Raw genomic sequence first — 57,671 nt, 5'->3', positions numbered from 1 at the left:
AGTTAATGGATGTTATTTGAACAATATTCAGTTGGCCCGGAATAAAAATATAAATACTTGCAAAAGCCGCAATAAAAACAACAGCTATTACCAGGAACCATTTTTTCATAGTGGCTTATTGTACGTCTTTCTGATGGTCGATGATGAATTGAATAATTTCTTCAAGCGGAATATTAATACGCGCTATGGCATCGGTAACATCATCACGATTTACCTGGGCGGCAAAAGAAGGGTTTTTAAGTTTTTTCAGAACACTTTTTACATCCATACCTTCGTAACGGGTGGGCCGTATAAGCGCTGCGGCATGAATAAAGCCAGATAGCTCATCAAAGGCATAGATCATTTTATCCATGGTATTGTTAGGTTCAACACCAAAATACCTTGGCCCGTGCGATGCTATGCAATGAAGTACTTCAGGGTCGATATTGCGGCGTTCAAGCTCCTCAATAATTACACGGCAATGGTCGTTGGGATGTTTTTCCCAGTCGGCATCATGCAGCAGGCCGGCCAATTCCCATTTGCGGGCGGTCAATTCATCGGCGTTTTCTTTTTCAATGGCCCAGGCTTTCATAACGGCGGCCACCTGTTTCATGTGCAGTCGCAGCCGCTCATTGGGTACCCATGCGTTCAATAATTCGTGGGCTTCTTCAATGGGCATCAGGTTTCCGGTATTGGCTACTTCGCCAAATGTATTTCGGTTGAGTAGGTGTATGGACATGGTTACTGTAGTGATTTTTGAGTTGTGACTGCTCGTAAGTTACGATTTGCTCTTCAATTTTCAGTTTAAAAGCGTAGAGGGAGTTGCCGCGGAGCAACAGAGAACCTACTGAGGAGCTACTAAGGAGTTACATCGCTATAAGGTCGCTATAAGGTCGCTATAAGGTCGCTGTAATGTCGGTATAAGCTCGCGATAAGGTGAGGGAAAAGTTGCGTCGTATTTGAAATACTTTGTATCTTCCGGGTAAGGGAATGCGAATGAGCTATATTCATTAAAGCTATTAAAACTTTTTGACTATGGCCAAATCAAACAACATTGTCACCCACGAACTAAGTGGAACAATCGATAACCTCACCTTCGTTAATAGCAAGGCATATGGTCCTCATGTTCGCCGTAAAAGAGGTACAGATAAAGAAGCAGTTTTAAATGAGACCATGAAGGAAAGCAGCAATAAGCTGATTCATGTAAACCAAATAGCCAGTCTCATTTTCAAAAGTATCAGCAGCGAACACAAAGATGGCAAACTCTGGCGCCGCTTACTTTCAAAACTTCGTTTACAGTTAAGAGACTACAATTTCAATGATGTTAGTTGCCTGTTTAATTTGGAGTGCCATACAACCCGAACATTGGAAAAAATGTTTCTGCACCTTTTGGATGTGAAGGTGCATAAGATCGAAAAACGCCAGATGCACATTCATCTGAATTTACCCGATACCCCGCTGTACGATAAAAAATACCTGAAGGAATTTCAAATAAGCATGCACATTTTATACCCTGATTTTGAAAATAGCAAATTAAAGAAAGAAGTAGCCTGCAGCGATGTTTTACAAAAAGGCAATTGTGCAAAGGCGTTTTCATTCGCAGTGCCGGTTCCGGCCAAAGCCACAGAGTATGCCATATTTATGAAAGTGACGGAGTGTGAAGATGGGGAGGCGTTAAATTACCCTCAATCTACCGGCATGCGGTGTGTGGCTGTAGGTGTTATTGAAAGAAAGCAGCAGGCGCAGTCAGTGCGCAAGGCGCCTGTAAAAAAGAAACGAGTAGTAAAAAAAGCTCCTCAACCCCAAAGAGGAAGCAAATTAAAGAAGTAGAAATTAAAACTTTATATGCCCGTTGGCTCTGGAGTGCAGGTTTGGGACAATTGAAGTTTCGGCCGGTACGCAAGGTTATGATGTACGCTCAACGTTAGCGAACCAAACCCTAAACTCGAAATCAGAAACTGTTGGCGAAAGCCAGGCTCCAAGGCCCAGGGCGGGCGCAGCGAACCTAATGAAACTGAATAACTGAGAACGGCCTGTGAGCTGCGAACTGCGAACTATGAACTAAAAACTGTGAACTAAGCTAGCCAAAAACCTGAGGTTTTCCTGTGAACTAAGAACTATGAACTATGAGCTGTGAACTGAATCGGCAAAGGTTCGGCCAGCGCAAACCCAGGCGTTATTTTTAACTTTCGCGAGCCCCACTCACCATTCACCATTCACCATTCACCACTCATCATTCACTAGCCAAAGACCTAAGGTTTTCCTGTGAACTAAGAACTAAGAACTAAGAACTATGAACTATGAACTAGGAACTGCAAACTCAAAGGTTAACACCGACAAACCACCTTATTTACCTAACATTTTCCGTAAAGGAAGAGCCTAAAACCCAGAAAAACCGGGCCTTTGAGGCAGTAAGAAAAAATATATGTCAAAATATTTATTGAAAATCAATAAATTGTAAAGCTTCGATGAAAAAATAGTTTCCTAATTTGTTGTTCTACCCATTATATCCTTCTATCTTTGCGACCCGTTTTTAGTTACCCATACTATTTTCGGAAATGGCAGGCGGGATGGCGCTGCTGTTTATTTCTTAACCGGCTGAAGCCTAAAAAATAGTTTCAGCTAAAAGTTTTAAAAATGAGTAAACTACATTTCACTACCCAACATGCGAATGCGGCTACCGTAAAACGCAACTGGTATGTTGTAGACGGTACCAATCAAACCGTGGGACGCATGTGCGCGAAAATAGCGGCCATTCTTCGTGGTAAGAATAAGCCTTATTATACGCCACATGTTGATTGCGGAGACTACATCATTGTTATCAATGCCGAAAAAGTAAAATTCACCGGCAACAAAACCGAGGAAAAAGAATACCTGACCTTCTCAGGTTACCCCGGTGGTCAAAAATCTGAAACTGCTCGCGAACTGCTGCGTCGTCGCCCCGAAGTAGTAGTAGAAAGAGCGGTAAAAGGTATGTTGCCAAAGAATCGCCTTGGCCGCAAAATGTATAAAAAACTATTTGTGTATGCCGGCGACCAACACGAGCATGCTGCACAGAAACCACAATCTTTAACTTTCTAATTGTAAATCATACATGGAAAAGCAAAAAAATGCCGTAGGTCGTCGTAAAGAAGCTGTGACACGTATCTGGTTGTCACGCGGAACCGGTAAGATCACCGTTAACGATAAAGACTACAAAGAATATTTTCAATTGGTTTATTTACAAAACCAGGTTGAGCTGCCTTTAAAAGCTACTCAGACTCTCGATAAATTTGATGTAAAGATCAATGCTGCCGGTGGTGGTATGAAAGGCCAGGCTGAAGCCGCTAAACTCGGTATCGGTCGTGCGCTGATTGAACTGAACGCTGAATTCCGTCCTGCATTAAAAGCAGCTGGTGTTCTTCGTCGCGATCCAAGATCTGTTGAGCGTAAGAAATTCGGTCACAAAAAAGCTCGTCGCAGCTACCAGTTCAGCAAACGTTAATCCATACCAACGCCTCCGTCTTTTGGCGGAGCGCGTTTTGGAAGCGCTTGTGGTCATTATCAAATTTTTCAAACACACATTTTCAACTTAGATAAATGGAAAATAACACTTCATTGCAACAGCAGCTCCTGGATGCCGGTGTTCACTTCGGTCACCTGCGTAAGAAGTGGAACCCAAAAATGTTACCTTACATTTTTGCTGAAAAGAAAGGTATTCACATCATCGACCTCAATAAAACTACCGAGCACCTGCAAGAAGCGGCTGCTGCTTTAAAGCAGATCGCCCGCAGCGGTAAAAAGATCATGTTCGTTGGTACAAAGAAACAAGCGAAAGAAATTGTTACTGAGTGCGCACGTAAAGTGAACATGCCTTTCGTTACCGAGCGTTGGTTAGGTGGTATGTTGACCAACTTCAACACCGTTCGTAAAAGCGTTAAGAAAATGCAGAGCATCGACAAAATGCTGAGCGAAAGCACTGCAGACGTTCTTACCAAAAAAGAAAAATTAACCCTCGGTCGCGACCGCGATAAAATGGATAAAGTATTGGGTGGTATCAGCCAACTGGGCCGTGTACCTGCCGCTTTGTTCATCATCGACATCGGTCACGAGCACATCGCATTGGCTGAAGCCAAAAGATTGGGCATCACTACCTTCGGTATGGTTGATACCAACTGCGATCCTAATAAAGTTGACTTTGCAATTCCTGCAAACGACGACGCTACCAAATCTATCGCTATCATTACTCAATACGTTACTGCCGCTATAGCTGAAGGTCTTGCTGAAAGACAAGCTGCTAAAGACGAAGAAACTGATGTTGATGCTGAGGATATCGAAAAAGAAAAGAAAGCACAACGCCTGCAGGCTGAAGCTGAAGCTGAAGGTGGTCGCGGTCGCGGTCAAGGCGGCGGTCGTGGTCAGGGCGGTGGCGGTGGTCACCGCGGTGGTGGCCAAAACAGAGGTGGCGGTGGTCAGAACAGAGGCGGTGGTAACCGTCCTGGCGGCAACCGTGGACCTGGCGGTGGCAGAAGATAGTTGCTTAGTTCTCAGTTCTTAGTTCATAATTATGAACCTGGCTGCAGATCAACTATTGAACTTCCGTTGCGTCGCACTCTTGTGCTGTTATAACGCTACTGAACAGAATTAATAAAATGAAAATGCTTCACGAATAGTTTGATTTGAATAGAATCGGGTTATTTGTGACGCATTTTCAAATTTCAAACATAATTAAATCTTCAAATTACTATGTCAGGTGTTGCTATTACTGCCGCTGATATTAATAAGCTGCGTCAGATGACCGGTGCCGGAATGATGGATTGCCGTAAGGCTTTGACAGAAACCAATGGCGATTTCGAAGCAGCTATCGACTGGCTTCGTAAAAAAGGCGCTAAGGTTGCTGCACTGCGTGGCGATCGTGAGGCAAAAGAAGGTGTGGTTTTGGCTAAAACCACTGCTGATAATAAAACAGGTATCGCCATTTGCGTTAGCTGCGAAACCGACTTCGTTGGTAAAAACGCCGACTTCGTTGCTTTTGCACAAAGCATTATCGATGCTGCTGTTGCCGGCAATGTAAAATCACTCGATGAACTGAACGCTGTTTCTATCAACGGCGCTAAAGTTGCCGACCTGGTTAACGATAAATTAGCCAGCATTGGTGAAAAAATTGGTATTACTAAATTTGAGCGTGTAGATGCTGAGTTTGTTGCCTCTTACATTCACGGTGCAAACCGTATTGGTGTACTGGTAGGTTTAAGCAAAGCTGCTGCTGAAGCTGGTAGAGACGTAGCTATGCAAATTGCTGCTATGAACCCGGTTGCTGTTGATGCAAGCTCTGTTTCTGCTGCTACTATCGAGCGCGAGCGCGCCATCGTTACCGAGCAAATTAAGGCTGATCCTAAAATGGCCGGTAAACCCGATGATATGATCAATAAGATCGCCGAAGGTAAACTGAACGCCTTCTTTAAAGAAAGCACCCTGGTTAACCAGGCTTTCGTAAAAGATAGCTCTAAAACCGTAGGTGATTACCTGAAAAGCGTTGATGGTGGCTTAACTGTTACCGAATTCAAACGCGTAGCTTTGGGATAATACTTCGAAGAATATCAATTCTAAATAAATAAAGGGGAAACTGCTTACGGGTAGTTTCCTCTTTTTTTTGAGCTGGTGTGTAAAGCATTTCACAAAAGGTGTAAAACATTAATAAAAAATCCTTTCTTTGCACAGCCCTTTAAGTTCTTTTTCCCTGGTGCTTAGTGCTTAATTTTTGGTGCTAAGTTCCTGGTTCTTAGAATCCTGGCCCAGTGCCTGTGATTAGCGTTGTTGGTTGAAATTCAGAAACAGGAATCATAAATATAAAAGGTCAGTCATACATGCTACCAAAGTACAAACGCATTTTAGTAAAACTCTCCGGTGAATCGTTGATGGGCGATAAAAGTTTTGGAATGGATCCCGCTATCCTGGCGCAATATGCACATGACATCAAAGAGGTGGCCGACCTGGGTGTTCAGGTGGCTATTGTTATTGGTGGCGGTAATATTTACCGGGGTATGAATGAAGCAGAAACTGGTATCGAACGCGCTCATGGCGATTATATGGGCATGCTGGCCACGGTGATAAACGGAATGGCCATGCAGGCTATGTTAGAGAAGATAGGCGTTTTTACACGCTTACAAAGTGCCATAAAAATGGAACAGATCGCTGAACCATACATTCGCCGCCGCGCAATTCGCCACGTTGAAAAAGGCAGAGTAGTGATCTTTGGCGCCGGAACCGGTAACCCTTATTTCACAACCGATACGGCCGGCTCGCTGCGCGCTATCGAAATACAGGCCGATGTGATCCTGAAAGGCACCCGCGTTGATGGCATTTACACGGCCGATCCTGAAAAAGATCCCACAGCCAAAAAATACGAAAGCATCACCTTCCAGGAATGCATCTCAAAAAACCTGCGGGTAATGGACATGACGGCGTTTACCCTTTGTATGGAGAACAAACTGCCCATCATTGTATTTGATATGAACAAACCGGGCAACCTGCGCCGCGTAGCTTGTGGCGAAAAGGTTGGTACCCTGGTAAAAGGCTAATAAATAGTTAATAAATAGCTGATAAACAGCGGCTTAAATTTATTTGGCGCATTTTTGCATTTATCAGTTTACTGTATTAAATTTCCTATAAGAAAAACCACCTTCCCCGGTGGTTTTTTCATTCCGTCTTTTTTCAAAATCCCATGAAAAATAGTCTGTGTTGATCGCTATCTGTGATGCGGTATTTATACTAATTCCGAAGCCGTTATGAACTATTTACTGGTTATACTGGGGTATCAGATGTACGTTGGGATCCTTGAAATTATTATCTTCCTGCTGGGCGGTGTAGCACTCGGCTTCTTTATTCATTTCTTTTTGGTGAGCCGAAGGACCATGTCGTTAAAACTTCCCGAGCCCGAACCGCCTATTCTGGCCGATACTGCTTTTCTTGATAATGAAGAATGGCGTCTGAAATATTATGAGGATATGGAACTGCAGGAAAAAGAACAAATGCAGTTACGCCGCGAGCTCGATGAAGTGCGCGATAATGAGCAGTTGCTTACCATTGAAGTGGAAGAGCTGCACAAGGAATTAAAACGCCGCCACGATGCACCACAGCCTGCAGAAAGAACGCTTTCATCGCAGGAGGAACAAAGTGAGGAATACCTTATGCGCCTGCAAAAAACGCAGCAGGGGCTGGCAGAACAACACCATCAAATAACCTTACTGCTCGATCAAATAGAACTGTTGAAGCAAACAGAGTTCAAACACATTGATACAATAAAAGCCAACGAGGAGCTGAACGCCCGCCTGAACGAAATGCTTACCGTACTGGCCGGTAAGGATGCCCGCATTGTTGAACTGGAGCAACAACAGCTGCTGTCAGATGAAATGGAAGAGCGCATGCAAAAGGCATATGAAGAGTTCAATGCCCTGCGTGAAAAATTGTCGAAAGTAGAAAGCCTTAGCAACCCGCCCAGCCGCCAGTTTGAGTTTGAAGAAATACAACAGAACAACTTTAAGCTCATAAGGGAGTTTGACGAGTACAAACAAAAGCATTTAGACCTGTTGGAGGAGAACCGCCGCCTGTCGCGCCTGCTGGCCGATACCGAAGAAAAACTGCGCGAATCGAACTTTCAACGCCAGCAGTTGCAAAAAAAGGTAACCTTTCTTGAAGAGCTTAACCGCGATCTGCAACAGATCTCTGAACATAATAAAAAGCTGGAGAACCAGCTTCGCCGTATGAGCGAAATTGAAGTAATGCTTGCAAGGGTACAGGGAAAAGGTAATAAGGGGCAGGATCAGCCACCGGAGTAATAATACGGCTGAAAGCCTAAAGCTAAAAGTCTAAAGCAAATACAAAATACAGCCGAAAGCCTAAAGCTAAAAGCCGAAAGCGAATACAGCAGCGGCAATCCGGAACTATATTCACTTCGACATTCAACATCAACATTTGTCTTCACCTTTTTAATTTCTAATTCTTCATTCCTCATTTACACGTCTATAGCCAATATCTACACGGTTATTGGCAAAAACGCACACTTATAAACTAATTACCGCCAAGTAAGAATTGTTATTTACTTTTCGGCCCCAATAAGGTCATCCTACGGCCTTTTTACTACTAACGTTCGCTATAAGACCCGTAAGAAAAAAAGTTGTAACGGTAACAATATCCCAAACAAAAACCTTTAATTATTATTCGTATCTATGAAACAATTTCTACTTGTGTTAGCCATGGGCGTGGCTGTTATTTCGTGTAAAAAAAACAATGATGATGTAACGCCTGTTCTCAATTTAAATCAAACTTCTCTTTCAATAGCGCCGGTTCAGGGCGCTTCGGCAGAATTGATCGTTGAATCAAATGTCGAGTGGCAGGTTGCGGTGTCATCCGGCGCCGAATGGTTACAGGCAAATAAAACCTCAGGTAAAGGAAACGACACCATTCGCTTATCTGCAATTAGTGAATACGAAGGTACGCAGGCGCGCTCGGCAACAATTACTGTAACGGCGGGCAATTTGCAGGCGCAGGCAACCATCTCACAAAAACCTTATAACGTACAACTGTCGTATCAGAAAAATTGGGGTGGCGCCGCAGACGATTACATTAATGATGTAATAGCTACTAAAGACGGCGGCCTGTTTTTATCGGGTATTACTGCCAGCAATAAAAGCGGCGATGTAATTTCAAATCATGGCGATTACGATGCCTGGTTGGTTAAATTAAACAGTAACCACGATACTGTTTGGACCCGTGTAATGGGTGGTACCTGGTACGATGCGGCTATAGATGCTATTGCTACTGCCGATGGTGGTTATATAGTTGCCGGGTACACACAAAGTAATTCAAATGGCGATGTGGGCGCCAACAATGGTCAAACCGACTGGTGGATCATAAAATTTAACAGCAATGGTACAACTGCCTGGACCAAAACCCTTGGCGGAGCGTATGATGATTATGCGCAAAGCATAGCAGCCACTGCCGACGGCGGTTTTGTAGTTGTAGGCGAATCCCTTTCTGTTAGTACTAACAAAGATGTACTGGTAGTGAAATTTAACAGCAATGGAAACGTAGAGTGGCAAAAATCATATGGCGGTTCTGCAGAAGATGCAGGCTATGCTGTTAGTGTTTCTTCAACCGGGTCAATATTTGTGGCAGGTACCACAAGGAGTAGTAATAGTGGAGATGTAGGCACTGGTTATGGTATGGAGGACTACCTGATCCTAAAGCTGAAAGCAAATGGCGATAAGGAATGGGCGAAGGTTTTTGGCGGTAGCAATTATGATCGTGCCAATGGCATAGTAAGCACACCCGATGGCGGCGCCATTATAAACGGTAATACCTACAGTAACCAAAGCGGCACCGTAGGAACAATTCATGGTGGTAGCGACATGTGGGTTATTAAAGTAAATGCAAACGGAGAAATAGAATGGAACCGTTTAATGGGCGGTACTTCTTACGAAGATGGTACTGCGGTTGCGGTTGCCCCCGGTGGCGGCTACCTCATTGCCGGTACATCGAGCTCTATGGATGGCGATGTGGGGGTAACCCAGGGCTATGATGACCTGTGGTTGTTAAAATTAAACACCAGCGGTAAAACATTATGGAGCAAAACGTTTGGCGGGGTCGATTATGAATATGGCGCCTCTTTGTTGATAAATACCGATGGCAGCTTTTATGTTGGTGGTTATACAACAACCACTTCAAAAGGTAAAGACGATGGCCTGTTGTTGAAATACAAAGAGTATTAATCTTCTTAGTTGAACTTATATTGTTAAACAACAAACCCGCTCCTGTTTGAGCGGGTTTGTTGTTTTTAATTTATTTATTCATTCCTACAAGTTTCTTAAACTCATCGGTTAAACAACCTTGTATTTCTTTAAAAGGAATGTACAGCTTTATCTGGCCGGCAGCATAGGCTGCAATTTCGTACGGGTCGTAACTGAAGGTGATGCCTTTGGAAGTAATTATACAATTATTTGGTGTAGGAAGGGTATCAACCAGCAGGAATTCGGAAAGCTTTTGGTTACCTGATGCGTTAAAGTATTCACGTACTTTCTTTTCCTGTAACGCCGGTAGCTGAGCGCATTCATTAAACACGGCGCCTACTTCACTGTTATTTACCAGGTCAATATTTACATATTTTATGGTGTAATTGCCATGCGCCCCGCCGTTATCTTCCCAGGTCAATATAGAAAGCGTTAGTAATTGTTTACTCAGGTATACAATATTTACACTAATACTAACGCCATATTTTTCAATTTCACCTCCCTGGCTCAGTACATCTTTTTTATCGGCAAGCATTGCCTCGCCTATTGTACCGTTTGTAGATGTATAGCCAAATGCCTCAAAGATCTTTTCCCTTATTAGTTTTGTTGCCGGGTGTGTTGATGAAGCGGTGGGGCACACTGCAGCAGCATCATACGTTATTTCGGAACGGCCAAATTGCTGATCTTTCGGTAACGATCTAGACCCTTTAGTGATCACATAGTCGAAGTATAAGCCGTTTGTATTAAGGGGTTTTGTTACCCTAAATGGCAGCACTTTTCCATTATGCAACCAGGTACCTGAAAAAGAACTGTCTTTAAATTTTCCTGAAAATTCTTCATTCATATCACCGCTTTCGCGGTTGTTGTTGGTTAGTCGTAAGGACCCGTCGTTTTGCAGTACACCGAACAGATCAATGGTTTCTTCTGTAGAGTTGTAATAATAGCTTCCGTAAAAATCATTGCCTTTGCGATGTATGTTAAGGGTAATGGGGTATTTATCAATAGAACCGGTAAGTTGATAGAAACGGGTGATAAGAGGAGCGGGTTTACTTTTTTGTGCAAGGGTAATATGAACGCTACCCGCAATTAATAACAAAGTAAAAATATATTTCATACGGTAAAGTATAAGTAGAAGTAAGGTTAATTTAGCAGCTAAATGGTTATGATCAAAATCAGGAATGTTAATTGTTCATGCCATTAACTTTGCTTTATAAAATTACAGGTTCATGTCATCAACTATAGCAGATATTCGTAAAGATTACAAGTTAAGGTCGCTTTTGGAGAAAGACGTAGATGCAAGTGCCATTGGGCAGTTTGATAAATGGTGGCAGGAGGCCATACATAGTGAAATTGATGAAGTAAACGCCATGACGCTGGCTACTGCATCTGCCGATGGTATACCGGCTGCACGAATTGTGTTATTAAAAGGTTTTGATGAGCGCGGCTTTGTATTTTTTACCAATTACGACAGCTTTAAAGGGCTGCAACTGGCCGAAAACCCAAGGGCCTGCCTGGTTTTTTTCTGGAAAGAACTGGAACGGCAGGTGCGTATAACCGGCCTGGTGGAGAAAGTTTCTGCAGAGGAAAGTGATATTTATTTTAACAGTCGCCCCGAAGGAAGTCGTATTGGCGCATGGGCATCGCCACAAAGCCAGGTTATTGAGAACAGGGAGTGGTTAGAGGAGCGGGAAAAAACACTGGTTAAAGATTTCACTGGTAAACCGTTGAGCCGGCCTGCCCATTGGGGCGGATATCGTGTAAAACCTATAAACATTGAATTTTGGCAGGGGCGCCCCAGCCGTTTGCACGATAGGTTGCAGTATAGCTTACAGGGCGATAATACCTGGAAGATTGAGCGCCTGGCGCCTTAATTAGCTTGCCTTCTATAAAAAATTAAGAGGTTAACAGGTTGAGAATTAGCTTTTCAACTTATTAACCTCTTATCCCGTCTATAAAGTTCTTACTTCTTTTTTTCTGCAATTCTTTTAATTCTTGCAGGACGGCTTTTACCGTATGATCCTTTGAAGATCTTACCTTTCTTCGTTTTTTTATCTCCTCTACCCATGTTATTGGTTTATTAAGTGATTATAAAATTGATGCAAAAATAAAAAAAGCTCCGATACTTCGCATGCAGTAACGGAGCCTTTCGTGCGTAAGGCAATAATTATAATTTAGCCTGCAATTCTTTACCTGCTTTAAAACGGGCAACTTTTTTAGCTTTAATCTTAATCACAGCACCGGTTTGCGGATTACGACCATTGCGAGCTGCTCTTTTTGATACAGAGAATGTACCAAAACCTACCAGGGTAACTTTACCACCACCTTTCAGGGTTTTGGTAACTGCTTCGATGAAAGAATCCAGAGCAGCATTAGCCTGAGTCTTGGTAATGCCTGAATCATCGGCAAGTTTTGCAATTAATTCAGCTTTGTTCATAGTGTGATTTTTTAAGAATTTATGCAGCAACAAATTTAGCCGCTTTTTACTTGAAACAAAATTTTTTGGTCGAAAAATTAACATTTGATAAAGTGCTGAAATCCGCTTGGGGCAAGGATTTTAGCAAATTGAAATGTTTTGTAATGTGTTATGTGAATTGATGTTACACGCTGAAAGCCTGTACTGCGCTGTGTTTCATGCGATGCCGGCTGAAATGCTGGCCTGTAAAGGGTTTCGTGGAATATACAATAAATTTAGCCGGGGAAACCTTTAAAATTTATTTTCCACAATCAGTTCACAACCTCCATTACTGTATTGAACGCAATAAAGCGTTCTCCCCATTTATCAAATGCCTGCTGCCTGAAAACAGGGGCAAATTCCTCAATGTACCTGATATAGTTTTCCAGTGTTGGCGCGAAATATTGTATTACAAAGGTCAGGCCATCGCTATCATCCTGCTCCAGCAAACGGAACATTTTCCATTGGGAAAACTGTCCACATGCCATTATTGCGGGTATATGTTCCTGCTGTTGCCACTGTATCCACGCTTCTTCAATGTCAGGAACGATCTTTATCGTAATGTTATGAACGATCATGGCGACAGTATAATACAATTTGCATGATAAAATGTTGTATCAAACGCAGAATAAGGTGTAAAAATTACAATTGATCACTAATTAAGTTCCAGATAAACCGGGCAATGATCACTGTGCTTAACATCGTGATATATGTCGGCATTCTTCAAGCGGTTGCGTAATGGTTCGGTAGCATTGATGTAATCGAGCCGCCAACCTTTATTTTGCAGTCTTACTGTAGGGAAACGCTGGCTCCACCAGCTGTAGCGATTTGGCTCAGGATGAAAATGACGGAAAGTATCTATCCAGCCATTATTAAAAAGTTTATCCATCCACGCTCTTTCATTGGGTAAAAAGCCCGAAGTGTTCTTATTTCCCTTAGGGTCGTGAATATCTATTTCGGTGTGGGCAATATTATAATCGCCGCACAAAATGAGGTTGGGATGTTTTTGCTTCAGTGTTTCCAAATAGGAATAAAAGTGATCGAGCCACTCGTATTTAAATGTTTGCCGTACATCACCGGTTGTACCCGATGGAAAATACGCATTCACAAGGCGGATATCTCCGAAATCGAGCTGTATTATTCTTCCTTCATCATCACTTACCGCATGTTTGTTGCCGTATTCAACGTTATCGGGTTTTATTTTGGTAAATACGGCTACACCGCTATACCCTTTTTTCGATGCCGAAAACCAGTAGTCTTCATAACCGCACTCGATAACCTGCTGACGGTTTACATTGTCTTTAGTGGCTTTTGTTTCCTGCAGGCAAATAATATCTGCGGGGTCGGTCTTTAACCATTCGCAAAAACCCTTTGTCATGGCGGCTCGTATGCCATTAACATTATAGCTAATGATGCGCATGATTTTTTGTTTAATTTGGCTGGCAATTTACACTATTGATATGGAAGCAGCTTCAGTAAAGAAAAAGATTGAGCCAATAATACCACCTAAGGAGCAGGTTTATTTAGAAGGGCCTAAAAGCCGTACTTATGAGCTGGCCTTTGCGTGGCGGGTGTTCAAACAATTTATTAAGGGATTCAGGTCATTGCATTTTATGGGTCCCTGTATCACTGTTTTTGGTTCGGCCCGGTTTAAAGAAGACCATCCATATTATGAAAGCGCCCGCACTTTTGGCAAACGCATTGCCGAAACCGGTTTTGTTACCATGACGGGCGGCGGCCCCGGTATTATGGAAGCTGCCAATCGCGGGGCTTTTGAAAACGGCGGGGTATCAGTTGGTTGTAACATACAATTGCCATTTGAGCAACATGTAAATAAATACGTAACCAAGTCAATTACCTTCGAGCATTTCTTTGTACGCAAAGTGTTATTGGTTAAATACTCATATGCGTTTATCATTATGCCGGGTGGCTTTGGCACTATGGATGAGTTCTTTGAAACGTTGACCCTTGTACAAACCAAAACAATTACGCAATTCCCCATTGTGTTATTTGGAAAAGAATACTACAGCAACTTGTGGAACTATGCGGAGTTTATGGCACAACAGGGCACCATCAGTCGCGAGGACATGAAACTTGTTTTGCTTACCGACAGCATTGATGAAGCAATGGACCATATTCAGTCTTATATCAGCAGCAATTATAAAGTGAGGCCCCGCCAGGCCTGGCGCTGGTTGTTTGAGAAGAGATAAACAATTATAATGCAAAAGGGGTAATGGCTTGCACAGCTCATTACCCCTTTTGTTATTTTATAACAGTCGTCTTCTATTTATGCTTCTTGATGGTGGGGATGTTTACACCCAGGCTTAAGATCAATTCATAAGTGCCAAATGCCTGGCGGGCTTTGCCTTTGTATATATGCAAATGGGCATACCGGGCATAATCTATTTTATGGGAAAACTCAAGGTATGCATATTTGTAAAAGGTAGCTTTTATTGCCTGTTCAACGCCGAAGTTCCAACCGCCAAACTGAAAGTCGGGTTTGTTTTTTTGTCCGAAAAAGCTGTTCTCAACGTGTGGAAGAACGGGGCCAATACCTGCTTTACCTAACATATCGATCCTTATTTTGTTAGTAGGGTGCTCATACAGGTTCCAGTTCTTTACAATGTTGAACAATAAGAAATTGGCGCCGTTGTTGAGGAAGTAATAAAACCCGTTCTCTTCCTTCCAGTCTAAGGTAGCGTCAACTGGCTTATTGTCCATTTTACCAGTATAATGAATTTCCTGCTGGTCTATAATGTATTTGGTGTGGTCGAAGTTTATCTCAATGGCCAGGTCGTCGCTGAAGAAATAACCAAGGCGGTAATTGTATTGCGGAATAGTTAATGCTCTGCTGAACAAGCCTTCGTCCCAGCCCGGATGGTCATGCGCTTCAACGTGTCTTAAGCTATAATAATTGCCAAGCTCTGGCTGGTTGATCCTGATGTTGCTTTTTGTGTACCATTCCTTATTATAACCCCAGGAGAAATAAATTTCACCTTTGCGGCTCGATTTGGATCTGGATTGTGCTGCTACGAAATAAGGCACTAGATTAACCATACATGCTATTGCTATAATAGCATGTATACGGGAATTACTCATGACGCTACAGATTAATAGTCGTTAACCAAGGGAACGATGCCCAAACGAATATGATGTTTTTAATATTGTGAACCAGTCTTTACAAAGATTTACACATCATACTCAAGAACAGGGCGCAGCCATCTTTCTATCTCTTCAACCGGCATATTTTTGCGGGCGGCATAATCAACAACCTGGTCTTTCTGAATTTTACCTAATCCAAAATACTGGCTTTGCGGATGGGCGAAATACCAGCCGCAAATAGACGATGCGGGGTACATGGCCAGGGATTCTGTAAGGGTAATACCTGTAGCTTCCTGTCCGCCAAGCAAATTGAATAGTTTGTATTTTTCAGTATGATCAGGGCAGGCCGGATAACCTGGCGCTGGTCTTATTCCTGAATATGATTCTTTTATTAATTCTTCGTTAGTTAAATGCTCTTCTTTTGCATATCCCCAAAATTCCTTCCGCACCCGTTCATGCAATAGCTCGGCAAAAGCCTCGGCAAGCCTATCTGCTAACACCTGTAGCATAATTTTGTTGTAATCGTCGTGATTTTCTACAAACTTTTTTATGTGAGGCTCTATTCCATGTATAGTAACAGAGAACGCCCCCATGTAATCATTTCCGCCATTGGTTTCTGGCTTTACAAAGTCAGCTAAAGAAAAGTTCGGTTGCCCGGCAGCTTTTTTATTTTGCTGGCGCAGTGATTCGAGCCTGGCCTTTTCTTTCCCGTTCTCGTCATAAATGAACATAGAGTCTTTGCCATTGCTGTTTGCCTGCCAGAAACCGATAACCCCGCGGGCGGTTAACCATTTTTCTTTAATGATGGTGTTAAGCAGTTCGTTGGCGTCTTCAAACAATTTGGTGGCTTCCTTTCCTACTTTTTCATCCTGTAAAATGGCCGGGAACTTACCATGTAACTCCCAGGCTATAAAGAACGGGCCCCAGTCTATGTAGTCAACCAGTTCGTTGAGGTCGTAGTTATCGAAGATCTTTGTGCCGGTGAATTGGGGCACAACCGGCGTATAGTTGTTCCAGTCGATGGCTACGCGGTTTTCCTGTGCCTGTTCGAAAGGGAGATATTGCTTTGCTGTTTTTTTGCTACCGAAATCGTCGCGCAGTTTTTGGTATTCTTTACCTATGGTTGAAAGGAATTCGGGCTTTTGTTCTTTGCTTAATAATGAACCGGCCACGGTTACACTGCGCGATGCATCGAGCACATGCACTACCCCGTTTTCGTATTGGGGGGCTATTTTAACGGCCGTGTGCATACGCGATGTGGTGGCGCCCCCAATAAGCAGGGGCTGGTTCATGTTGCGCCGTTTCATTTCGTGGGCTACGTGCACCATTTCGTCGAGCGAAGGGGTAATAAGGCCACTTAAACCAATGATGTCTACTTTTTCTTTCTGTGCTGTTTCAAGGATCTTGTCGGCAGGCACCATTACACCCATGTCGATAATATCGTAGCCATTACAGCCTAATACCACGCCTACAATGTTCTTTCCTATATCATGTACATCGCCTTTAACAGTAGCTAATAAGATCTTGGCAGCACCTGATGTGGCTGATGCCTCTCCGCTGTTACGCAGTCTTTCTTTCTCTTCTTCAATATATGGGGTAAGAATAGCCACTGACTTTTTCATTACACGGGCGCTTTTTACCACCTGTGGCAGAAACATTTTACCACTTCCAAACAGGTCGCCCACCACGTTCATACCGTCCATTAAAGGGCCTTCAATAACATCGAGTGGTTTGGGGTACTTCTGGCGGGCCTCTTCGGTATCCTGGTCAATATAGTCGGTAATACCGTTAATGAGTGCATGTTTAAGGCGATCTTCAACAGTATTGGCGCGCCAGGCTTCGTTCTTTACCTCTGATTTATCTTTTGCCTTAACTGTTTCTGCAAATGTTATCAGGCGGTCGGTAGCATCTTCGCGGCGGTTCTGTATAACATCTTCGCACAGCTCGCGTAGTTGCGGTTCTATTTCATCGTAAACCACCAGCTGGCCGGCGTTTACGATACCCATATCCATACCCGCTTTAATAGCGTGGTACAGGAATACCGAGTGCATAGCCTCGCGTACGGGCTCGTTACCACGAAATGAGAAAGATACGTTACTAACCCCGCCGCTAATTTTGGCCAGGGGCATTCTTTGTTTTATGATGCGGGTAGCCTCAATAAAGTCAACGGCATAGTTGTTATGCTCTTCAATACCTGTTGCTACTGCAAATATGTTGGGGTCGAAAATAATATCCTGTGGGTCGAAGCCAACCTGTTCGGTAAGGATGTTGTAGGCGGTTGTACAAATATCTACGCGGCGTTGCAGGGTATCGGCCTGTCCCTGTTCATCGAATGCCATTACAACAACCGAAGCGCCATATAGCTTACAGATCTTTGCTTCGCGAATGAACTTGTCAACTCCTTCTTTCATGGAAATTGAGTTCACTATACATTTACCCTGAACGCATTTTAAGCCGGCTTCAATTACTTCGAATTTTGAGCTGTCGATCATGATGGGGATCTTGGCAATATCGGGCTCGCTTTGTAGCAGGTTCAGGAAGGTGGTCATGGCTTTTACGCCATCCAGCAGGGCATCGTCCATATTTACGTCAAGTACCTGGGCGCCGCTTTCTACCTGTTGGCGGGCAACACTGAGTGCTTCTTCATACTTGTTCTCCCTGATAAGCCGGGCGAATTTTTTTGAACCGGTTACGTTGGTACGTTCACCTACGTTCACAAAATTGGTTTCGGGGCGAATGACCAATGGCTCTAAGCCCGAAAGGCGCAAGTATGGTTTTATCGTAATATTTGTGGACATAATTATTTACTTTTTAGGAATCTTGAAACCTATTGGTTCCCGCGCAGGCGCTGGTTCCTGCAGCAGTAATTCCTTTAATATTTTAAAAATGGTCTGTATCTCTTCGTCTTTTTTGATAAGGTTCTTTTCAATGGACTCGATCTTGTTCCTTATTTCTTCATTGTTCAGGTTGTTTAACAGGAACTGCCGCAACCTGGTGTATACTCTAATGATCTGAACATTCTTGCCAGGTCCCTGTCTAACATTACTTTTTGCCCGCGAATAATCCGAATACAATCAATAATCTCCTGATCTTCAATGGCTTTAGTCAGTTTCTTACTCATAGCAATTTGTTTAATGATTTACATTAATGAATTACTACTACCAGAGCTGATCCTGTTTGATATCACAAATTGTGATATCAAAATTTCCTTTTCCTGTTTGAGGTCGCAAATTGCGACCTCAAGTTTCTTTATAAAGCCTTCTCCAATTCCGGTAAGGGTCTTGGTTTGAATTTGCGAACGTGCTCGGCAATGTGCTGAATATGATCTGGCGTGGTGCCGCAACAGCCGCCCACAATATTTACAAAACCTTCGCTGGCCCAGTCTTCAAGGAAGTGGGCAGTTTGCTCAGGTTGTTCATCATATTCGCCCATGGCGTTTGGCAAACCTGCATTAGGGTAAGCCGATGTATAACAAGCTGCTATTTGGCTTAACTCTTCAATATGCGGCCGCATGTCCGAAGCACCCAACGCACAGTTGAGGCCTATGGAAAGCGGTTTGGCGTGCATAACTGAAGTATAGAAGGCTTCAAGGGTTTGTCCGCTCAATGTACGACCCGAGGCATCGGTAATGGTGCCACTGATCATGATAGGCAGCTCGACCTTATTTTCGTCGGCGAAATATTTCTTTATAGCATATATAGCGGCTTTGGCATTGAGGGTATCGAAGATGGTCTCAATCAGTAACAGATCAACACCACCATCAACCAGTCCCTTTACCTGCTCGTAATAAGCAGTCATTGCCTCATCGAACGTAAGCGCCCTGAAACCAGGGTTGTTTACATCGGGCGATAAGGAAAGTGTTTTATTGAGCGGACCAATGGCACCGGCTACCCAGGCTCTTTCGCGACCATTTTTGTTGGTAGAAGGATCGGCAAAGAACTCCTTTACGGCCTCTTTGGCCACCTTGGCGGCTTCGAAGTTCAACTCATAGGCCAGCGACTCCATGTGGTAGTCGGCCAGTGATATAACCTGCGCATTGAACGTATTGGTTTCAATAATATCGGCGCCGGCTGCGAGATATTCTTTGTGAATGCCTTTAATGATGTTGGGTTGCGTAAGTACCAGAAGGTCATTGTTCCCTTTTAGGTCGCTGGGCCAATCTTTAAAACGTTCACCCCGGTAATCGGGTTCTTCAAGCTTATGGCGTTGGATCATGGTTCCCATAGCCCCATCAATGATCAGGATCCTTTCCTGAAGGCATTGTTGTATTGTTTTCATGCTGCCCTCCTTTTATTTAGCATAGCGGTTTTTGTTGATGAGCAAGGCCGGTCAAATGTCAATATCGGTCCAGATGTCAGTATCAGGACGCTGCTGGCAACAACGAAGTAAGCATTTGCGACACTCAACTTCATTCATTACCGAACCGGTAAACGTTGGGAAACTTGTTGTGGCGTGAGTTTCTTTGCGTTTATTAGTTCAGTTATAAGCATCTGTTCTGATGGTTATAATAGAGCCAGATGCCGGTCCCTGCTCAGGATGCACAGGCCGAACAATAAACAAATCTGCCTATGCGGATGCAAATTTACAGCTTGTTATGTTAATATCAAAGTGGGCGTGTGTTTGACGCATTCTGCCTAGTGTTGTACATATTTTTCAACCGGCAGGCGGTTGGTAATACTGCGTGCAAGCGTCATTTCATCGGCGTATTCCAGTTCGCCGCCAAAAGCGATACCGCGGGCAATGGTGGTGATCTTAACAGAAGTGCCCTGTAGCTTTTTTTGAATATAATAAATGGTGGTATCGCCTTGTATGTTGGGGTTCAGGGCAAAAATGAGCTCTTCGGTCTTTTCCTGGGGAATTCGTTGTATAAGAGGTTCAATGGTAAGCTGGTCGGGCCCAATGCCATCGAGCGGGGAAATAATGCCGCCCAGTACATGGTAAACGCCGCTGAACTGCTGGGTGCTTTCAATGGCTATAACATCACGAATGTTCTCAACCACACAAATGAGTTCCTGCTTACGCATGGGATTGGCGCAAATGGCGCAGGTGGAATGATCGGCCACATTGTAACAACGTTCGCAAAACTTTATCTCCCGGCGCATTTTAAGTATCGCTTCGCCAAAATTCTCAACATTGCCGGGGTCTTGCTTCAATAAATGAAGCACCAGCCGCAACGCCGTTTTCTTTCCAATACCGGGCAGTTTTGCAAATTCACTCACTGCATTCTCTAACAAAGAAGAAGAAAATTCCATAAGGCAAAGATAGTTCTAAGTTCTTAGTTCCCAGCTCATAGTTCACTGTTCAAAGTACCGGGTACAATTAAAAAGGGCCCCTGCCTAATAAGCAGAGACCCAGTTATTTACCTATACTGTTTATTTAGTTTTATCCTCTTTTTAATTTCTCATTTCTAATTCTTCATTTGTCATTTCTCAAGGGTAATATCAATGATATTATCCCATTTGGCTTTCACCGTTATTTTGCGGCTTATAGGCAATACTTTTTCGGGCTGATGGCGCTTTTCAAAGAAGGAGCCGGGGTCCCAAATACCGTTTTTGTTATCATCATATAAAATGCGCAGGTCGTATTCGCCAGGGGCAAATAATCTGGCGTAGAATTCTTTATTGGTCATGGGCCAGGAGAACTTTACCTGGTCGCCTGAAATAAATTGCAGAACAGGATTTCTACTCAGATCGAGATTTATGAGACGCAGTTTGAGCAACCCATATTCGTTTTCGTCTTTGGTTCTAAAGGCGATGGTATCATGTTTAGGTGCGGTATTACCTGCTGTATCTATGGCAAATGCCGAGTCAACAATGACATTGTAGGCTGTATTAGGCGCCCAGGCATACGAAAGGGTCACTTTTTTGTTGCTGGTATCCCTAATAAAGCGGTATTTGGTAAGCAATTCATCTTTTTCGTTTGCCAGTCGTACTTTGGTCGTATCGAACGTTTTGAGCGGTGTGTTAAACCTGAACTCGAACTGGCTTAGCAGATCTAATTCGGTACCGCTAAGGCTGGTTTCAAATTTTAGGCTTTTATCTTCTTTGTTGTCTTTCTTTCTGTTATTTCCCCCTTTACCTGGCGTTGGCGGTTTAGGGCCTTTTCCATTTTTATCTTCCTCTTCTTTTTCGGTGTAAGCGTATAAGGTCAATGGCTTTGGCGAAATTTCGGGCGTTACACGTGCATCGGCAAAAGCAAATAACTGGCTGCTGCTGAGGTAACGGCGTTGGCCGCCTTCATCTTTTAACGCAAACAGGGCAAAATTACCACCGGGCAGGTTATTGAAGTTATAGTTGCCATCTTTATCAACCCGGGCAACGTAGCGGGGCTTTTCTTTTATTACTGCCGAATCGTCGGTGCTGCTATGCAGCATAACAATAAGGGTAGAGTCGGTTTTTCCGGTTTCGGCAATGATCACTTTACCCGTAAGCTTTAATGAATCGAGCGCGTCGCCTGTAGAGAACCGGTAGGTGAAGTTCTTTAATATATTGCCTTCGTTTATGTCTTTTAGGGCATTACCAAAATCGAGAGCGTAGGTAGTGTTCGGTTCCAGGGTGTCTTTCACAGTTACCGTTACCGTACGAAGTTTATAATCGACGAGGGGATTTATTTTGGGTACCGGCGATACCAGCAGGTTTTCCTGGATGTTCTCTATTTGCACAAACTCATCAAACTCCATAACGATCTTTTTGCCGGTAAACTTAGTGGCAGAGTCGCGTGGATTTACTTTCAAAAGTCGGGGTGGCAGCGAGTCGCGTGGACCGCCCATGGGAGGCGCAATATTGGCACAACCAGTTTGCACCAGGGTAGAAGGAAGCAGTGCGATGATGATGAGTAACGGCGAAACTATCTTAAATATAGAAGCATACTTCATAAGGCCGCAAACTTAAGCTGTTTATTGGCAAATGTTGCCTCTAAAGCGTTAAATGTTGTTGGTTGCCGGGTGCGGATGCTTTGCCTAAACGGCTGGTTGAATTTGCTCAGAGGTTTCGAATGTAAGGCCCGAAAACCGGAAACCGGTAACTGGTAACCTGATGCCAATTGTCAGGAACTTTAAGCCCGAAACATGTAACCTGAAACTACCCGTTCTCCTCTTCCTCTTCGGCCAGATCGTGCAGGGCAATGGCCATTTTATTTGTTTTAACAAAATTGCACCAGTGGCAGTCGTCTTTGCCGCAACCAATATAAAAATCGCGTTTCTGGATCTTTTCCCAAACGTTTACTATCTGTTGCGAAACGGTGGTAATATCTGCAGGGGTAATAACAACCTTTTCCTTGCGGTATAATTTCTTTTTATCGGGCTCAATAAAGTCAAACTCGGTGCTTATTACCTGCCAGTCCTTACTTTCATAATTATCTACCAGTATCTTATAAAACACGGCCTGGCGCCAGTAATCGCCACCATTGGGCTCTCTTTCGCTGGGTGGCTGTAGTTTGGGTTTTGCTTTATCAGGATCGCCCGTTTTATAATCCACAATGTTCACCTGTTTGCCGTCAAACTCCAGTTTATCGAGCTTACCTTTTAACTGCACTCCGTTCACCACCACGTTTCGAATGTTTCTTTCAACAGCTACTACACGGTTCCAGCTATAAATGTAATTGTCGTAATAATTTGAGAGTACTTCCTGTCCATATTCCAATCGGCGGTCGTACTGTTCGCGGGTAAAGTTTTCGCGGTGGCGGTGCATGTACCAGTTAAAATCATCGATGAACTCGCCCTTGCCCGGAAACCTGTTGTTGTTTTCCCGCATCTTTTCAAACAACCTTTGCAGCGCATGGTGAATGGCCGAACCAAACTCCGTAGCCTCGTTCTTAGGCGATGGAATACGCAACAGATTTTTGAAATAAAACTCCAGCGGGCATTTTAAGTAGTTGTTCAGCGCCGTTACGTTCATTACAAACCGGTCGAGCAGAGCAGTAATAAAATCTTCTTCTATACGGCCTATCTCCGGCGCCTCGGTTTCGGAAAGTTGTACCAGTTGGAATTCGGTAAGCACTTCATCGCTGGTAAATACTTTTTCAACGGGCAGCTGGTGCTGCTCCTGTATTTCGGCCAGGAACATAGAAGGTTCCAGTTCCTTGCCATCGTTCTTAAAGCGGCAATAAGAAATATATAAGTAGTGCTCGGCGCGGGTAAGGGCAACATAAAAGAGACGGCGAAGTTCTTCTACATCTGTGTTTTCTCTGTTAGCGGCGGAGCTATTGGCATCAAGACTTTCGAAAACATTCTCGGGTATCTTATAACCACCGCCGGGTTTGCGTTTCTTTTCCCAGCTACTGGCATTTACACCGGCGATAAACACATATTCAAACTCAAGTCCTTTAGAGCCGTGCGCGGTGAGCAGGTTTACACCTTTATCGTTACCGCTTACCTGAACAAGTGGTAATGGCAAACCTTCTTTTTCCATGAGGTCAAAGATCTGAACCAGGTCGGTAAGCTGCAATAAAGGATTGCGATGGGTTTCTTCTTTTATAAAATCGAACAAAGCAGTTAGCACCTGCATCATCCATGCCTTTTCGGGGCTTTGCATAATGTTGTTCAGCAAACCGGTACGACGAATGATGTTTTCAACAAGCACCTGCAGGGTAACATTGGGTACAATGGCAATAAGCCGCTCAAGGGCTTTGGATGCCTGTTGCAGTCCGGGGTGCAGGCCTTTGCTGAACAGGTCGGCCGGCGGCGTATTGGCTTTATCGTGCAACAAACGACGAAGTGACGTTTTGTTATTAGCATAGGCACGGTCGGCTACTTCAATGCTCAACTTGGCAATTTCAATTGGCGGAATGTTAAACCAGTCGAAATGCAATATTTCAAACAACATTTCATCGCCGCCATAAGTGATCTCATGTTCGGCTGCGATGTATTTAATAAGCTTTATTATTTTCTTAGCGAAGGGTTCCTGCAAAAGATTTATATGCCGTTTGCTGTAAACCGGCAGTCCCAGCATTTTGAAATACTGGGTCAGCTCTTCGCCGTATTTATTCTCGCGGTAAATGATACTTATTCTTCCCGGCAATACGCCTTGCGATAACAGCTCCTGCACCTGCAGGGTAATGTTTATCATTTCATGACGTTGCGTTTCGTATTCTCTTATTGTGGGTATTGCGTCCGCAGGTTCCAGTGCAAAGAACTTGGGGTGCGATGATTTAAGATTTTTGCTGAGGCCCTCAATTTGTTTTACCAACCGTTCCTGGTTGTTATTGATGAGCGTCATACTTACATCGAGAATGGGTTGGGCCGAACGGTAGTTGTTGGTTAAAACAATCATCAGGGTTTCGCTGTATGATTTGGCAAATTGCAACATGTTCTCTACGTTGGCGCCCTGAAAGCGATAGATACTTTGGTCATCATCGCCCACCACAAAAACGTTGGGTGATTCCCAAAAGTTGATAAGCAGTTTTACCAGCTGGTTTTGTGTGCCGCTGGTATCCTGAAACTCATCAACCAATATATAAAGGAACTGCTCCTGGTAACGGGTTAACAAAGCCGGGTTTTCTTCAAAAGCTTTGATCACCCAGTTTATCATATCGTCAAAATCGTACCGGTTGCGGCTGCGCATCAGCTGTTGAAAACGTTCAAATTCATTTACAGCTGCCCGCAGCTTTTCCATTTTCTCTTTTTCTTCGTCGAACTTATCTTTCTTTAGGTCGCCTGCCTTAAAGCCTTTGTACGCTCTTTTGTAAATGAATTCATCACGGGTTGGCAGGTCGGCCAGGTAGGCATCAATACGTTCGCTTATAAACGTGGGCGACCAGCCTTCGCGTTTCATGGTGCTGAACAGCGACTGCAGGTTATGTATTTCGTAGTATACATCGCCCCGGTAGCGTTTAAGCGGGTGATTTTTAGGAAATGTATCAATGAGGTATTTGAACAGTTCTATTCTTTCGAGTTCAGAAATAGGATCGAGCGCTGTTTTTTCAAAAAGCGAAAGATTTTCCTGAATGATATCGTTGCAAAATGCGTGAAAGGTGTAGAGGTTAACGCGGTACGCATCGGGGCCAATGAATTGTGACAAACGTTTTCGCATGGCCACCACTCCGGCGTCGGTATACGTTAAGCAAAGAATGTTGCGGGGTTGCGAATCTGTTTCCAACAGAATCTTGCCAATGCGACTGGCAAGGATCTGGGTTTTACCGGTTCCAGGCCCTGCAATAACCATAACCGGTCCTTCAATTGTGTCAACAGCAAGTTTCTGCTGTTCGTTCAGCCTCTTGTATTCTTCAGTGAATTTCTGGTGAAGGCGCTCCCGATTCACGCTCATATGTCAAAGATAACGAACGGTGAATAAATATGTTGAGGCCCTTATATGATGAACGAGACAATGTTTAGAAACTGCCTTAGAATGTGCAAAAGTTTTGAGAGGAATTTAGTCACAATGCTGACCCATTTTGAGTGAATATTACCTGATTTTACTGCATATTCGTATTTTAAACACATTGATTCCACTAAATAGAAACAACTATTGATTGATAATAAGTAGCTTATGAGGCGAAAAGAAAGTCTGGTTTCTACCCTGGAATCGGTCTTTAATTGGGAATAAAATCAAACTTTCGTCGTTTCATACCTACAGATCACACAATAATGAAAAACCAACACCCATTAAAGATATTTATACTCGAAGACGATGTTTGGTATGGCTCTATGTTGCAGCACTACCTGGCATTGAACCCCGATTACGAGGTTAAACGTTTTCATAACTGTAAAGACTTCCTTAACCATTTGCACGAACGGCCCGAAGTTGTTACGCTCGACTATTCGATGCCCGATATGGATGGCAGTGAAGTACTGAAGCGGATAAAGGAAGTTGACCCCGGTATACAGGTTATTGTTATTTCGGGTCAGGAAGATATTAAAACGGCCATCAACCTCATTAAGAATGGGGCCTTCGATTATATTGTTAAAGACGACGATGCCAAGGACCGACTTTGGAACAGCCTGCTTCATTTAAAGGAAATAGATGGCCTGCGTAAGGAGGTGGAGCATTTGAAAGAGCAGGTTGGAAAGAAGTACGACTACTCAAAATATCTTATTGGCAAAAGCCCTACGTTCGAAAAGGTGTTCAGCCTTATTGAAAAAGCCTGTAAAACCAATATTACTGTATCTGTTACCGGCGAAACCGGTACCGGTAAAGAAATGGTGGCCCGGGCTATTCACTATAACAGCGATAAAAGCAAAAAGCCATTTGTGGCAGTGAATGTGGCAGCTATTCCCAGGGAGCTTATAGAGAGCGAGCTGTTTGGACATGAAAAAGGTGCATTTACCGGTGCTATTACCCGCCGTATAGGTAAATTTGAAGAAGCGCATAACGGTACGCTTTTTTTAGATGAAATAGGTGAGCTTGATATAAACCTGCAAGCTAAACTGCTGCGGGTGTTACAGGAGCGTGAAATAACCAGGGTTGGCGGAAATGAAGTAGTGCCAATAAATGTGCGGATAATAGTAGCTACCCACAAGAATTTACTGGAAGAAGTACAGGCCAGAAGATTCAGGGAAGATTTGTACTACCGTTTGATTGGTTTACCTATACAGATACCCCCATTGAGAGAGCGTGGCAACGACATCATCATACTTGCCAAGCACTTTATGGACCAGTTCTGCAAAGAGAATAATACAGATAAGAAATTATTATCGCCCGAGGCCCAGCAGCGGCTGTTGCATCATGCATTTCCCGGAAATGTGCGGGAGTTGCGTTCGGTTATAGAACTGTCGGTAGTAATGGCCGATGGCGATACTATTTTGCCTGAGCACATAACGCTTAATTCGAGCTCTTCGGTAAACGACCTTATGAATAAGGACAGAACGCTGAAAGAATTTGAATTACAGATCATACAGCACTATCTCGATAAATACGATAAGGATGTATTACTGGTAGCTAAAAAACTGGATATAGGCAAATCAACCATTTATCGTATGATACAGGCCGGTGAGCTGAACGCGCGGTAACCGGTTGTAGCCTGCTGATATCTGTTATAATGAAACCATTGAAGAACATACAGAACGAGGGTAAGGATGTACCGCTAATAAAGAGCGGGCGGGAAGGTGATAAGAGTAGTGCAGAAGAAGTGCTTCTTAATATTCCTGCTGAAATTGCTGTTTATAATACAAAAGGCGAGATCCTGTTCATTAATTCGGCGATTATAAAAGATGAAGCAACCAGGGAGTGGCTGATTGGCAAAACGGTTGAAGACTATTGCAAAATATTGCAAAAGCCACACGAGCTGGCTGTAAGGCGAAAAGAAATGATAGAAGAAGCAGTGCAAACAAAGCAGCTGCTGAAATGGGAAGAGCGGTTTGAGCTCGCCGACGGACAGGTAAAATATCATGTAAGGCATATACAACCTGTATTGGATGACGAAGGGCAGGTTAAGTTCTGCATTGCTTACAGTATAGATATCAGCGATCAAAAGCGGGCTGAAGAGTATATACAGTTAAGTGAGAAAAAATACCGCGACCTTTTCAATTATAGTCAGGCCTGGATCTGTACGCATGACCTTCAGGGAAAGTTATTGAGTGTAAACCCTGCTGCAAGTTTGGCCCTCGATTATACGGCCGGTGAAATGGTGGGGCGGCAGTTGATGGAGTTTATACCACAGGAAGATCATATACTGTATGAATCTAACTACCTGCAACCGATATTACGGCATGGCAAATCGGAAGGTGTATTTAGGATACAGGGTAAAACCGGAAAGATCATTTACCTGTTGTATCAGAATTATAAAATGGATGTGCCGGGTGTTGAACCATATGTAATTGGTTTTGCGCAAGACATATCCGACCGCATAAAAATTGAGCGGGAGTTAAGAACGGCAAAGAAGATAACAGAGGAAGCGGCCAGGGCCAAGGAAGTATTTCTTGCCAATATGAGCCATGAAATACGCACACCCATGAACGGGGTGTTGGGCATTGCCGGGTTGCTGGCCAAAACAAAACTCGATGAACAGCAGCAGAATTATTTGCGGCTTATTCAGGAATCGGCCAATAACCTGCTATTGCTGGTGAACGATGTGCTTGACCTTGAAAAGATAATTTTAGGCAAACTGCAATTTGAGCATGTGGTGTTTTCGCTGACCGACCGTATAGAGCTTTGTTTACAATCGTTTATTTATAAGGCAGAGGAAAAGGGCATTGGGTTGGTGCATGAGAATCTGCTTGGTGAAAACCTGGTGGTGCTGGGCGACCCGTACCGGTTAGGCCAGGTAATGACCAACCTTATAAACAATGCCATTAAGTTTACCGAAACCGGGGCCGTAACTGTTGAAACAAAGCTGCTGCAGAAAATTAATAATGAAGTGCGAATAGCTTTTAGTGTGAGGGACACTGGAATTGGAATCACCGAAAGCCAGATGGGATTAATATTTGAACCCTTTATGCAGGCGGATGTTGCTATAACACGCACGCATGGAGGTACTGGTTTGGGACTAAGTATTTGCAGGGAATTAATAACCATGATGGGCGGAGAATTAAAAGTGGAAAGTGTGTCGGGCAAAGGATCATCATTTAGCTTTGAATTACCGTTTGCAATTAGTTCATCTAAACTCAATCAATCAACCGTGGCACAAGACCTGAATTATCAAAGCCTGGGCAACAGGAATGTTCTGGTGGCCGAGGATGTGGAGTTGAATCAATACCTTGTCAGGCATATAATGGAGTCGTGGGGTTTTACTGTAGATGTTGTAAGCAATGGCCGCGAGGCTGTTGATAAAATACAGGAAAATAGTTACGACATAGTGCTTATGGATATACAAATGCCCGAGATGGATGGCATGGAAGCCACGAGGGCCATCAGGCAGTTGAACGATCCGGTTAAAGCAGCTATTCCCATAGTGGCATTAACCGCCAATGCATTGAAGGGGGATAGTGAAAAATACCTGGCAGCGGGCATGAATGATTTTCTACCCAAGCCATTTAATGAACAAAAGTTATTTCTTGTTATATCACATAATTTAAAAACCAGTGCGAAGGAGGCCATACCTATGCGTGAAACGAATACAACCGTAACCGGCGATCAGGAAAAATTATATGATCTCAGCATGGTGCAAACCATTGCGGGTGGCGATACCGGTTTTGTAAAAAAGATGGTGCAATTGTTTATAGAAACGGTGCCGCCATCGATGACGGATATTCAAAAGGAAACCGGGCAGCAGAACTGGGTAAATGTAAGCAAGCTGGCGCATAAGATGAAAGCTACCATTGATAGTATGGGAATAGTTAAGATAAAAGAGGTGGTGCGGGCGATAGAAGCGAATGGAAAGAAGGGGGAGGATGTAGATAAGATACCGGGGCAGGTGCAGGAGGTGATTGAGGTGCTTGAGGCGTGTGTTTTTCAGCTAAAGAAGGATTTTGATTTATAGATAAAAGAGTGACGAGTAAACAAGTTGACGAGTTGACAAGGTGTTATAAAAATAAAAGTCGGAAGTATGAAGGTTTTTGAGCTTCGTACTTCCGACTTCTTATTTCTTACCTCGGCTGCAGATTAACCTGGCAGGCGGGGAATATGTTTTTCTAATTCTTTTATTTGTTTTACGATCTCGGGGGTAGTAGGTTTAAGCGCTTTTGCCTTGCGGAAGAACTCTTTAGCTGCCCTGAACTCGCGTTTGTTCATCATGATATTACACATTTGCAGGTAGGCTGCTGCTTCATTTTCTTTATCGGGCAAACCTTCACGAATGGCCTGGCGAATGTATTTTTCGGCTTGTTTAAAGTCGTTCTTTTGTAAAGAGATCATGCCCATTTGCAGCATGCTGGCGCCTTTTACTTCTTTCATTGGGGTGCCCAGGTCGAGGCCTTTCTTCATATTCTTCTCCGCGGTATCAAAGTCCTGTTCCATCATTGCCAGCTGACCTTTAAAGGTGAAATAGGCAGAGCGGATGGGTTTATACAACAGGTTGGGATATTTTACCGAGTTAAGCACACGTTTGGCGCCATCGACGTCGCCGGCTTCCATGTGTTCCTGAATAAGGCGGAGCGGACCGATAAAGAAGTGGCCGGCAATAAGAATGAGGCCAATAAAATAGAGTGGGAAAGCGGGCCAGAAACCGTAGTTGACATTGGCCAGTACGCCCAAAACTATCAGCGCCAGACCCACGTAAAGGCGGTAACGTATGAGCCAAACATAAAACTTCATAAACCTTTATTTTTTTAAGGACTGCAAAGATAGGCTGAAAATGTCAGTTACTGGTTGCCGGTTTCCGGTTACCAGGCGCCGGTTGCAGACAACCAGGACCCAGGCGGCTGCCGGCGAACGAATATTTTTTTCGGCCAATGACCAATTTCCATATGGCAAAGGTCCGTTTCCTTTGGACCACGAACCGCTGCTGTTGGAAAAACTTCTATTTCCAATTGGAAATTTATTGCTGCCCGCTGGCAAACCTTCTTTGTCGGCAGACAAAGGATAATTGCAAGTGGGAAGTAGATAATTGCCGGTGGGCAAAGGTTCTTTGCCCACGGGCAATTATGTTTTTACAGGGGCAAACAACCGATTTCCCGGGGCAATTATTCAAATGCGAGGGGCAATTTTGCATTTGCCGTGGGCAATTAGATAATTTTCCGGGGTAACGACTAATTGCCGGGGGCAAAAACCCAATTGCCCGGGGCAGAAACAAAAGTGCCGCGGGCAATTTGTCTTTGTCCGGGGGCAAAATATCTTTGCCCTTGGGCAATTTTGACCAGAATGTTGATTATCAATAGCAGCCTTTGTGGATATAGTGCCTACTTGTCGTCGTTGATCTCGATCCAATAGCCATCGGGGTCGCGGAAATAGAGTTGTTTTACCCCGTCTACGCGATTGGTAACGGTATTCTTCTCCCCTGCCCAATTCTCAAATTCAATATTGTGTTTTTTGAGATTGGCGATGAAATCGTTGATGGAAGGAACGCTGAAGCAAAGGTGGGCGTTTTTATCGTGAGGCGTTTTTTCTTTGGCGCCGGAAATAATATGCAGGTGGCCCGGACTGCCAAGGCTGAACCAGGTATGGCGGCCATCATGAAAAGGCTCGGGAATGGTATCGAGACCAATCACTTTTTGATAGAACTGGGTGCTGACCTTTAAATCAACTACATATTGGGCTATGTGATTTATGCGCGGTTTATTTTGAGCGGCGACGCTCAGGGAAACGAATGAAAGTATTATACCTATGCCTTTTTTCATATGTGCCTGTTTGTGTAATTAATACGGAAGTTAGTAAAACCATACCTATTGGCAGCAAGCAAAATTGCCCTCCCGATACATCGGAAGGGCAATTCAATATATTATAAGTAATACAGCTTATTGACGGTCCCAGAAAGCAGGTGGCTCAATACCCAGGCTGCGCAGGTAAACGTAAGCCTGACCGCGGTGGTGAATTTCGTTATCGATTACATAACACATAAGCGAGATGCCGGTGCCGGGCCATTGGCCAAAGGCAACATCCTCTTCCTGCCAGCGGTGAGCAGGAACGGTTGGCCAAAGTTCATTGATTTGGGTGGTAGCATCATCCCACAGCGCCAGCAGTTCAGCTTTGGTATTTACTTGTTCAGCCTCGGCCCATTTTTGCCATTGGCCGGTGGCAGTACCTTTCAGACTGGGTACGCCCATGCCGAGGAATTCGTACACCAGCACAGCGAAGGGACGCATGCCGCCGATGGAATAGGTAAACAGCTTATCTTCAGGAAAAGCTTCAATCATTCTGCGGGTAAGTCTGCGATGGCCTTGCCAGTGTGTGAGCAGTTGCTCAGGTGTAAAAACAGAGACTGTAGCGCTGGGTGTTAATTCTTTGGTAGACATGAGTATTATTTTTTAAGTATTGGTATTGATTACACCACAAAAGTATCGGGGGGTAATGACAACAGTATGTCAGCAGGATACGAAAAAAGAAAAAGTTTTTTGCCGGCAGATATAATGAAAGGATTTTCAGGGGATTTAGTGGTTGGTTTCCGTGGGTTAATGGTTTTCTTCTTATTTTTGCGCTCCACCAGGCGCCAGGTGATTAAGTTGGCGTTTGAATGGTCCCGTAGTTCTTGCCTCACGCCCGCTCGGCGTTTGAGAAAGAGCGAAAGGTTTAAAACTGGTCCCGTAGTTCAATGGATAGAATAGAAGTTTCCTAAACTTTTGATACAGGTTCGATTCCTGTCGGGACTACTAGAGATTGTAAAGACAGAAATGTCAGAATTTAAAAACCCGCATAGAATGTTGATTCTTTGCGGGTTTTTTGTTTTTGGTTGATACAACCTGACAAATAATTACCCGCTTATACAACCGCTAAAAGGGAGCATCGAGGGAGCGAGCCTTAAATTTTTATTTTTGCTCCCTCCAAGTTCTGAAACCCTTGCTGTGACTGGGTTCCACCGAATTGACGAAGTGATGGAGAGGACTTGAGCGAAGGAAACAATATTCGGTTAACAAAAAATGTGATTGTATGAGTAAGGGAAATTTAAACCTATTCATCCGGTTCCGGCTGTTCAAAACCCGGGGCAAAAATGGGAAGCTGCCCGTTTATGTACGTTTTACGATCAACCAGAAAAGGGTTGAATTATCTACCAATGAATATGTGGCCCCAATTGCCTGGGATGCCGAAGGGCAGTTTGTAAAAGGCAAAACGGAAGAAGCGCAGACAATTAACCGCCGCCTGGCATTAATTAAAGGAGATCTGCACAAAAAGTACCTGCAACTGGAAGCGCTGGGTAAGCCCATTACTGCAGAAATTTTAAAGAACCTGTACCAGGGCGTTGATGAGAACCGGAAATCGCTACAGGAGGCGATAGATATTTATTACGACCGGTTTGCCGAAAAGGTAACCAGCGGGCAGAAATCGAAACACAGTCTGAAATGTGTACACACCACCCGGGAAAAGTTAAAGGTGTTTACCAAGCACCAGTACAAACTAGCCGACATGCAGCTGAAAGAAATAAAGCCAGCATTCGCCGGCGACTTTGAGCATTGGTTAGTGACCCATGAAAAGGGTTGTAACAATACCGCCATGAAGTACATCCGCATACTGAAGCGGGTATTAAAGTTTGCGGTTGACCAGGGCTGGTTAGAAGCCAACCCGTTAGGCCGGTTTAAATGCACCTACGAAGAACCCAGCCGCGAACGCCTGACGATGGAAGAAATAATGGCCCTGTACCATAAGGAGTTTGCATCAGAACGGTTAACCGAAGTGCGGGATGTATTTCTTTTCAGTTGTTACACCGGCTTCGCCTACCAGGATGTGTACAACCTTACACCCGATAACATAGTAACCGGCATCGACGGTGAAAAATGGATTGCCACCGACCGCCGCAAAACAGGCACGCCCGAACGGGTGCCACTCCTACCTATCGCTTTAGAAATGGTTGAAAAGTACCGAAACCATCTATGGTGCCGCAGCAAGAACCGCCTACTGCCAGTAAACACCAACCAGTGTTACAATGGCTACCTGAAAGAAATAGCCGATGTATGTGGAATTAAAAAGTGCCTCACCACCCACATGGCACGTCACACATTCGCTACCACTATTCTGCTGGAGCAGGATGTGCCAATAGAAACGGTTAGCCAATTGTTAGGCCATCGCAGCATACGTACAACACAGATATATGCTAAGGTGAGTCAGAAAAAGGTAAGTCAGAATATGAAGGTGCTGAAGGAGAAGCTGGCGGGGATGAATCAAGTGAAGGAAAGTAAGGGATAGATTTTTTGGTTTTTATACAGGCTCCCTTTCAGGAATGGAGGGGGCTTGTTTATGGCCGTATGCTATTAATTCTCTCTGCTACACTATTCCTTCACTTAATCATTGCCCGTATGAATCTTGATCATTATCAATTTAAAATAGCACCGACTATCATGAATATGAGTTTTATAGCGATGGCCCGCGCGGTCAGATAAAAAAGATGGTGGCATTTAGTTTAGTCAATTGGAAAGGTATATCATTCTATAATCTGGCATTTGGCGATTACATAGATGAGCTAAACAAACTGAATGACGATTCCGTTAGTAATAATGGAGACAGGCAAAAGGTTCTTGCTACAGTAGCAGCTATTGTCATCGATTTTACTAATCATTTTCCAGATGCTTTAATATTTGCTACTGGAAGTACACCCTCCCGGACCCGGCTTTATCAAATGAACCTTAACCGGCTCTGGGGTGAAATAAAATTGCTGTTTCAGATTTATGGTGTGAAATCAAATGGTACCATGGAATTATTTCGCGCAAAAGAAAACTACCAGGGCTTTTATGCCAGACGTATTTTACACTAATTAATATTTTGTAACTTTAAATGCCTTAAATATATGAGTATGCCAAAAAACAAGAAAACAATTAAGCCAGTATATAAGCCCGGTATTATAAGCGATGAAGTAAAGGATCTTAGCAATGATCCCTTTATTATTAGGAAGAACGAAATGGCTAAAAAAATGGTTGACCGGGTTGGTTTTCCTAAAGAGTTTTTGAAGAAGAAGTAAAAGTTATAGAAAGACCTGCATTGATATGCAGGTCTTTTTCCATATATAAATTAGTGCTGATCGATACGGCGATTCGAAGAATAAGGCGCACCGTCTTTTCATGATAAAATCGTACACCCTATACCAATTTGCCCTCATTTTTAACCCTAATACCTTGGAGTAAATAAAATATGAACGAACAATTTGTAACTGACATTAGGATTATCAAAAAAGCAATAGCAGAAAGAAAGCTTGTAGTTTTTGCAGGGGCAGGAATTTCTGTTGATTCAGGAGCTCCATTGTGGGGCCAATTAATAAATGAATTATCAAGAGAAATTGATATACCCAAAAATGAAACTGATTATCTAAGGATAGCCCAAATGTATTATAATGAGAGGCATCAAAAAGAGCTTATTGATAAGGTAAGGAAAATATTAAAAAATAAACAACTCAGATATAATGAAATTCACGAGGCCATCTTTGAATTAAATCCTGAATATATAATAACCACAAATTTTGACGATCTTTTAGAGCAAGTAATTAAAGCAAAAGCCTACCCCTTCTCAATAATAAAAAAAGACATAGAATTTCCATATGGAAATAATACTAAGCTTTTAATAAAGATGCATGGCGATTTAGAAGAAGGCAATATTGTTTTTAAGGAAGACGACTATTTAGAATATGCAGATAAGCATCCGCTAATAGAAAGTTTTATTAAAGGGGTATTTGCAAACAAAGTAGTGTTGTTTATCGGATATAGTTTCTCCGATACAAACCTAAAGATGATTGTTCAAAATGTAAGAAATGTCTTGGGAGCCGATTTTCAGTATGCATTTATGTTGTCGACAGAGCAAAATTTTAATGGGGCTAAAAGGCAATACCTTAAAAATAAGGGAATCAATGTTGTAAATTATTATGACGCAATGTTACCTGATAAATCAAACTGGATAGAGCAATATTTGTTTACAGGAAATAATGCACTTAATCATGAATTTTTTAAAAGGAATACTGCTCTTTCAGATCATGGTGCAAAACTTTTGTATCTAATTCGGTTCATTTCTAAATATCTGGAATTCCCTGAGACAATTCTACAAGAGGATCCAATAAGCCAGATGTACAAATCATTATATCGATTCAATGATTTACGAGTTCTTCCCGCAAACTTTTTAAGCAACTTATTTCCCTTCAATAACAGGAAGGGATATATCAATAATTATTTTGATTTTACAATAGGAAGTAATAATAAAAAGCTCATCAAGCTTTTCTTCGAAGAAATTGACAGTAAAGATTTTACTCTCAAAGAAATTTATTTTAGTAATTATTCAATACCCTTTTATAGGAAACAAGAATTAGAAAAATTATTGGCAGCTATTATAGACAAAATGAATTACTCAAGTATATTTCATTTTGGAAAAAATAAGGAAGTAATTGATCGTTTTGAATATCCTAAGAAATTTGATGAAAAGATAGACCTACGAGCCCCTAGCAGAACTTGTGAATGTTTAAACTGCCTATTAAACGAAGTAAAAGTAAAGGAATTTTTAAAAAAACTTAAGGAACAATCAATTACAGAAACCTCAGATTTGCTAAATGACCTATTAGTCGCTTATTCAAATTATAAAGCTGGAAATTTTCGAGCCTCATACAACCAATTTGAAGAAATAGCAAATAAAGCCTGGCAACTTGGTAAGTACAATTCTTATTATATCTCTAAGAGGAATATAAAATACCTTAGAAATTTAATTAACTGGAATGATGAACAAATAAGCGATGAAAACAAGAAAATGATTCTTCAGAAAATTGATGACCTTGATTTAGATAAATTGCTTTTCCAAATTCCGAATCTTGATGATGATCAGTATAAATTATTAAAGAAAATCCGAGATGATCAGATTTTAAATGAGGTGGAGGTTAATATAAATAATTACTACGGTAAAGTAATTGAAATTTATGAGCAGTATAAAAATAAAACAGGACAAGTTGTTGGGTCAAGTTATCCTTACCTAATAGCAGAAGAGATAAACAAATTGTTCTACTTTTATACCTATAACTATATAATAATTGATGAGTTCTTTGATTTTATTAGAGTGATGCAAAAAGGAATCATGGCATTTTTGATTTGTTATTCCATTGATGATAGTTATAGAGAAAAACTAGAAAGATTTAATTTTTGGATTTTAAAACATATAATTTTTTATGGGAATGACGATAGTGTGCTAAAAACGATAAATAAGTATAATATTAAAGAGCTAAAAATTAAAGAAGAAGATGTCTCCGATGCATTCCAATTCTTAAACAATCTTTTCGAATCAGTTTATACCGAAAATAACTTCCTGGGAAAGACTGTTTCTTTAGATCTTAACCTTTCAATACAAAATAAAAATTATTTTTTCTTAAATAGAATCAGGAGAATAACTCACAATTCCCTTATAGTGTTTGCAGGGATTAAAATACCTCAAGAATATGGTCATATTTTGGTGAGGAATTTTTTAAACTTTTTGGAGGCGCAGGACTTTTTAGGTCCTGTCAGTAGCAAATATTTAAATAGTTTCTTGATTAATATTAAAGAGTTTTTCTCACATGAAGATTATACAAAGTTGCTTAGGGTCGTTGTGGACACTGATGCTAAGTATGCAAATGGTACTTTTTACCAAGTAATCGGATTTGGACTTAAAGAACAGTTTCCAAACAAGTTTTTAGAAGATACCGATCTAATTAAAAGAATATTAGCTATAAATTCATATAATAAAAGACATGATAACGACAATGGATATATATATCTTTGGAAAGCTTGTAGTCAAGAGAATAAAGATTTGATCAAATCGCAAGTGCACCTTCTGTTAAAAACAAAATTCACTGAATTAATTTATGTTGAAGCTTGTTTCGAAGGTATAATTTCTCCATCTTCATATTATGACGATTATGTAAGAGAGTTAGAGTCGCAAATATTTAGAGCAAATCAGTGGGATGGTAATTCTGATTTCGATGACATTACTTTCTATAATTTCATTAGTTTAATTTATGAGCTAAGGTTAAACGTTGAAGAAATACCCTTTAACAGATGGGATGAATATCCTGAGTTTTGGAAGTTTTTCTTCAGACCTGACTCCTACGAAATGTCAAAATTCAGCGCAAAATGGCTGGTAAGTGGTATGCAGGAGTCGGTTCATAGTCACCTTAGAGAATTTCCTGCAATTGGGTCGGCGATTAAAGAATCCCTGAAAAAAGAATATCATGCACAATTAGCAGTAATCTATTCAAAATATTATTTAGATTAGTTTTAATTAATTATGATAAAATTCTATACTCTGACTTTAGACAAAACAAAAAGGAATCAGTTTGGTTAAGGTGAGCTAGAAGAAGTGAGATGCTGTTAAAACAAGAGATTAACCGCTCAAAAACCTTTAAAGACACTAAATACCAATTTGATAGGAGATTGGTGCACAGGCGTTTTCAATATACGGCCTTTATAAGCTTTTCTTCGGTAAGGCGGATTATGTCAAGCTGCCTGGATATTTCCTTTTTTGATTTAATAATGTTCCCTTCACGATATATTTTGAAAAGACTACCTAAAGTGTCGGCCAGAAAGTCTTTGACGAATGACTCACAAAGCTCTCCTTTGACATTAGAGTAGATTGGGTTTTTCATGTGCTTTCGTTCATAATATTTTATTATTTTTAGAGTATCAGTATGGATTAATCGATATTTATGGATGTGTATGGCAAATCATTAATAATCCAGTTGAGTTTATTGGCAATACAGATGTTAGCCATCTTATTGCATATAAATTGAAAACCAGTTTTTTATATCCTCTTTTTCCTTTGATGTAAAATCTCCCCTCTTACCTCCATTGATTGAATATTCATGTGAACTTACGTAAGGCTGGTATTTTTTACAAAGATTTTTTGCTACAGCTTCGATTGAGTTACCGAAATCGTTATTGAATTTTGAAATATAGAAATTCGTCTGTTGCTGACTATTATAATCTGGATTTATCCCTATTGCTGTAGCTGACATTATTTCTAAGATTAAATCACCAGCATCCATGCAGTATTTCAGAAACACGGGAAAGAGAGAGTTAGTTACCATGTCTATAACTAAATTTTCAACGTCTTGTCTAGGGTAACAAACGGGTAGATATTTTTGACTACCAATAATGTAGGGTATTGTAAAGCCCTTTTTGCCTTTCTTTTTTTGTTCAGTTAGGAGAGTTTGCCAATATCTCATTATAGAATACATATTAAGAATTGCAGTTAATTTTTCAAATTATTCGAAGTATAAATTATAATATATGGTGTATATTTTTGACAAATTTATTTGTTTACAAAGGCTTATCATTATCCCATAATTGGGCGCCCATTATAAATAGATCAGTACGCTTATTCAGTGTCGTGCTAAGGAAACAATAGCGGCTTAATAGTCTCGTAAATTGGAGAAGCAATCAAATTTGCAAACACATTAACTCCTACATCTTTCATTAAGTTACCAATGTTTTTTAATTGTTGTATTACAGGATTGGAACGTTTGAGTTGCTTTCGTGCGTAATCAATTTCCATTTGAAATTCGGATTGGAATGAAGATTCCAATTGGATAATGACCTTTTCTAATTTTTCTAAAAAGTCTATAATAACTTCTGGGCTTTGTTGCGCTACCTGATGTTGACTTGAGTGAGTGGATGCTTGCAGTAACTGAACAGGAGAATAGACGTTTTCTAGGGTAATCGAGTTGTGTTGAACATGAGAAGGAGCCGTAGTGACATCGTTCTCTAAACTTTCTAAATACATAATTCCTCTTTGAGTAATATGAAAGTGGTTCCCAATAAAAGTTTCTAGATGTCCAATATAACTTAAAGAAGATACAAAGTTATCTACTTGCTCTTCTGATAATCCCAAATTTTCACCAACAATGTATCCACCTCTGTCATTTTTATTGTAATGCTCTTCTTCAACTTTGCTATTACTTTTTTCTCTTTTTGATAGCCCAAACAAAACACCCGTCGGTGAGGATAGCATTTCTCTCCTTGCAATTGCATATATATTTCTTAGAAACTGGTCCCTGTCATGTTTTTCTTGTTTTAAATCCATTTCGCTATTTATTGAATTGATAATTGTTGAGTTTTTGGGATTAAGATTAATATTCATCTTTTTTGCTCTTATTTCAACATACCTACGACCGGAATTATTGAGTTGATACTTATTTTTTTTGTGTTCAACATATGCTTTAAGTTCAAATTGCAACATTTGATGGAGATTCAAAGAGTCGTAACCGTCGGTGATTTTAGGAGCATGCGACTCCAACAATGAAGGAAATTCGTCCAATTTAATAGGTGCCTCTTGGTTAAATAAGAACCGAAGAATGGTAAAAGTATAGTCCGAAAATAATGATTCAAGGATAAGATTTTCCTGTGCTTGTAAAAATCTAACCATCCAATCGCACCCAAGCTGTGTAATGCTAACACGATTATCGATTAGTTCTGCTAACTTATAGCTGAAAAGAGGTACACATAGATCTTCTGCACGGGATGCTGCGCCCAGACCGAGATCCATAGAAATACTACCATAGATCACTCCTTTGGCATTCTTTCGTTTGTATAAATTCGCCAACACTTGCCGACTTTCAATGGATAATGATGGCTGCGTATTGTTCATAAACCAAATTTAACCAGAATTTTTCACGTTAAAACTTCAAGTGAATCCCGCCAAGGCTGTGTTTGTAAAGCTAATCTCGTCTTGCGTAGCTGTTTATTTTAGCATTGCAGAAAAGTTACACAAACTTTATTCAAGTTCAACCACTTATCTTTCCAGGACGTCCCACCTCTTTTCACGTCTCCACAACGCCTTACTTTGTACGGGTAAACCTATTTGTGAGTCTGTAAAAAGTGACGTATGAGTGAGGTAAATAACAATGCACCGTTTCTGTTGATTCAGAAACCACAGGAGTTAATCAAATTATTCGAGGGATTGATTGACCGGAAGATCCGGGAAATGGGTGTCCAGGCACCGCCGCCACCAGCCTGCCTGGCTGGTGAATCTCCGTTCCTTTCCACCAAAGATGTTCAGAAGATTTTTAACGTCAGCCGCCAGACGATAAACGATTGGCGTAAGTCCGGCTTATTGCCTTCCATCAAGATCAAATCCAGACGGTATTTTATTCGGGAGCAGGTTCAGGCATTACACCAAAAAGGGTCTGTCGCCGATAACCAGTAAACGTCATCGGCTGCGTATACTTTACGCATGGGTTGGTTGTGCTATGGACTGCGCAGATGAGGGTGAATAAAGTTGGTGTTTGGCTGTCCAGTGCATGTCGCCATCAGTAAAAAGATTCATAACCGATTGGCTATAGTCTGCATCAATTCGGTGATGTAAACGCCCCTTCTTTTTTAATGAAGATCAACGACGGTGCCAGGGTTAGATCATGGTGCTGAAATAGTCGGTGATCTGGTTATATTGTACGCCCGATTTTACAGCTGTCCGGTTCAAGATTTCTGTATCGGAATAGCTGGCCAAATAGCGCCAAATCTCTCTTTCTTTTGGCCAGCAAAAACCGACCTCAAAACAGGTTCTCAACCCGCCGTGAGTGACACGTTGAGGGCTGGCCAAAAGAAAAAAAATGAACCGGCAAAATGTTGATAGTTGGTAGCAGCTTAATTGGTTCAACCACCCTGTTTTAGTCCCCAAAATACGCAGTGTATTCGGTTGCAAATTGTGATGTCGTTTGGCCACTATGCCAGCATCTTTTTGTATTACAATAAGCAGACTTTAACAACCTCAAAAAAATAAGATGGAAGGCATGAGTTGCCGAGGGAAATGCCGGGTGTAGCAGTGGCTAAAGCATGCCATTATTGTTGATAAAGTACACATGTATGTTGCCGTATTTGAATGCTTCTTTGGTGACCCATGAGGAACCGGAAATAGGGAGCAACAACTGACAAATTTTCTGGCACAAAACCTAGTGCTTTTTAAAACGCATGTTGTTAAAAAGAGGATAACTAACAGACATCCCTATGTTTTAAAACGGATTCAACCGGTTTAGAGCATACTATGCAAGCCAGGAAATATTAAGGCCTAGGGTATGTTAATCTGAAGGTTTAAATAAAAGCCATAGGCTTTTAAGGTATTTTCATAACAAGTACAATGAAAGGCAAACCCTGCCATCAGGCAGACTACTTTGAGTTTTTAGTAGCAAGCTATGGTTTTGTCGGACCAAAACCTTTTTCCCTCATCCGCCGCGGCGGATTCTGGAACATTAGAACCTAAATCATTTTAAAAACAGAGAGGAGGAAGATTATGAAGATGATGAATCAAACTATCAAAAACAAGGGTGGGCGCCCTAAAAAAGGACTTAAAAAAGAATGCCGCGTAAGCGTTAGGTGTTCGTTTATCCAGCGAAAGGCCATACAGGCCAAAGCCAGGTCGGTGAATTTTTCCGTATCGGAATACCTTCTTACGATGGGCCTGACCGGTAAAATTGACAGTAAGGAAAAAGCGCTGCCGAAAGAAATTTTAAAGTTTACTGGAACGCTAAATCACCTGGCTGCAAACCTCAATCAGATTGCCAAAAAGCGAAATGGAATAGAGCCGTTAAATGCTTTCGAACGGGCCGATTTATTAGTGCAATCGAACGATTTAAAACAGCTTTCCCTGACCATTAAAAACTACCTGCAATGATCGGAAAAGTTGTTACCGGAAGCTCCTTTTATCACTGCTTAAAATACTGCATGGAAGATAAAATAAATTTATCCGAAGCGCAGAAATTACAGCTGTCGAAAAAAGACAATGTTCAACACAAAGACCGGGCTGAAGTGATCTATCGTAACTACTGTTGTGGCAACGTAAATGAGCTGACCAGTCAGTTCAGTGAAGTGAGTAAATTAAGCCGCCGTGTGGAAAAGCCGGTACTGCATTTAACCCTGAGCCTTGCGCATGGTGAAAACCTTTCAAAGAATCAATTGATAGAATTAGCTCAGGCATGTACGGAGGCATTTAAAGTAGATCAGAACCAATATGCCGTAATACTGCATAAAGATACCCGCGCCCAGCACATTCATATTGTTGCCAACCGGGTAGGTTATGATGGTAAGGTAGTCAGCAATAGCAACAGCTATTTGCGAATGGCTAAACTGTGCCGTGAACTGGAAATAAAGCATGGGTTAAAACAGGTGCTTAACCCGCGTGCTTTTTTATCAAAAGAGCAGCGAATGATTCCACGGCAAAATGCCCGCATGGATCAATTAAAAGGGAACATACAACAGGTTCTAAAACAGGTAAAGACAATTGAACAGTTTGAGCAGAAAATGAACGCCCTGGGTTACCAGGTTTTGAAAGGTAGGGGTATTGCTTTTATCGATGATAAAAAGGTAAAGATCAAGGGAAGTGAAGTTGGGTATTCGCTGATGAGGATAGAAAAAATATTAGGCCAGCAAGAGACGCAAAAGCAAGCGCAGCCGACCGTTGATACAGCAAAGCACACGACTGGTTCCAGGCGGTCAGGGAAGTCGGTCGAGCATACAACGGAAAAAGAGATGGCCTTACCTGCCGCTGGTCAGCATGGATCTAACATTCTGGAAATACTTACAAAACCTGAGAATACCGAGGAACTGAATCCGATGCTGACAAAAGAGAAAAAGAAGAAAAAGCGCAAGCATCGGTTGAATCTGTGATCATTAAAAATTTAAAACTTAATCTATGAATGAAGATAAAATGGAAACAATTGAATTGGCTGTGCGGGAACAGGCACAAGAATTAACAAAGATCAGCCAGGAAATAAGCAGCGTTACTGAAAGTTTGAATTTGTTACGCCATGAGGTTACCAGCTTTTCGGAGAAACTAAAAAAGCAAAATGTGACGGTTAATACCGACACCAGGGCGATTGAAAGCAAGCTGGATGGTGCTCTTTTAAACATGAACCACATGATAGAAAGAGCATTGAATAAAATGCGCACAAATGTCTGGCAACTGTATTTTCAAATGAATGGCCCCAAATGGACGGTGGTGTTGCTAGTTGTATTGACCTTTCTTTTTTTAGCTTATAATCTATGGTCTAATTTTATTTCGCTGAAAAAGTAAATTCAGCACCTTATCATTACCGAAAGCCCCGGTGTAGACACACCCGGGCTTTATGGTAATGGCTCTGATTAGCAATTTTTAAACGGTACTTACTCCCGCTAACTTCGTCTTATATAGTTCAATTTGTTCTTTGGCAAAAGCAATAGTTTCTTTCAGGTATTTTACCAACTCCTGTGTTAGTGATAGCTCTTTTTGAAGTCGGTTGTTTTCTTCCGTGATCCTCTGAACCTGTTCTGTGAACGTTTGGATCTGGTTGTTCAGATCAGCGACCTCATCATGCCGCAGGCTTTTCAAAGGTTCTTCAGTATAAAACACCGCAAAAAAATCTGTGTTAAGCGCCTTTGAAATAGTTACAAGCAGGTCGGTTGACATAGCTGCACGGTCATATATGTCTGGAATGGTCTTTTCATTCCTATGAATAAGGGCGCCAAACTCCTTATAGGTAAGCCGTTTTGCTTCTACTGTTTTTTGAACAATCTCTCCAAGATGTATAGACATACCCCCTCCTGACTTAAGTGTTAACCGGCTTTTCGATCATGTCTATTTCTAATATCTCCTCATCGGTAAGGCCCGATACTTCTCTGGTCACCTGCATGGCCGCCGCTTTGGTAAGGTTATCGCTGTTCTTTTGAATATACCGGGCGATGGTAAATTCAGTACAGCCCAACACATCCATCAACCGGCGCCGTGTGGCAGGGTTATTTATTGCCTTGAGGGCTTTTTGTGTAAGTTTCATAATCGGAAAGGTTTTAATTGCTTAAAGATTAAATTGAGTAGCCCTAAAACGGGTCACGTGGTCGATTTTATGACCAGGCATTAAGGCACTACTTGTGATTTTGGATCCGTAAAATTTTCTCTTGAATATGTTTTGTCATGTATTTATACCTATTCGTTTCTTCCAATATATCCCCTATAGACAAATGATCAGTAAAACCAACTTCCCATTTTGATTTATCCAGACGAGCCAGGTTTGCCTCCGAGAAACGGATATTGTTACAAAACTCAATTACCTTCTGAAGCAATTCGCACAAATAGTAGAAATTGTCTCCAAAAAGCCTTTTTATATCATTACCTACCTTTTCATCAGTGGCAAAAAAATATAAGGCAGACGCTGCCGCATCCGAATAAACCCCTGTAGTAACATGAACGCCGAGTGGTGATAAAAAAAGGTAAACCGAGTTGGCAATATCCTCTTCGTTGATTGTCTGGTCAGACAATTCCAAAAATTCGTCAATTACTTCAATTAGCTTCTCCTCGGCACTAATTCTTTCAGCATCTTTTGGGGGCTTAGTTTGATTTTCCATTTATAAGGCTTTAGGATTAACATACGGTTGAACTGGATGATAATTCACTAAACCTATTTTTACGCTTGTTTTCTTCTTTTAATTCTCTTCTTTCTTTTTTACGCCGTTGTTTATTAGCACGTTTCTTTATGATAAATGCTGCTTCAATAAGTTCTTCTATCTTTTCATAAAAGAACATATGATCGCTACGGTCGTGAATTCCATTTGAAATAGTATGTGAACTTGAGACAACTTCAGTTAGCCACTCCCATAAAGTTTGCCGAGTTTCATTCAAGTGATAGCATTGAAAGAACTCCTCCATTACCGATAAAGGGTCACGCTTCTGTTCTTTGGTCAGCCGTAACGGTTCGTTGTACCATTGGGGGTGATTGTTGTGGGTTTTACCGCAAAAGACTATCCCAGGGCGGGCATTGGTTAATGGCTCATTCATGAGAAAGAATTTAAGGTTAATGAATATGGTTATGAGCCTAAAAAGAAAGGAAGGTTCCTGGGGCGGATTATAACGGGCCAAAATACTAAAGGGTTGGAACCTGCCGTCCTTTGTCGCACAGGTCCTGACAAGACCCCACCTTTCGGTGACAACGCAAAGTTTAAGCAGGCCCAACCCAATAGTGCAATATAAGGGTTGGGCGCTTTACTTAATCTCGCGTTGTTAGAATTTGTCAGGTTCGTGCGACGAGACTCTCAAGCGCAATACTTCCTGTTAGGAAGAACCGCAAAAACATAATATGGTATAGAATAATATTCCTTAGCTATAACTAAGAATGAAGATAGGGCTTTTTTGCATAATTGCAAATAAGAATAATAAAAGTTGTGGCAAATTCTACTACCAAGAAAGGAAAAAGCAGTTTTGAACTGGCGATAGTTGATTTAGTTCGGCAGAAAAGACGTGATAATAAATTAACGCAGGAGAATATTGCTACATGCCTGAATGTTACTCCTGGCTACATAGGGCAAATTGAAAGCCTAACGGAGCCTTCTATGTATACACACGATCAATTAAATATTCTTGCTATAGAAATGGATTGTTCACCTAAAGACTTTTATCCAGAAGAACCTGTAAAAAAGAAATGAGCATCAAGATTATCTATTGTTTGTGCTTTCGATTATTTTCCAACTCTATTATTTTTTTATCTGCTGCAATTGCCAGGGGCCGAAGCGCTGATTTTTGTATTATGTTTGATAAGCCTGTTATGTCCTTAATTAACTGGTTGAATTCGCCTTCGCCCTTATAAGAATATATGCCTTTATTCTTATAGTTATTAAGCTCTTCCTCCCACGTACTTTTACTTTTGCCATTCAATCCATGAAGTAGTTCAGCCTCGACTTTAAATTTGTTGGAATTTTCATAATCTATTCTTTCAATACATTTCTTATCGGCAAGGAGATCCAGAAGAATCAAAATTTGCTTCTTTGAAAGCACTCCAGCTTGCTTACCCTTTATATCATTTGTTCCGGGTAGAGCAGTTCCGTTATATTCGGTAAAGTAATGACAAGTATTGTTGTATACTTTTTGTTCGAGACGGTTTTGAATGAAGGTTATTTCCGGTTTTATATTATTACCATAGCTGTTAATCTGATTCATTGCATGGAACAGTGCTTTTTCAAAGTCAGTGTCTGCATTGGTTAGAAATTCCTGCAGGATTGAAAACTGTTGATAGATTAGTTGTTTATTTACCTGTTCAATCAGCAATGGATGGTACCGGTCACCCAGGGTGCAGATATAATACAAAACAGCCGTTATGTAGGAAAGGGCATATTTAATTATGTGTAGGACTCGGTAGTGTGCGATGTACGCGATTGGAGAAGAAAGCTGAGTATCAATCTGGTTTTTCGCTTTGAAGAGTTTGTAGAGCCTGTAGTGGCCTAATAAACGCTGGGAGATGTTTTGGTTATACCATCCTGACCATTCGAGAAATCGGCACCCAAGCAGGCTGGTTATGCCATTCAATTTATCTTTCATCGTGTAATCACGGTCAGGTGATTTCACGGCATGCAACACACTTAAATCCATACTTCACGATTTTCTGTCTTAAAAATATGGAAAAATTTGTCAGCGTATGAAAAGTACTGACTTTAAGTTTTTTTATCTAAAGTTTTGGAGTTGGCCCGGACAGTTAGTAAAGAACTCTATGAGGTATTGCGTAATATGTTACGCTACAGTTGTTCATTTTATAGAGTCAATCGAGTGGTTTATTTTTTTGATAGTACTTCTTTTTTTGTAAATACTAGTTTTTCTCCTACAGCCGTAACTACATATAGATCGTTTGTTTTTATACACGCTAACACCTTTTTGTATAATGCAGCTTTTGACTCATCAGTAATATTGTCATAACCCAAAGAACCGCTCTTCGGATGAACAAACATTAAGTATAGGTTTTCGTTTTTTACGATGAGCAAGTAGTATACCCTAAAGCCTCCACTTCCGCTTAATCGTTTCTTAATATAGGGAGAGTCATCACTATTATTTAATCTTGTACCAGCCTTTAATGCAGTTACGTCTTTGTCGAAGAAATGATCAATAATATCCTTTTCGAGGGATGAGTAAGAATCCTTTTTCTTTAATTTTTCATATTCGGCCTTAAAATCATCTAAGCAATAAATAGTCATTAAACTAAGGAAAGTTCTTTGGTAATTTCCTCAAAATCGGGAATATTTGGCAAGAAAAAAAATCTGGATTCAAGGTCCTGTGCAACCTCCTTTAAATCGTCTATTGCAGCTTTAAAGTTTTTGATTTCTATATTTGCAATGCCTTTGGAACGAATAATATTTAATGACACATATTGTCTCAGAAGTGAAGAATGTAAATCTCTAATTGCTGAAATCAAATCATTGATCTTCATCAAAGTATCATTATCAACATCCTTATCATTAAACCAAGTTATTTCTTCTATTTTTTCGACTAAGGTGTTAATATTATTTGCTTTGGTTACAAATAAACTTTTAAATTCCAGTATTTTATCTAAAAAAGCGTTGATTTTTACTTCATCTAACACGGCCTCTTTCTTTTCCTCAAAAGAGAGCTTCCTCACGTTTTCAAACGTCTCTGATAATCCAAGGTTATGTGTTAAACAGTTCATTCTTCAGAATTAGGTACCTAATAATAACGTAAATATAAGGATTATGTTTTCTGATTTCTTTTTTCTTCGAAATAATACTAAGTGACAAATACACGATTGATAACCAGTGATATGTACGGTTGATTACGCAATAAATTAGATAAAATCAAAGCAAAAGTTAGGCCACGCATTGTAGATTATGATACCCGGGTTTGGGCGGCAAGCAAAATTGAGGCGCAAGAGATAGTTTGGATTTAGTTAACAGATTGAAGAGTGATCCTTTAAGATATGACGCTATTTTAACTCATATTTCCCGGTAAATTGATAAGAAGCGCCGCAAACTATGCGGAGATTAAGTTGATAATCTCCGCAATCCTTAACTTGGTGCAGCATTTACTTTACTACAAGAAACTGTAAAAGTTCCTAATTTAATTGCATAATTTCCCATAGATGGCCATCTGACCTTTAGTAGAAGCTCAAAACACATCATCATTTTAATAGAAATGAATATTGAATTTACAAACAGCGTTCCTGAAGAACTGAGAAATCAAATATTGCTTGTTTCAGGCAAGCAATCGGTAAAATGGGGTAATGTTGAGTATCTCGTTTTGAAAAATAATGATATAATAAATAAGGCTTTTCAAATTCGCTTCGGGTCTTATTGTAGTCCGTTTAAAGATGTTATAATACGTAATAATCTATTGGCTATTGGACATCAAGGTCACTTTTATCTTTATGACCTTTTAGAAAATGCAAGTGTATTAGTATTACAGGTGGACGGTTATTTTGGACATCTTTACTTCAATGAAAATTTGTTCTATGTTACTGGGTCGGGAAGCATTTATTGTATTGACGAAAGGGGTAATTTAATTTGGAAAAACTCCAGTCTGGGTGTAGATGGTATTTTGATAGAAAGATTTAATGAAAATAGAATATATGGAAATGGCGAATGTGATCCGCCTGGGGGGTGGCAAGATTTTGTTTTAGATAATGCCACTGGTGAGCCTATTAAATGATTAACAAGTTTTGACTTCATTTACGAATCTACCTTCGAGTAACTCAAGGAGCATTTAGTTGCCCGCCTTTTTTTCTTAAAACATACTTTTTGTAACATACCCGGGCTAATATAAAAAGCAGCAGATTAAAGAAGACTGTTAACCAAAATAGAAATTTATCTATATGCCGCCAGTCTATGATTTCAATTAAAGGATGAAAATCCGGATTGTCACTTTGTTTAATACCAACAGTTTTTTCTGTAATAACAAAATAATCTCCAAATGCGCGATAATGCTGGTGCAGGTAGTCCTCCATTGTATTTGACCCGTTATCCGCTATCATTACTCCGCTTACATCAAAATCCAAGGATGTGTCGGGGAGCTGCCCTTTTAATTTAAGTTGGCCAAATACTACTTCATAATTGGGGCCTGTAGTGGCAAGTGTTGTTACTACTATTTTATTTTTTGACAAAATCCCTAAGGTCTCAATTCCATATGCCAACAGGCTTGTTCCTGCCAGAAAAAAGAGTAAGGCTGCCAGTCCATACTTTTGCCTATTCATAGAACAGTTGCTTTTAATATTTGACCGAGTTCATTCAGAAGAATAATGATACGCAACTTACTCTTTCTTTACTGTTGTTTACATCTAATTTTTCTCCCATCTTTTCTCTACCTTCGATCCCATCAAGAACTCCCACCACCACCCAATTTTCGCGGGGGCGCCGAGGGAGCAGCAAATAGCGCTTAGTGTAACCAGTTGATAATATGCGGGTTTAAAATAAAAAAGCAGTCCTGTCGGGACTACTTGAAGATAAACGTTGGGATATGTTTTGGTTATACCACCCTGACCATTCGAAACCGGCACCCGAGCGGGCCTGGTTATGCCATTCAATTTATCCTTCATCGTGTATTCACGGTCCGGTGATTTCACGGCGTGCAACACACTTAAATCCATACTTCACGATTTTCGATATTAAAAATATGGAATAGTTTGTCAGCCCATGTAGAGTAACCCCTGTAAATTTTGCAGGGGGTTAGTAATTTTGTTTAAAAATACTGCTGCAGTATCCATCAAGTAAAAAGGCGGTCTCCTATGTTTGCAAACATAAGAAACCGTCTCATTATAATTTTCTATTTCTTCACCAGCTTCACACTTGTTCCGTTCGCCAGTCGCAGTATATATACGCCTCCCGGCAAATGGCTCATATTTATAGAAGTGTTATAATTATTGAAAATAATAGTTTGTAGAGGCCGGCCGGCTGCATCTACCAACAATGCTTTTGTATGCAGCAATGCATCGCCGGTGATCTGTATGGTAACGCTTTGTGTTACCGGAACCGGATACGCCACTATGGAAGGGCTGTTGCTTCCTGGTATTAATCGAATCACGGAAGAATAGGAAGAGTGTCCATCTATATCGGTTTGCAATATGCGGTACCAGGCAGCTTTTTGTAAAACAGCGGCCTCTGTAAAGGAATAATGATTCTCCCCATCCCCTTTGCTGATAAGCGTACCAATGCTGGTAAATCTTACGCCGTCTTCCGTTTTTTCAATGCTGTAATCTTTTACGCTGGTTTCGGCAACAGTAAAGTTAATAACCGGTTGCTGCTGGCTATTTAAATGACCATCCACAGTTAACCAGGTCAGTGGCAAGGGGCCGGCTTCGCCACCGCTTCCATCTGCCACATTCACCTGCCTTAATTTACTTACAAAAACACTTTGGCCAAAGCGCTGATAAGGATAATAACCGGCTAAAACACTAAATGTATTCGGGCCTGGGTCCATATCCAGCAAACCGGTAAAATAGCCGATCGTTAACACACCTCCGAGTTTATCTACTGCTACATCGTACCCCCTTACCACATTGGATTTATAGTTTGTGTGCATCGTTTCTGCCCATACATAATTGCCATCCCGGTCAAGCTTGCTGATGTATACCGTGTAGGTAATGGAGTCAGTGAGCAGTGCAGTTCCTGGTCCTGGGTCAGCATCCATGGCCGCCGTGTAAGAACCCGTTGTAAATACATTTCCCGCCGCATCTACAGTTATGCCGTTTGCCGTCTGAGGCAATGCGCTGCTTAATTGTTTTACCCATATATAGTTACCTAATGCATCCAGCTTTAGTATATAAGCGCTGGAGGTGCCGGTAAGATTGGCCGTTCCCGCACCAGGATCAAAATCAACTGTGTTATCAAAGATGCCTGTGAGGTATATATTACTACCGGAATCTGTTGCCAGGTCGTTACCATAGGTTGCGTTTATTTGTTTGGCCCAGACATGACCGCCATTGCTATTGAGCTTACTAATGTACACACCGGCAGTAAGCATTGTTATGCCTGTACCTGGATCAAAATCGCCTCCATTGGCGCTTTGTCCGCAGGTGTATATATTTCCGCTACCGTCAAGCGCTATTGCCTGTGCCCTGTCATCGCCGGTTCCTCCCATTTGTTTAACCCATACGATATTGCCATTGGCATCCAGCTTTATTACAAATACGTCGTTGGCGCCGGATGAAGTTAATGGTACAGGCCCGGACGGGGTACTCACATCAACCGTACCGGCAAAAACGCCTGTTATATAGGAATTGCCGGCAGCATCTATTGCAATCGACTGTCCTTCTCCTGTGAGCAAATTCGTTGCCCATAGGTATTGACCGGCAGGGCTTAGCTTAAGCACAAAGGCATTGGCGCCATCTACCGAGCTCAGGTTAGCCGTACCTGGCCCAGGATCAAAATCAACGGTACCTGTAAAATAACCCGTAACGTATGTATTACCTGCTGCATCAACCGCTATTTTGGTGGCCCGGTCGTTGGAAGCAGCCCCAAAACGAGCTTTCCACACCTTATTACCGCTTGCATCTACTTTCACAATAAACATATCCTCACCGCCTGTTGCTGTATCCTGATCAAATCTGTTATAAGAAGGGTCAATATCTATCTCTCCCTGAAAGAAGCCTGCCATGTATACATTGTTAGCCGAATCTGTTGCCACACTGGTACCGGTAGCTGTTCCACCGAAAGCAGGTATCCAGTCGCCCCATACAAAAACGGCATCCCGTTGATTGTTACGCGACAATAATTTGTTGATGAATACGCCCTGGCCGCTGCCGGCATTAACAGGCTGAGCAGCCGGGCCGGGGTCTATATCCATCATGCCGTTAAAAGATCCCACTGTATATATACTATTGTTTGGGTCAACCGCAAGACCATAGCTTTCATCCAGCCCCACACCACCAAAACTTTTCCCCCAGATATAATTACCATTAGGGTCCAGCAGGCTGATGTATACATCATAACCACCTGCCGAAGTAAGAGGAGATATACCCTGTTCCGGGTCTGCCTCCATATAACCATAAAATATACCTGTGGTATATACGTTCCCCTTATCGTCCAATGCAATACTGCGTGAATATTCAGTCGAGTTGCCGCCTATTTGTTTTACCCAAACATAATTACCTGCCGCATCGAATTTAGCAACAAATGCATCCGAAGCGCCTGACGCATATAAAACAACCCAGTTTGGCCAACCATGGTTCGGATCAAAATTTACCCCGCGATTAAAAGTACCGGTAAAGTATAAGTTGTCAGCGTTATCTACAGTAATATCGTTACTGTATAAAGCCGCTATGCTTTTCACATATACAAAATCGCCATTGGCGTTTAACTTACTTACATAGATATTATAGCCTGTATCTACAACTTTAATGGTGGCTGTACCTGCGCCGGGATCATAATCGGCGATGCCGTTAAAGCGGCCTGTGCTGTATACATTACCGTTGTGGTCGACTGTTATAGCGCCGGGCAGGTCTTCCATTGCACCGCCCATTTGTTTTGCCCACTGGCAGGCGCCGGTAGCATCCAGTTTTAGCACAAAGGCATCATTGGCGCCGGCAGAAGCCAATGTGGTGCTGCCTGCACTCGTGTTAACGGTTGAGGCGCCGGTAAAAGATCCGGTTGCATATATGTTACCGGTAGCATCTAAGGTAAGTGCGGCTGGCATACCGGTTAATAAAGGAGTTGCCCATTCGTAGTCGCCGGCTGCATTGTATTTGGCTACAAAAACGGTGGATCCGCCAGCCGCAGTGAGACTGGCTACGCCAGGGCCGGGGTCAAAATCCAGTGTACCATTGAAATACCCTGTAACATACGTATTACCGGCTGCATCCGTGGTTATATCGAATGCCCGGTCACTGTATGCAGCACCGAGTTGTATAGACCATACATACAGACCGGCAGTGTCTAGTTTGGTAATGAAGATATCATCTGAACCGGTGGAAGTAAGGTTCACGGTAGCGCCAGTGGGGTCAGCATCCAGTGTGCCTGAAAAAAAACCGGTTGTATATATATTACCGCGGGCATCTAGCGCCACACTGTAGCCTGAAGCAGTGGCGGTAGAGGTAAGCGCCCGTCCCCATCTATATGCAACATCCTGTGATTGGGATAATAAAGGAATGATGAACACAGAAATGCCTAACAGCAATCTGTGAACAGAGAAGTAAAGCCGTATCATATAAAAGGTATTTGGTTGCAGCGTGAAGTAAGCGGATACACCAAAGCGGATTTGTATAAAATCTTATGCCGCTGCAAAACAAAAGCCTGCGATGTATCTAGAGGCCCCAACCACTCGCCACACATTTAATTATGTTGTATGCATTGCCCAAACTGATAATTGTAGCCGTTATCTGTTGTGTCATCATGACAAGTAAAAAGGCCGTCCCGATGTGCATTGGAACGGCCTGTAAAGTGTGTTAACGAAACCGGATTATTCGGTGTACCCTTATTCTGTTTCAGTACGGCGCCGGTATTCTGTGTTATTTCGGTGGTAGGTATTGGCCAGAAATTATGATAGGCAATCCCAAACGGGTAAGCGTAATGGCCAAGAGCTCTTCTAAATACAGTTTACGCGGGCGTTCGTCAAGAATATAATCCATCCGATTTGATGACTCGGGATATTTACAATTCGACGAGAGATTTCGAAGAAAAACTACACTTAGAATCGGTTCTGAATGGCACAACGAAACCGGAAATTAGGGTATGGAACCTTTCAGGTTCTTATGACCCTCAAGTTCTATTTATTCTTAAAATAGACAGTGCATTGGATCACATCCATTGTTTTATTACATAAATTCACAAAAAGATACAACTTTATACAGGTAAACAATAATCGAAGGATGTGTATAATCCGATCCATCTTGGTGATATGCTTAGATTATGCGCCAGCTTTATTTTGACCAGCTAAATTTTGTTTCCCTTGTCAAATTGGTTTTTTCAATTTCAAGTTCGGTACTAAACATGTCGATTCAACATATGTAAAATAACCTCTGCAAATTTTGCGAAAGTAACCTTTTTTGCGATTTTTTAGTTGATTCGAGAATAATAGGGACACAGGTTATATTTACATATATTAGCGCCATCCTAAAAAAATTAATAATCTTGTTACCAGCAGAAATACAATACTTACTCAATAATAACGATGAGGATGACATCAACGCTACTATTACAAAAGCAGATTATTCTGGTCATGTTCCTCTTTTGGATTTTAACATATATGGATCGGACGTCGAACCTCAAAATTGGACACTTGAAGTTGTTGGTCATAGGGCAAGCGAAATTTCGTTTACATCTATTGTTAAGGATTCAACCGTCTTAATAACAAACGATCATCCTTACTTATGGCAATAGTCAGACGTTCAAACTTCGTTATATTTTAAAGGGTCAAGTCCGGATATATACAGGGTTGTTGCAGAATTAAATCAAATAGACTTTAAATTATTTGGAAGGTACTTAAATTCCAGTGAACAACTCTATACAATACTGCGGACGTCTAATGGCTTGTTAACGAAAGGTCCCCAAAAGCTATTGACGCACCGGCCTTGTGAGCGAATGTTTCCTGATTGCCGGTAGCCTTGCTTTTTATAAGTCGATCAAGAAGTTGTATCTTTCTAAAGTGTTATTTGCTTTTCTTCTAAGATTTTTATGTGATATATTTATTGTAATTGAATAATCCCCCATTTGCCATTCTGCTTAACCCAGGCTCTGTTCTTATAAAATTTTCCTGCCTTTTCAAATTTCATAGTCGACAACGGTTTGCCATTCTCATATAAATATTCGTAAGTGCCTTTGGTTTTTGCAAGCAGGATGTCATTGCCGGCATTTTCCAGGTTATCATATTGGTAAGGTACTATCAGCAATTCTTGCTGCATGTCATAAACCCCTTCTTTGTTCAATGCCTGAAAGGTTTCCACTTCCAATACTTCACCCTCTTTAATTTCCCTTTCTGATTGGGCACTAGTTACAATACATTTATCTTCTGTAAATTCTTTTATATAGCCGAATTGGAATGGAATGATTGTTTTACCGGTTGAGTTGATAGCGCTCACGAGCTCTTTTCCGTCAACTGTTTTCGAAACGACCTGTAAATTATTACATGGTGTCAGGATTGCGCTGAATTGAGGTTCAATTATAATGTCAAACTGTTTATTGATAAATCCGAAACCCTTACCAGAAATGGAGATCACTGCTAACGGTCCTTCAAAAGAATAGGCCTCCGTCCATTCTTCCGGACAGTCAAAAACAACATTTCCTTTTGTATCTATATACTGATGTTTATTATCCTCTGTTATTACGGCGGCAATGCCATTTTGAAAGTTATAAGTTGTGCGATATTTGCCAGGAAGGCGATTGCCCGCTGTATCTATATAAGTTTTGTCGGGCCTTATTTTATTATCGCCCCACACCTCAACAGCCAGCATATTATCATGGAAATTACCCCGTGCATAGCTGAGCCTGCAGTTTGTTTTGAGTTGCGAACCATCTTCTTTAAAGATCAGGGCGCTTTCTTCACTTCCAAGTGAATAAAACGAGGGGCCTATGTAATGGAAATTGTTTGCTTTACATGGATAAATGGTGTCGCCTTTCTGGTTGATCAAGCCGGTATAATACCCATTGCTAACTGGTATCAATCCTATTTTAGATACAGGCTCACTGGCAATCGGCTTCAGTTGATAGTTGCCTTCAAAATCGATCAACCCGTACCGGCTATAATGTTCAACCCCGCATAAGCCATTTTCTAATATTTCGCCAACTTCGCCACTCAGTTGTAAAAAGGGCTCTTTATACCAGGTGAGCTTTCTTGTTTTAATAACTTTTGCAACTGGATGAGAACAACCGAAAAATACGACAGACGCCAGGAACAGGACTACGGATATTTTTTTCATTTTTTGATATTGGTTTTTGATACGGAAAGCCACCAGAATCCTTTAGTAATACATGGCCATTTAGCCTTATCAATAGGCTCAAATATACGTAATAACGTTGTGTAAGGAGATCTGATTGTATCATATCCATCCACCTGTTCAATGTTGCTTCTAAACGTAAAGCACATACTATTCAATTACTGTAATTTATGCGGGTTTTTGCTGGTGTTTTGCATCTTTAATTGCGGTATTTTTAATTAAGTTTTACAACAGGCAGCTTTTTCGAATGTAGTTGATCTTGTGAATTGATTTCAGTCCAGCATTCTATGAATTACCCCGTGTCACGAAAACTCGCCATATCGTTTAAACATCTTTCGTAAATATCAATTATCAACCAAAACTTTCGCTATGAAGAAACAAATTCTGGTCATGGTATTTGCGCTATTTGCATGTTGCCTTGCATCATACGCGCAAACCAGTATTAGAGGCGTTGTCACCGATTACTCAAGTAAAGGCCCCATTACAGGCGCAACCGTACAGGTTAAAGGAAGCAAAACAGCCGTAATTACAGGCAATGATGGCAGTTATGAGATCAGCGTGCCTTCCAATGCTACTTTACTGGTATTTCAGCATACTGGTTACGGTACCAAAGAGGTTGCTATTAGTGGACGTAATGAAATTAATATAGAACTGCAGGCCGACTGGCGGTCGCTTAATGAAGTGATGGTTATTGCTTATGGTACCGCAAAAAAAGGCACCTATACCGGTGCTGCTTCGGTCATTAAACAAAGTGAGATCAAAGATGTACCCTCTACCTCTTTTCAAAATGCCCTGGTGGGCAGAGTATCCGGCGTGCAAATAACTACTGCAAGCGGTGAGGCCGGCGCCACCCCCAGCATACGCATCAGGGGCGTAGGCTCTATGAATGCCAGTAATGAACCGTTATATGTTATTGATGGCGTTCCCGTTATTTCGGGCGATCAGGGTAGCCTGAGCGCCAGCGGCTCATATATCGGTTCCAACAACGTCATGAATACACTGAACCCCGCCGATATTGAAACCATCACCATCTTAAAAGATGCCGCTGCTTCATCCCTGTATGGCTCAAGAGCTGCTAACGGTGTTGTGGTTATCACTACCAAACGTGGTAAAAAAGGGAAACCCGTGGTGCATTTGTCTTCCTCCATAGGTGTTACGCCAAAGTGGGCCACAGATAACTATGAAGTGGGAGGTATACAGGAACAAATAAATATGTTGTATAGGATACTGTACGACAATAAAACCTCGGCCGGACAAACTGCCGCTCAAGCCAACACCTATGCGCTTTCGCAATTGAATAGCAAGTTCAATAGACATGGGTA

Annotated in this window: 52 protein-coding genes, 1 tRNA gene and 1 pseudogene (2 of these 54 only partly in view); 25 read left to right on the top strand and 29 right to left on the bottom strand. The window is 41.7% G+C overall.

Translation table 11 applies throughout. From position 1 onward, the window contains the following. Together GGD38_RS15780 and GGD38_RS15775 are read right to left on the bottom strand one after the other, a co-directional pair. Positions 1-109, bottom strand: partial view of a hypothetical protein gene (locus GGD38_RS15780; RefSeq protein WP_375297208.1) — the 5' portion only. The gene continues 821 nt to the left of window position 1, outside the view; 109 of the gene's 930 nt are visible here — the first part of the coding sequence; its start codon is at positions 107-109; its stop codon lies beyond the left edge, outside the window. A 6-nt stretch (positions 110-115) separates the two neighbouring features. Continuing rightward, a complete protein-coding gene (locus GGD38_RS15775; RefSeq protein WP_375297207.1) occupies positions 116-718 on the bottom strand; it encodes an HD domain-containing protein in 603 nt (200 codons plus the stop codon). Between the two features lie 296 nt (positions 719-1,014). Between GGD38_RS15775 and GGD38_RS15770 the strand changes: the two genes are divergently transcribed. From GGD38_RS15770 to GGD38_RS15735, 8 genes are all read left to right on the top strand, one after another. Further along, positions 1,015-1,809, top strand: a complete 795-nt coding sequence (locus GGD38_RS15770; RefSeq protein ID WP_375297206.1) for a hypothetical protein — start codon at positions 1,015-1,017, stop codon at positions 1,807-1,809. A gap of 807 nt (positions 1,810-2,616) precedes the next feature. Then, positions 2,617-3,060, top strand: a complete 444-nt coding sequence (gene rplM, locus GGD38_RS15765; RefSeq protein WP_081171591.1) for a 50S ribosomal protein L13 — start codon at positions 2,617-2,619, stop codon at positions 3,058-3,060. Between the two features lie 13 nt (positions 3,061-3,073). Beyond that, positions 3,074-3,463 (top strand): 30S ribosomal protein S9, encoded by a 390-nt coding sequence (gene rpsI / locus GGD38_RS15760; protein ID WP_375297205.1) that lies wholly within the window; start codon positions 3,074-3,076, stop codon positions 3,461-3,463. A 95-nt stretch (positions 3,464-3,558) separates the two neighbouring features. Continuing rightward, complete coding sequence (gene rpsB, locus GGD38_RS15755) at positions 3,559-4,494, top strand: 30S ribosomal protein S2 (protein ID WP_375297204.1); 936 nt, start codon at positions 3,559-3,561, stop codon at positions 4,492-4,494. Between the two features lie 210 nt (positions 4,495-4,704). Further along, positions 4,705-5,544, top strand: a complete 840-nt coding sequence (tsf, locus tag GGD38_RS15750) for a translation elongation factor Ts (RefSeq protein WP_375297203.1) — start codon at positions 4,705-4,707, stop codon at positions 5,542-5,544. Positions 5,545-5,825: 281 nt separating this feature from the next. Then, complete coding sequence (gene pyrH / locus GGD38_RS15745; protein ID WP_375297202.1) at positions 5,826-6,539, top strand: UMP kinase; 714 nt, start codon at positions 5,826-5,828, stop codon at positions 6,537-6,539. A gap of 207 nt (positions 6,540-6,746) precedes the next feature. Further along, the gene (locus tag GGD38_RS15740; protein ID WP_375297201.1) at positions 6,747-7,796 is read left to right on the top strand and encodes a hypothetical protein; all 1,050 of its coding nucleotides are present in this window, start codon (positions 6,747-6,749) and stop codon (positions 7,794-7,796) included. Positions 7,797-8,186: 390 nt separating this feature from the next. After that, on the top strand, positions 8,187-9,728 hold the full coding sequence (locus GGD38_RS15735; protein WP_375297200.1) for a BACON domain-containing protein: 1,542 nt from the start codon (positions 8,187-8,189) through the stop codon (positions 9,726-9,728). Positions 9,729-9,798: 70 nt separating this feature from the next. Here the strand turns inward: GGD38_RS15735 and GGD38_RS15730 are convergent, their stop codons facing one another. Beyond that, positions 9,799-10,860 carry an RsiV family protein gene (locus tag GGD38_RS15730; RefSeq protein WP_375297199.1) on the bottom strand — a complete coding sequence of 354 codons (1,062 nt, stop codon included), beginning with the start codon at positions 10,858-10,860 and terminating at the stop codon, positions 9,799-9,801. 112 nt (positions 10,861-10,972) lie between these two features. Here GGD38_RS15730 and pdxH point away from each other — a divergent pair, with 112 nt between their 5' ends. Next, the gene (pdxH, locus tag GGD38_RS15725; protein WP_375297198.1) at positions 10,973-11,617 is read left to right on the top strand and encodes a pyridoxamine 5'-phosphate oxidase; all 645 of its coding nucleotides are present in this window, start codon (positions 10,973-10,975) and stop codon (positions 11,615-11,617) included. An 89-nt stretch (positions 11,618-11,706) separates the two neighbouring features. On the opposite strand, the gene GGD38_RS15720 is transcribed toward pdxH, so the two are convergent. From GGD38_RS15720 to GGD38_RS15705, 4 genes are all read right to left on the bottom strand, one after another. After that, positions 11,707-11,811, bottom strand: a complete 105-nt coding sequence (locus GGD38_RS15720; protein WP_132554829.1) for a 30S ribosomal protein THX — start codon at positions 11,809-11,811, stop codon at positions 11,707-11,709. 99 nt (positions 11,812-11,910) lie between these two features. Then, the gene (locus tag GGD38_RS15715) at positions 11,911-12,264 is read right to left on the bottom strand and encodes an HU family DNA-binding protein (protein WP_165920396.1); all 354 of its coding nucleotides are present in this window, start codon (positions 12,262-12,264) and stop codon (positions 11,911-11,913) included. Between the two features lie 206 nt (positions 12,265-12,470). Continuing rightward, positions 12,471-12,776 carry a DUF4286 family protein gene (locus GGD38_RS15710; RefSeq protein WP_375297197.1) on the bottom strand — a complete coding sequence of 102 codons (306 nt, stop codon included), beginning with the start codon at positions 12,774-12,776 and terminating at the stop codon, positions 12,471-12,473. A gap of 77 nt (positions 12,777-12,853) precedes the next feature. Next, positions 12,854-13,618, bottom strand: a complete 765-nt coding sequence (locus GGD38_RS15705) for an exodeoxyribonuclease III (protein ID WP_375297196.1) — start codon at positions 13,616-13,618, stop codon at positions 12,854-12,856. A 40-nt stretch (positions 13,619-13,658) separates the two neighbouring features. On the opposite strand from GGD38_RS15705, the gene GGD38_RS15700 reads away from it, so the two are divergent. Next, on the top strand, positions 13,659-14,408 hold the full coding sequence (locus tag GGD38_RS15700; protein ID WP_375297195.1) for a TIGR00730 family Rossman fold protein: 750 nt from the start codon (positions 13,659-13,661) through the stop codon (positions 14,406-14,408). A 73-nt stretch (positions 14,409-14,481) separates the two neighbouring features. Here GGD38_RS15700 and GGD38_RS15695 read toward each other — a convergent pair whose 3' ends face one another. From GGD38_RS15695 to GGD38_RS15665, 7 genes are all read right to left on the bottom strand, one after another. Beyond that, positions 14,482-15,297, bottom strand: a complete 816-nt coding sequence (locus GGD38_RS15695; RefSeq protein WP_375303844.1) for a hypothetical protein — start codon at positions 15,295-15,297, stop codon at positions 14,482-14,484. An 89-nt stretch (positions 15,298-15,386) separates the two neighbouring features. After that, positions 15,387-18,098, bottom strand: coding sequence for a methionine synthase (gene metH, locus GGD38_RS15690; protein WP_375297193.1), 2,712 nt, complete (start codon positions 18,096-18,098; stop codon positions 15,387-15,389). A gap of 173 nt (positions 18,099-18,271) precedes the next feature. Further along, the gene (locus GGD38_RS15685) at positions 18,272-18,421 is read right to left on the bottom strand and encodes a hypothetical protein (protein WP_375297192.1); all 150 of its coding nucleotides are present in this window, start codon (positions 18,419-18,421) and stop codon (positions 18,272-18,274) included. Between the two features lie 128 nt (positions 18,422-18,549). Then, positions 18,550-19,578, bottom strand: a complete 1,029-nt coding sequence (locus GGD38_RS15680) for a homocysteine S-methyltransferase family protein (RefSeq protein WP_375297191.1) — start codon at positions 19,576-19,578, stop codon at positions 18,550-18,552. Positions 19,579-19,934: 356 nt separating this feature from the next. Beyond that, on the bottom strand, positions 19,935-20,552 hold the full coding sequence (gene recR / locus GGD38_RS15675) for a recombination mediator RecR (RefSeq protein ID WP_375297190.1): 618 nt from the start codon (positions 20,550-20,552) through the stop codon (positions 19,935-19,937). Positions 20,553-20,722: 170 nt separating this feature from the next. After that, positions 20,723-22,174: an Ig-like domain-containing protein gene (locus GGD38_RS15670; RefSeq protein WP_375297189.1), complete on the bottom strand. Its 1,452-nt coding sequence runs from the start codon at positions 22,172-22,174 to the stop codon at positions 20,723-20,725. Between the two features lie 205 nt (positions 22,175-22,379). Beyond that, positions 22,380-25,562: an ATP-dependent helicase gene (locus tag GGD38_RS15665; RefSeq protein WP_375297188.1), complete on the bottom strand. Its 3,183-nt coding sequence runs from the start codon at positions 25,560-25,562 to the stop codon at positions 22,380-22,382. A 320-nt stretch (positions 25,563-25,882) separates the two neighbouring features. On the opposite strand from GGD38_RS15665, the gene GGD38_RS15660 reads away from it, so the two are divergent. Both GGD38_RS15660 and GGD38_RS15655 read left to right on the top strand, forming a co-directional pair. Then, entirely contained in the window at positions 25,883-27,244 is a 1,362-nt protein-coding gene (locus GGD38_RS15660; protein WP_375297187.1) for a sigma-54-dependent transcriptional regulator, read from the top strand. 29 nt (positions 27,245-27,273) lie between these two features. Continuing rightward, complete coding sequence (locus tag GGD38_RS15655) at positions 27,274-29,652, top strand: ATP-binding protein (protein WP_375297186.1); 2,379 nt, start codon at positions 27,274-27,276, stop codon at positions 29,650-29,652. Between the two features lie 122 nt (positions 29,653-29,774). Here the strand turns inward: GGD38_RS15655 and GGD38_RS15650 are convergent, their stop codons facing one another. Continuing rightward, positions 29,775-30,425: a tetratricopeptide repeat protein gene (locus GGD38_RS15650; protein ID WP_375297185.1), complete on the bottom strand. Its 651-nt coding sequence runs from the start codon at positions 30,423-30,425 to the stop codon at positions 29,775-29,777. A 40-nt stretch (positions 30,426-30,465) separates the two neighbouring features. Here GGD38_RS15650 and GGD38_RS15645 point away from each other — a divergent pair, with 40 nt between their 5' ends. Then, the gene (locus tag GGD38_RS15645; RefSeq protein WP_375297184.1) at positions 30,466-30,696 is read left to right on the top strand and encodes a hypothetical protein; all 231 of its coding nucleotides are present in this window, start codon (positions 30,466-30,468) and stop codon (positions 30,694-30,696) included. A 313-nt stretch (positions 30,697-31,009) separates the two neighbouring features. Here the strand turns inward: GGD38_RS15645 and GGD38_RS15640 are convergent, their stop codons facing one another. Next, positions 31,010-31,447 (bottom strand): VOC family protein, encoded by a 438-nt coding sequence (locus GGD38_RS15640; protein ID WP_375297183.1) that lies wholly within the window; start codon positions 31,445-31,447, stop codon positions 31,010-31,012. Positions 31,448-31,564: 117 nt separating this feature from the next. Further along, entirely contained in the window at positions 31,565-32,062 is a 498-nt protein-coding gene (locus GGD38_RS15635; RefSeq protein WP_375297182.1) for a DinB family protein, read from the bottom strand. Positions 32,063-32,344: 282 nt separating this feature from the next. Here GGD38_RS15635 and GGD38_RS15630 point away from each other — a divergent pair. The 5 genes and pseudogenes from GGD38_RS15630 to GGD38_RS15610 all read left to right on the top strand — a co-directional run bounded on the left by GGD38_RS15630 (position 32,345) and on the right by GGD38_RS15610 (position 37,970). Further along, a tRNA-Arg gene (locus tag GGD38_RS15630) sits at positions 32,345-32,416 on the top strand. Between the two features lie 277 nt (positions 32,417-32,693). Next, positions 32,694-33,944, top strand: coding sequence for a site-specific integrase (locus tag GGD38_RS15625; protein ID WP_375297181.1), 1,251 nt, complete (start codon positions 32,694-32,696; stop codon positions 33,942-33,944). 151 nt (positions 33,945-34,095) lie between these two features. Continuing rightward, a pseudogene (locus GGD38_RS15620) lies at positions 34,096-34,509 on the top strand (hypothetical protein); the annotation flags it as partial. 39 nt (positions 34,510-34,548) lie between these two features. After that, the gene (locus GGD38_RS15615; protein ID WP_375297180.1) at positions 34,549-34,713 is read left to right on the top strand and encodes a hypothetical protein; all 165 of its coding nucleotides are present in this window, start codon (positions 34,549-34,551) and stop codon (positions 34,711-34,713) included. Between the two features lie 170 nt (positions 34,714-34,883). Next, positions 34,884-37,970: an SIR2 family protein gene (locus GGD38_RS15610; RefSeq protein WP_375297179.1), complete on the top strand. Its 3,087-nt coding sequence runs from the start codon at positions 34,884-34,886 to the stop codon at positions 37,968-37,970. Between the two features lie 496 nt (positions 37,971-38,466). Here the strand turns inward: GGD38_RS15610 and GGD38_RS15605 are convergent, their stop codons facing one another. Then, positions 38,467-38,931, bottom strand: a complete 465-nt coding sequence (locus GGD38_RS15605) for a hypothetical protein (RefSeq protein WP_375297178.1) — start codon at positions 38,929-38,931, stop codon at positions 38,467-38,469. Between the two features lie 155 nt (positions 38,932-39,086). Beyond that, positions 39,087-40,340 carry a hypothetical protein gene (locus GGD38_RS15600; RefSeq protein ID WP_375297177.1) on the bottom strand — a complete coding sequence of 418 codons (1,254 nt, stop codon included), beginning with the start codon at positions 40,338-40,340 and terminating at the stop codon, positions 39,087-39,089. A gap of 237 nt (positions 40,341-40,577) precedes the next feature. Between GGD38_RS15600 and GGD38_RS15595 the strand changes: the two genes are divergently transcribed. The 4 genes from GGD38_RS15595 to GGD38_RS15580 all read left to right on the top strand — a co-directional run bounded on the left by GGD38_RS15595 (position 40,578) and on the right by GGD38_RS15580 (position 43,757). Then, positions 40,578-40,898, top strand: coding sequence for a helix-turn-helix domain-containing protein (locus GGD38_RS15595; protein WP_375297176.1), 321 nt, complete (start codon positions 40,578-40,580; stop codon positions 40,896-40,898). 1,080 nt (positions 40,899-41,978) lie between these two features. Continuing rightward, a complete protein-coding gene (locus tag GGD38_RS15590; RefSeq protein WP_375297175.1) occupies positions 41,979-42,359 on the top strand; it encodes a mobilization protein in 381 nt (126 codons plus the stop codon). A gap of 50 nt (positions 42,360-42,409) precedes the next feature. Next, positions 42,410-43,351, top strand: coding sequence for a relaxase/mobilization nuclease domain-containing protein (locus tag GGD38_RS15585; RefSeq protein WP_375297174.1), 942 nt, complete (start codon positions 42,410-42,412; stop codon positions 43,349-43,351). A gap of 25 nt (positions 43,352-43,376) precedes the next feature. Further along, positions 43,377-43,757, top strand: coding sequence for a hypothetical protein (locus tag GGD38_RS15580; protein ID WP_375297173.1), 381 nt, complete (start codon positions 43,377-43,379; stop codon positions 43,755-43,757). Between the two features lie 78 nt (positions 43,758-43,835). On the opposite strand, the gene GGD38_RS15575 is transcribed toward GGD38_RS15580, so the two are convergent. The 4 genes from GGD38_RS15575 to GGD38_RS15560 form a co-directional block, all read right to left on the bottom strand. Next, entirely contained in the window at positions 43,836-44,255 is a 420-nt protein-coding gene (locus tag GGD38_RS15575; protein WP_375297172.1) for a hypothetical protein, read from the bottom strand. A gap of 13 nt (positions 44,256-44,268) precedes the next feature. Then, complete coding sequence (locus GGD38_RS15570; RefSeq protein WP_375297171.1) at positions 44,269-44,493, bottom strand: hypothetical protein; 225 nt, start codon at positions 44,491-44,493, stop codon at positions 44,269-44,271. An 88-nt stretch (positions 44,494-44,581) separates the two neighbouring features. Continuing rightward, the gene (locus GGD38_RS15565) at positions 44,582-45,061 is read right to left on the bottom strand and encodes a hypothetical protein (protein WP_375297170.1); all 480 of its coding nucleotides are present in this window, start codon (positions 45,059-45,061) and stop codon (positions 44,582-44,584) included. A 16-nt stretch (positions 45,062-45,077) separates the two neighbouring features. Next, positions 45,078-45,491, bottom strand: a complete 414-nt coding sequence (locus GGD38_RS15560; RefSeq protein WP_375297169.1) for a hypothetical protein — start codon at positions 45,489-45,491, stop codon at positions 45,078-45,080. A gap of 383 nt (positions 45,492-45,874) precedes the next feature. Between GGD38_RS15560 and GGD38_RS15555 the strand changes: the two genes are divergently transcribed. After that, a complete protein-coding gene (locus GGD38_RS15555) occupies positions 45,875-46,135 on the top strand; it encodes a helix-turn-helix domain-containing protein (RefSeq protein ID WP_375297168.1) in 261 nt (86 codons plus the stop codon). A 13-nt stretch (positions 46,136-46,148) separates the two neighbouring features. On the opposite strand, the gene GGD38_RS15550 is transcribed toward GGD38_RS15555, so the two are convergent. From GGD38_RS15550 to GGD38_RS15540, 3 genes are all read right to left on the bottom strand, one after another. Further along, entirely contained in the window at positions 46,149-47,075 is a 927-nt protein-coding gene (locus GGD38_RS15550; protein WP_375297167.1) for a hypothetical protein, read from the bottom strand. Between the two features lie 179 nt (positions 47,076-47,254). Further along, complete coding sequence (locus GGD38_RS15545) at positions 47,255-47,671, bottom strand: hypothetical protein (protein WP_375297166.1); 417 nt, start codon at positions 47,669-47,671, stop codon at positions 47,255-47,257. Beyond that, positions 47,671-48,141 carry a hypothetical protein gene (locus tag GGD38_RS15540; RefSeq protein ID WP_375297165.1) on the bottom strand — a complete coding sequence of 157 codons (471 nt, stop codon included), beginning with the start codon at positions 48,139-48,141 and terminating at the stop codon, positions 47,671-47,673. The genes GGD38_RS15545 and GGD38_RS15540 overlap by 1 nt, the downstream gene beginning before the upstream one ends. Positions 48,142-48,623: 482 nt before the next feature. Between GGD38_RS15540 and GGD38_RS15535 the strand changes: the two genes are divergently transcribed. Further along, entirely contained in the window at positions 48,624-49,136 is a 513-nt protein-coding gene (locus tag GGD38_RS15535) for a hypothetical protein (protein ID WP_375297164.1), read from the top strand. 43 nt (positions 49,137-49,179) lie between these two features. Here the strand turns inward: GGD38_RS15535 and GGD38_RS15530 are convergent, their stop codons facing one another. From GGD38_RS15530 to GGD38_RS15520, 3 genes are all read right to left on the bottom strand, one after another. After that, complete coding sequence (locus GGD38_RS15530) at positions 49,180-49,677, bottom strand: hypothetical protein (RefSeq protein ID WP_375297163.1); 498 nt, start codon at positions 49,675-49,677, stop codon at positions 49,180-49,182. Positions 49,678-50,246: 569 nt separating this feature from the next. Next, the gene (locus tag GGD38_RS15525) at positions 50,247-53,624 is read right to left on the bottom strand and encodes an SBBP repeat-containing protein (protein ID WP_375297162.1); all 3,378 of its coding nucleotides are present in this window, start codon (positions 53,622-53,624) and stop codon (positions 50,247-50,249) included. A gap of 1,477 nt (positions 53,625-55,101) precedes the next feature. Further along, entirely contained in the window at positions 55,102-56,331 is a 1,230-nt protein-coding gene (locus GGD38_RS15520; RefSeq protein ID WP_375297161.1) for a WG repeat-containing protein, read from the bottom strand. Positions 56,332-56,718: 387 nt separating this feature from the next. Here GGD38_RS15520 and GGD38_RS15515 point away from each other — a divergent pair, with 387 nt between their 5' ends. After that, positions 56,719-57,671, top strand: partial view of a SusC/RagA family TonB-linked outer membrane protein gene (locus GGD38_RS15515; protein WP_375297160.1) — the 5' portion only. The gene runs 2,218 nt beyond the window's last position; the window shows 953 of its 3,171 coding nt (coding positions 1-953); it begins with the start codon at positions 56,719-56,721; its stop codon lies beyond the right edge, outside the window.

It is taken from the genome of Niastella sp. OAS944 (assembly GCA_024809215.1).
Lineage (GTDB): Bacteria > Bacteroidota > Bacteroidia > Chitinophagales > Chitinophagaceae > Niastella.
This window is presented reverse-complemented; position numbering and strand designations above follow the sequence as displayed.

Coding starts and splice junctions, on each gene's coding strand:
- GGD38_RS15775 (WP_375297207.1), bottom strand. CDS start 718: ATGTCCATACACCTACTCAACCGAAATACATTTGGCGAAGTAGCCAAT.
- GGD38_RS15770 (WP_375297206.1), top strand. CDS start 1,015: ATGGCCAAATCAAACAACATTGTCACCCACGAACTAAGTGGAACAATC.
- rplM (WP_081171591.1), top strand. CDS start 2,617: ATGAGTAAACTACATTTCACTACCCAACATGCGAATGCGGCTACCGTA.
- rpsI (WP_375297205.1), top strand. CDS start 3,074: ATGGAAAAGCAAAAAAATGCCGTAGGTCGTCGTAAAGAAGCTGTGACA.
- rpsB (WP_375297204.1), top strand. CDS start 3,559: ATGGAAAATAACACTTCATTGCAACAGCAGCTCCTGGATGCCGGTGTT.
- tsf (WP_375297203.1), top strand. CDS start 4,705: ATGTCAGGTGTTGCTATTACTGCCGCTGATATTAATAAGCTGCGTCAG.
- pyrH (WP_375297202.1), top strand. CDS start 5,826: ATGCTACCAAAGTACAAACGCATTTTAGTAAAACTCTCCGGTGAATCG.
- GGD38_RS15740 (WP_375297201.1), top strand. CDS start 6,747: ATGAACTATTTACTGGTTATACTGGGGTATCAGATGTACGTTGGGATC.
- GGD38_RS15735 (WP_375297200.1), top strand. CDS start 8,187: ATGAAACAATTTCTACTTGTGTTAGCCATGGGCGTGGCTGTTATTTCG.
- GGD38_RS15730 (WP_375297199.1), bottom strand. CDS start 10,860: ATGAAATATATTTTTACTTTGTTATTAATTGCGGGTAGCGTTCATATT.
- pdxH (WP_375297198.1), top strand. CDS start 10,973: ATGTCATCAACTATAGCAGATATTCGTAAAGATTACAAGTTAAGGTCG.
- GGD38_RS15720 (WP_132554829.1), bottom strand. CDS start 11,811: ATGGGTAGAGGAGATAAAAAAACGAAGAAAGGTAAGATCTTCAAAGGA.
- GGD38_RS15715 (WP_165920396.1), bottom strand. CDS start 12,264: ATGTTAATTTTTCGACCAAAAAATTTTGTTTCAAGTAAAAAGCGGCTA.
- GGD38_RS15710 (WP_375297197.1), bottom strand. CDS start 12,776: ATGATCGTTCATAACATTACGATAAAGATCGTTCCTGACATTGAAGAA.
- GGD38_RS15705 (WP_375297196.1), bottom strand. CDS start 13,618: ATGCGCATCATTAGCTATAATGTTAATGGCATACGAGCCGCCATGACA.
- GGD38_RS15700 (WP_375297195.1), top strand. CDS start 13,659: ATGGAAGCAGCTTCAGTAAAGAAAAAGATTGAGCCAATAATACCACCT.
- GGD38_RS15695 (WP_375303844.1), bottom strand. CDS start 15,297: ATGAGTAATTCCCGTATACATGCTATTATAGCAATAGCATGTATGGTT.
- metH (WP_375297193.1), bottom strand. CDS start 18,098: ATGTCCACAAATATTACGATAAAACCATACTTGCGCCTTTCGGGCTTA.
- GGD38_RS15685 (WP_375297192.1), bottom strand. CDS start 18,421: ATGAGTAAGAAACTGACTAAAGCCATTGAAGATCAGGAGATTATTGAT.
- GGD38_RS15680 (WP_375297191.1), bottom strand. CDS start 19,578: ATGAAAACAATACAACAATGCCTTCAGGAAAGGATCCTGATCATTGAT.
- recR (WP_375297190.1), bottom strand. CDS start 20,552: ATGGAATTTTCTTCTTCTTTGTTAGAGAATGCAGTGAGTGAATTTGCA.
- GGD38_RS15670 (WP_375297189.1), bottom strand. CDS start 22,174: ATGAAGTATGCTTCTATATTTAAGATAGTTTCGCCGTTACTCATCATC.
- GGD38_RS15665 (WP_375297188.1), bottom strand. CDS start 25,562: ATGAGCGTGAATCGGGAGCGCCTTCACCAGAAATTCACTGAAGAATAC.
- GGD38_RS15660 (WP_375297187.1), top strand. CDS start 25,883: ATGAAAAACCAACACCCATTAAAGATATTTATACTCGAAGACGATGTT.
- GGD38_RS15655 (WP_375297186.1), top strand. CDS start 27,274: ATGAAACCATTGAAGAACATACAGAACGAGGGTAAGGATGTACCGCTA.
- GGD38_RS15650 (WP_375297185.1), bottom strand. CDS start 30,425: ATGAAGTTTTATGTTTGGCTCATACGTTACCGCCTTTACGTGGGTCTG.
- GGD38_RS15645 (WP_375297184.1), top strand. CDS start 30,466: ATGTCAGTTACTGGTTGCCGGTTTCCGGTTACCAGGCGCCGGTTGCAG.
- GGD38_RS15640 (WP_375297183.1), bottom strand. CDS start 31,447: ATGAAAAAAGGCATAGGTATAATACTTTCATTCGTTTCCCTGAGCGTC.
- GGD38_RS15635 (WP_375297182.1), bottom strand. CDS start 32,062: ATGTCTACCAAAGAATTAACACCCAGCGCTACAGTCTCTGTTTTTACA.
- GGD38_RS15625 (WP_375297181.1), top strand. CDS start 32,694: ATGAGTAAGGGAAATTTAAACCTATTCATCCGGTTCCGGCTGTTCAAA.
- GGD38_RS15615 (WP_375297180.1), top strand. CDS start 34,549: ATGCCAAAAAACAAGAAAACAATTAAGCCAGTATATAAGCCCGGTATT.
- GGD38_RS15610 (WP_375297179.1), top strand. CDS start 34,884: ATGAACGAACAATTTGTAACTGACATTAGGATTATCAAAAAAGCAATA.
- GGD38_RS15605 (WP_375297178.1), bottom strand. CDS start 38,931: ATGTATTCTATAATGAGATATTGGCAAACTCTCCTAACTGAACAAAAA.
- GGD38_RS15600 (WP_375297177.1), bottom strand. CDS start 40,340: ATGAACAATACGCAGCCATCATTATCCATTGAAAGTCGGCAAGTGTTG.
- GGD38_RS15595 (WP_375297176.1), top strand. CDS start 40,578: ATGAGTGAGGTAAATAACAATGCACCGTTTCTGTTGATTCAGAAACCA.
- GGD38_RS15590 (WP_375297175.1), top strand. CDS start 41,979: ATGAAGATGATGAATCAAACTATCAAAAACAAGGGTGGGCGCCCTAAA.
- GGD38_RS15585 (WP_375297174.1), top strand. CDS start 42,410: ATGGAAGATAAAATAAATTTATCCGAAGCGCAGAAATTACAGCTGTCG.
- GGD38_RS15580 (WP_375297173.1), top strand. CDS start 43,377: ATGAATGAAGATAAAATGGAAACAATTGAATTGGCTGTGCGGGAACAG.
- GGD38_RS15575 (WP_375297172.1), bottom strand. CDS start 44,255: ATGTCTATACATCTTGGAGAGATTGTTCAAAAAACAGTAGAAGCAAAA.
- GGD38_RS15570 (WP_375297171.1), bottom strand. CDS start 44,493: ATGAAACTTACACAAAAAGCCCTCAAGGCAATAAATAACCCTGCCACA.
- GGD38_RS15565 (WP_375297170.1), bottom strand. CDS start 45,061: ATGGAAAATCAAACTAAGCCCCCAAAAGATGCTGAAAGAATTAGTGCC.
- GGD38_RS15560 (WP_375297169.1), bottom strand. CDS start 45,491: ATGAATGAGCCATTAACCAATGCCCGCCCTGGGATAGTCTTTTGCGGT.
- GGD38_RS15550 (WP_375297167.1), bottom strand. CDS start 47,075: ATGGATTTAAGTGTGTTGCATGCCGTGAAATCACCTGACCGTGATTAC.
- GGD38_RS15545 (WP_375297166.1), bottom strand. CDS start 47,671: ATGACTATTTATTGCTTAGATGATTTTAAGGCCGAATATGAAAAATTA.
- GGD38_RS15540 (WP_375297165.1), bottom strand. CDS start 48,141: ATGAACTGTTTAACACATAACCTTGGATTATCAGAGACGTTTGAAAAC.
- GGD38_RS15535 (WP_375297164.1), top strand. CDS start 48,624: ATGAATATTGAATTTACAAACAGCGTTCCTGAAGAACTGAGAAATCAA.
- GGD38_RS15530 (WP_375297163.1), bottom strand. CDS start 49,677: ATGAATAGGCAAAAGTATGGACTGGCAGCCTTACTCTTTTTTCTGGCA.
- GGD38_RS15525 (WP_375297162.1), bottom strand. CDS start 53,624: ATGATACGGCTTTACTTCTCTGTTCACAGATTGCTGTTAGGCATTTCT.
- GGD38_RS15520 (WP_375297161.1), bottom strand. CDS start 56,331: ATGAAAAAAATATCCGTAGTCCTGTTCCTGGCGTCTGTCGTATTTTTC.